50 protein-coding genes, 1 tRNA gene and 1 pseudogene (2 of these 52 only partly in view) are annotated in these 57,671 nt (G+C 51.9%); 23 read left to right on the top strand and 29 right to left on the bottom strand.

What is annotated here, in order from left to right:
- Window positions 1–581, top strand: partial view of a nucleoside recognition protein gene (locus PSE_RS03755; protein ID WP_014283632.1) — the 3' portion only. It extends 406 nt beyond the left edge of the window; only the last 581 of its 987 coding nucleotides appear in the window; its start codon lies beyond the left edge, outside the window; the stop codon is at window positions 579–581.
- Between the two features lie 116 nt (window positions 582–697).
- Window positions 698–1,852, top strand: coding sequence for a nitroreductase family protein (locus PSE_RS03750; RefSeq protein WP_158309178.1), 1,155 nt, complete (start codon window positions 698–700; stop codon window positions 1,850–1,852).
- On the opposite strand, the gene PSE_RS03745 is transcribed toward PSE_RS03750, so the two are convergent.
- From PSE_RS03745 to PSE_RS03675, 15 genes are all read right to left on the bottom strand, one after another.
- Window positions 1,849–3,048 carry a hypothetical protein gene (locus tag PSE_RS03745; protein WP_014283630.1) on the bottom strand — a complete coding sequence of 400 codons (1,200 nt, stop codon included), beginning with the start codon at window positions 3,046–3,048 and terminating at the stop codon, window positions 1,849–1,851. The two genes, PSE_RS03750 and PSE_RS03745, sit on opposite strands and share 4 nt — an antisense overlap.
- A 136-nt stretch (window positions 3,049–3,184) precedes the next feature.
- Complete coding sequence (locus PSE_RS03740) at window positions 3,185–3,913, bottom strand: MBL fold metallo-hydrolase (RefSeq protein WP_014283629.1); 729 nt, start codon at window positions 3,911–3,913, stop codon at window positions 3,185–3,187.
- Between the two features lie 154 nt (window positions 3,914–4,067).
- Window positions 4,068–5,399, bottom strand: a complete 1,332-nt coding sequence (locus PSE_RS03735) for an amidohydrolase family protein (RefSeq protein WP_014283628.1) — start codon at window positions 5,397–5,399, stop codon at window positions 4,068–4,070.
- A 26-nt stretch (window positions 5,400–5,425) separates the two neighbouring features.
- The gene (locus PSE_RS03730; RefSeq protein WP_014283627.1) at window positions 5,426–6,367 is read right to left on the bottom strand and encodes an ABC transporter permease; all 942 of its coding nucleotides are present in this window, start codon (window positions 6,365–6,367) and stop codon (window positions 5,426–5,428) included.
- 3 nt (window positions 6,368–6,370) lie between these two features.
- On the bottom strand, window positions 6,371–7,462 hold the full coding sequence (locus PSE_RS03725; RefSeq protein ID WP_014283626.1) for an ABC transporter permease: 1,092 nt from the start codon (window positions 7,460–7,462) through the stop codon (window positions 6,371–6,373).
- Complete coding sequence (locus PSE_RS03720) at window positions 7,459–9,006, bottom strand: ABC transporter ATP-binding protein (RefSeq protein ID WP_014283625.1); 1,548 nt, start codon at window positions 9,004–9,006, stop codon at window positions 7,459–7,461. The genes PSE_RS03725 and PSE_RS03720 overlap by 4 nt, the downstream gene beginning before the upstream one ends.
- 79 nt (window positions 9,007–9,085) lie before the next feature.
- Window positions 9,086–10,096, bottom strand: a complete 1,011-nt coding sequence (locus PSE_RS03715; protein ID WP_041767926.1) for a BMP family protein — start codon at window positions 10,094–10,096, stop codon at window positions 9,086–9,088.
- A 610-nt stretch (window positions 10,097–10,706) separates the two neighbouring features.
- The gene (locus PSE_RS03710) at window positions 10,707–11,699 is read right to left on the bottom strand and encodes a Gfo/Idh/MocA family protein (RefSeq protein ID WP_208998078.1); all 993 of its coding nucleotides are present in this window, start codon (window positions 11,697–11,699) and stop codon (window positions 10,707–10,709) included.
- 163 nt (window positions 11,700–11,862) lie between these two features.
- A complete protein-coding gene (locus PSE_RS03705; protein ID WP_014283621.1) occupies window positions 11,863–12,750 on the bottom strand; it encodes a peptidylprolyl isomerase in 888 nt (295 codons plus the stop codon).
- Between the two features lie 6 nt (window positions 12,751–12,756).
- Complete coding sequence (narI, locus tag PSE_RS03700; protein ID WP_008548281.1) at window positions 12,757–13,470, bottom strand: respiratory nitrate reductase subunit gamma; 714 nt, start codon at window positions 13,468–13,470, stop codon at window positions 12,757–12,759.
- Window positions 13,471–13,472: 2 nt separating this feature from the next.
- Window positions 13,473–14,195, bottom strand: coding sequence for a nitrate reductase molybdenum cofactor assembly chaperone (narJ, locus tag PSE_RS03695; protein WP_014283620.1), 723 nt, complete (start codon window positions 14,193–14,195; stop codon window positions 13,473–13,475).
- Window positions 14,192–15,733: a nitrate reductase subunit beta gene (narH, locus tag PSE_RS03690; RefSeq protein ID WP_008548812.1), complete on the bottom strand. Its 1,542-nt coding sequence runs from the start codon at window positions 15,731–15,733 to the stop codon at window positions 14,192–14,194. Before narH ends, narJ begins: the two co-directional genes overlap by 4 nt.
- Window positions 15,730–19,479, bottom strand: coding sequence for a nitrate reductase subunit alpha (locus PSE_RS03685; RefSeq protein WP_014283619.1), 3,750 nt, complete (start codon window positions 19,477–19,479; stop codon window positions 15,730–15,732). The genes narH and PSE_RS03685 overlap by 4 nt, the downstream gene beginning before the upstream one ends.
- A gap of 25 nt (window positions 19,480–19,504) precedes the next feature.
- Entirely contained in the window at window positions 19,505–20,890 is a 1,386-nt protein-coding gene (locus PSE_RS03680; RefSeq protein ID WP_014283618.1) for a NarK family nitrate/nitrite MFS transporter, read from the bottom strand.
- Between the two features lie 61 nt (window positions 20,891–20,951).
- Window positions 20,952–22,298, bottom strand: a complete 1,347-nt coding sequence (locus PSE_RS03675) for a nitrate/nitrite transporter (protein WP_014283617.1) — start codon at window positions 22,296–22,298, stop codon at window positions 20,952–20,954.
- 234 nt (window positions 22,299–22,532) lie between these two features.
- Between PSE_RS03675 and PSE_RS03670 the strand changes: the two genes are divergently transcribed.
- The 4 genes from PSE_RS03670 to PSE_RS03655 all read left to right on the top strand — a co-directional run bounded on the left by PSE_RS03670 (window position 22,533) and on the right by PSE_RS03655 (window position 26,660).
- Window positions 22,533–23,474: a LysR family transcriptional regulator gene (locus PSE_RS03670; protein WP_014283616.1), complete on the top strand. Its 942-nt coding sequence runs from the start codon at window positions 22,533–22,535 to the stop codon at window positions 23,472–23,474.
- 366 nt (window positions 23,475–23,840) lie between these two features.
- Complete coding sequence (locus PSE_RS03665; protein ID WP_041768861.1) at window positions 23,841–24,674, top strand: bifunctional allantoicase/(S)-ureidoglycine aminohydrolase; 834 nt, start codon at window positions 23,841–23,843, stop codon at window positions 24,672–24,674.
- Window positions 24,675–24,680: 6 nt separating this feature from the next.
- A complete protein-coding gene (locus tag PSE_RS03660) occupies window positions 24,681–25,184 on the top strand; it encodes an ureidoglycolate lyase (protein ID WP_014283614.1) in 504 nt (167 codons plus the stop codon).
- A gap of 30 nt (window positions 25,185–25,214) precedes the next feature.
- Entirely contained in the window at window positions 25,215–26,660 is a 1,446-nt protein-coding gene (locus tag PSE_RS03655; RefSeq protein ID WP_014283613.1) for a uracil-xanthine permease family protein, read from the top strand.
- Window positions 26,661–26,703: 43 nt separating this feature from the next.
- On the opposite strand, the gene PSE_RS03650 is transcribed toward PSE_RS03655, so the two are convergent.
- On the bottom strand, window positions 26,704–27,900 hold the full coding sequence (locus PSE_RS03650) for a Gfo/Idh/MocA family protein (protein ID WP_014283612.1): 1,197 nt from the start codon (window positions 27,898–27,900) through the stop codon (window positions 26,704–26,706).
- Window positions 27,901–28,091: 191 nt separating this feature from the next.
- Between PSE_RS03650 and PSE_RS03645 the strand changes: the two genes are divergently transcribed.
- The 4 genes from PSE_RS03645 to PSE_RS03635 all read left to right on the top strand — a co-directional run bounded on the left by PSE_RS03645 (window position 28,092) and on the right by PSE_RS03635 (window position 31,201).
- Window positions 28,092–28,697, top strand: a complete 606-nt coding sequence (locus tag PSE_RS03645; protein WP_041767924.1) for a bifunctional 2-polyprenyl-6-hydroxyphenol methylase/3-demethylubiquinol 3-O-methyltransferase UbiG — start codon at window positions 28,092–28,094, stop codon at window positions 28,695–28,697.
- Between the two features lie 200 nt (window positions 28,698–28,897).
- On the top strand, window positions 28,898–30,088 hold the full coding sequence (locus PSE_RS03640) for a site-specific integrase (RefSeq protein WP_014283610.1): 1,191 nt from the start codon (window positions 28,898–28,900) through the stop codon (window positions 30,086–30,088).
- A 203-nt stretch (window positions 30,089–30,291) separates the two neighbouring features.
- Entirely contained in the window at window positions 30,292–30,492 is a 201-nt protein-coding gene (locus tag PSE_RS27835) for an AlpA family transcriptional regulator (RefSeq protein ID WP_083841544.1), read from the top strand.
- Between the two features lie 82 nt (window positions 30,493–30,574).
- Entirely contained in the window at window positions 30,575–31,201 is a 627-nt protein-coding gene (locus tag PSE_RS03635; RefSeq protein WP_041767921.1) for a helix-turn-helix domain-containing protein, read from the top strand.
- Between the two features lie 11 nt (window positions 31,202–31,212).
- On the opposite strand, the gene PSE_RS03630 is transcribed toward PSE_RS03635, so the two are convergent.
- The gene (locus tag PSE_RS03630; protein ID WP_014283608.1) at window positions 31,213–31,767 is read right to left on the bottom strand and encodes a phage terminase small subunit; all 555 of its coding nucleotides are present in this window, start codon (window positions 31,765–31,767) and stop codon (window positions 31,213–31,215) included.
- 76 nt (window positions 31,768–31,843) lie between these two features.
- On the opposite strand from PSE_RS03630, the gene PSE_RS03625 reads away from it, so the two are divergent.
- Entirely contained in the window at window positions 31,844–32,596 is a 753-nt protein-coding gene (locus PSE_RS03625; protein WP_014283607.1) for a phage antirepressor KilAC domain-containing protein, read from the top strand.
- A gap of 608 nt (window positions 32,597–33,204) precedes the next feature.
- Here PSE_RS03625 and PSE_RS03620 read toward each other — a convergent pair.
- The 3 genes from PSE_RS03620 to PSE_RS03610 form a co-directional block, all read right to left on the bottom strand.
- Window positions 33,205–35,076, bottom strand: a complete 1,872-nt coding sequence (locus PSE_RS03620) for a metallophosphoesterase (protein ID WP_158309177.1) — start codon at window positions 35,074–35,076, stop codon at window positions 33,205–33,207.
- A gap of 61 nt (window positions 35,077–35,137) precedes the next feature.
- On the bottom strand, window positions 35,138–36,400 hold the full coding sequence (locus tag PSE_RS03615; protein ID WP_014283605.1) for a NupC/NupG family nucleoside CNT transporter: 1,263 nt from the start codon (window positions 36,398–36,400) through the stop codon (window positions 35,138–35,140).
- 50 nt (window positions 36,401–36,450) lie between these two features.
- Entirely contained in the window at window positions 36,451–37,683 is a 1,233-nt protein-coding gene (locus PSE_RS03610; RefSeq protein WP_051125871.1) for an adenosylhomocysteinase, read from the bottom strand.
- Window positions 37,684–37,823: 140 nt separating this feature from the next.
- On the opposite strand from PSE_RS03610, the gene PSE_RS03605 reads away from it, so the two are divergent.
- Entirely contained in the window at window positions 37,824–38,822 is a 999-nt protein-coding gene (locus PSE_RS03605; protein ID WP_014283603.1) for a LysR family transcriptional regulator, read from the top strand.
- A 113-nt stretch (window positions 38,823–38,935) separates the two neighbouring features.
- Here the strand turns inward: PSE_RS03605 and PSE_RS26885 are convergent.
- The 7 genes and pseudogenes from PSE_RS26885 to PSE_RS03565 form a co-directional block, all read right to left on the bottom strand.
- Window positions 38,936–39,223, bottom strand: a pseudogene (locus PSE_RS26885) (DDE-type integrase/transposase/recombinase); the annotation flags it as partial.
- A 194-nt stretch (window positions 39,224–39,417) separates the two neighbouring features.
- A complete protein-coding gene (locus PSE_RS03595) occupies window positions 39,418–40,158 on the bottom strand; it encodes a M48 family metallopeptidase (RefSeq protein WP_014283602.1) in 741 nt (246 codons plus the stop codon).
- On the bottom strand, window positions 40,145–43,441 hold the full coding sequence (locus PSE_RS03590) for a type I restriction endonuclease subunit R (RefSeq protein ID WP_014283601.1): 3,297 nt from the start codon (window positions 43,439–43,441) through the stop codon (window positions 40,145–40,147). The genes PSE_RS03595 and PSE_RS03590 overlap by 14 nt, the downstream gene beginning before the upstream one ends.
- Before the next feature lie 905 nt (window positions 43,442–44,346).
- A complete protein-coding gene (locus tag PSE_RS03580; protein ID WP_014283600.1) occupies window positions 44,347–45,585 on the bottom strand; it encodes a restriction endonuclease subunit S in 1,239 nt (412 codons plus the stop codon).
- Window positions 45,575–47,089, bottom strand: coding sequence for a type I restriction-modification system subunit M (locus PSE_RS03575; RefSeq protein ID WP_014283599.1), 1,515 nt, complete (start codon window positions 47,087–47,089; stop codon window positions 45,575–45,577). The genes PSE_RS03580 and PSE_RS03575 overlap by 11 nt, the downstream gene beginning before the upstream one ends.
- A gap of 294 nt (window positions 47,090–47,383) precedes the next feature.
- Window positions 47,384–47,473: transfer RNA gene (locus PSE_RS03570), tRNA-Ser, on the bottom strand.
- 165 nt (window positions 47,474–47,638) lie between these two features.
- On the bottom strand, window positions 47,639–49,633 hold the full coding sequence (locus PSE_RS03565) for a methyl-accepting chemotaxis protein (RefSeq protein WP_208998077.1): 1,995 nt from the start codon (window positions 49,631–49,633) through the stop codon (window positions 47,639–47,641).
- Between the two features lie 584 nt (window positions 49,634–50,217).
- Here PSE_RS03565 and rplU point away from each other — a divergent pair.
- From rplU to PSE_RS03510, 11 genes are all read left to right on the top strand, one after another.
- Window positions 50,218–50,793 carry a 50S ribosomal protein L21 gene (rplU, locus tag PSE_RS03560; RefSeq protein WP_041768857.1) on the top strand — a complete coding sequence of 192 codons (576 nt, stop codon included), beginning with the start codon at window positions 50,218–50,220 and terminating at the stop codon, window positions 50,791–50,793.
- A 45-nt stretch (window positions 50,794–50,838) separates the two neighbouring features.
- Window positions 50,839–51,108 (top strand): 50S ribosomal protein L27, encoded by a 270-nt coding sequence (rpmA, locus tag PSE_RS03555; protein WP_008548714.1) that lies wholly within the window; start codon window positions 50,839–50,841, stop codon window positions 51,106–51,108.
- Between the two features lie 162 nt (window positions 51,109–51,270).
- Entirely contained in the window at window positions 51,271–51,876 is a 606-nt protein-coding gene (locus PSE_RS03550) for a GNAT family N-acetyltransferase (protein WP_014283596.1), read from the top strand.
- A gap of 229 nt (window positions 51,877–52,105) precedes the next feature.
- On the top strand, window positions 52,106–52,696 hold the full coding sequence (locus PSE_RS03545) for a GNAT family N-acetyltransferase (protein WP_083841542.1): 591 nt from the start codon (window positions 52,106–52,108) through the stop codon (window positions 52,694–52,696).
- Window positions 52,693–53,259 carry a GNAT family N-acetyltransferase gene (locus PSE_RS03540; RefSeq protein ID WP_014283593.1) on the top strand — a complete coding sequence of 189 codons (567 nt, stop codon included), beginning with the start codon at window positions 52,693–52,695 and terminating at the stop codon, window positions 53,257–53,259. Before PSE_RS03545 ends, PSE_RS03540 begins: the two co-directional genes overlap by 4 nt.
- Window positions 53,256–53,822, top strand: coding sequence for a GNAT family N-acetyltransferase (locus PSE_RS03535; protein ID WP_014283592.1), 567 nt, complete (start codon window positions 53,256–53,258; stop codon window positions 53,820–53,822). Before PSE_RS03540 ends, PSE_RS03535 begins: the two co-directional genes overlap by 4 nt.
- Window positions 53,819–54,379, top strand: a complete 561-nt coding sequence (locus PSE_RS03530) for a GNAT family N-acetyltransferase (RefSeq protein ID WP_014283591.1) — start codon at window positions 53,819–53,821, stop codon at window positions 54,377–54,379. Before PSE_RS03535 ends, PSE_RS03530 begins: the two co-directional genes overlap by 4 nt.
- A 1-nt stretch (window position 54,380) precedes the next feature.
- Window positions 54,381–54,929: a GNAT family N-acetyltransferase gene (locus PSE_RS03525; protein ID WP_041767910.1), complete on the top strand. Its 549-nt coding sequence runs from the start codon at window positions 54,381–54,383 to the stop codon at window positions 54,927–54,929.
- Between the two features lie 5 nt (window positions 54,930–54,934).
- On the top strand, window positions 54,935–55,501 hold the full coding sequence (locus PSE_RS03520; RefSeq protein WP_041767908.1) for a GNAT family N-acetyltransferase: 567 nt from the start codon (window positions 54,935–54,937) through the stop codon (window positions 55,499–55,501).
- A gap of 9 nt (window positions 55,502–55,510) precedes the next feature.
- Window positions 55,511–56,056: a GNAT family N-acetyltransferase gene (locus PSE_RS03515; RefSeq protein ID WP_014283588.1), complete on the top strand. Its 546-nt coding sequence runs from the start codon at window positions 55,511–55,513 to the stop codon at window positions 56,054–56,056.
- A gap of 81 nt (window positions 56,057–56,137) precedes the next feature.
- Entirely contained in the window at window positions 56,138–56,686 is a 549-nt protein-coding gene (locus PSE_RS03510; protein WP_014283587.1) for a GNAT family N-acetyltransferase, read from the top strand.
- 82 nt (window positions 56,687–56,768) lie between these two features.
- Here the strand turns inward: PSE_RS03510 and PSE_RS03505 are convergent, their stop codons facing one another.
- Entirely contained in the window at window positions 56,769–57,359 is a 591-nt protein-coding gene (locus PSE_RS03505; protein ID WP_148266079.1) for a hypothetical protein, read from the bottom strand.
- 244 nt (window positions 57,360–57,603) lie between these two features.
- A protein-coding gene (locus tag PSE_RS03500) for an OsmC family protein (RefSeq protein ID WP_051125870.1) crosses the window boundary here: on the bottom strand, window positions 57,604–57,671 show its final stretch. Its footprint extends 520 nt past the window's final position; 68 of the gene's 588 nt are visible here — the last part of the coding sequence; its start codon lies beyond the right edge, outside the window — the gene reads right to left on this strand; it ends in the stop codon at window positions 57,604–57,606.

Here is a 57,671-nt window from a genome sequence, read left to right as displayed (position 1 = left end):
ACGGCATGGTGCTGAATCTGTTTTATTCCGCAGGTGGTTGGCTCCAGCAGCCGATTGAGCTTTCTTGGCTGCCTTATACGCCAACCATTGAAGAGACCTGGCTGGAGTGGAGCTACTCCAGTGCCTCCCTGCTCTTCAGCATGTTCTGGATCATTCTGGGGCTGATCCTCTTCCTGAAACTGCTGGAGCTGTTGAAGGTGACGGATCTGCTTGGGTGGCTGCTTTCACCTTTGCTGCGCATCATGGGCATCAGCAAGGCAGCGACGCCAATCACCATGGTGGGTGTTTTGCTTGGGCTTTCCTATGGTGGTGGCCTCATCATCAAAGAAGCGCAGGAAGGTAAGCTTTCATCGCGCGATGTGGTGCTGTCTCTCTCCTTCATGGGCATCTGTCACGGCTTGATTGAAGATCCGCTGGTGATGATGGCGTTTGGCGCACACTGGTCTGGTGCACTGGTTGGACGTTTTGTGTTCTGCGTTGCGGCGATGGCGTTGATTGGTCGTCTGATTCAGATGATGCCAGAAGATGCCTTCAACCGGTTCCTCTATCGCCCTGCTAAAACAGCCAAGGCGGTTGGCTGATCTCCTCCCTTCTTTCTGTTCCTGAGGTGTAGTTACGTTTCAGGAACATGGCTCGCTTAAGATGTTTCGCAGTGAGCTGGGCTGGCATGGTCTGGCCTGAATGCGGAAACACGTGCATGAGCGAAATGCCTCCTCAAGAAAAGCGCACACCCAATGAGGCCTGGTTTGAATCCCGGTGGTGGTGGCGGGTGAAGATGTGGCTGCAATGGACCAGCTGGCTGCAGTACCTGCCCAATCTGGTGGTCGTACTGCTGTTGCTGGTGCTCGCAGGACTTGGAGCACTGATTGGGTGCTGGCCGTTTGTGCTGGTGGATCTGCCGCTTGTTCTTGCAGCGCTGTTGTTTCTCAATCTGATCTTCGATGTGGCGACGGTTCGATATGGCTATCATCCAGAAGAGCCACTGCCGACCAGCCTTGCGCATCTGGATGCGTTTGAGGTGATGCGGGCGCGGGTTTCGTGCCGGTCTTTTCAGAAGCGGTTGATGAGCGAAGAGCATCGGCAGATGGTGCTTTCTCTGGCAGAGCAGAACAGCAGGCCGGAGAACTGTCTGAGCTCCTCCCCTATTCGTTTTGAGTATGTCGACAATCCGCTGGTGGTCTGGCCTGCGGTTGGGACGCGGGAGTTTCTGGTGGCCATTGCACCGCGTGAGTATCACGAGATGGCCGTGGTGGATGTGGGGCGCAGTTTACAGAAAGTGGTGATTGAAGCCACACGACAAGGGCTGGCAACGTGCTGGATTGGGCCGGGGGCTGACCATAAGAGCATCATCAAGCATCTGGGTGCGCGGTTTGATCCTGAGAAGGACCACATCATCTGCGTTTGTGCATTTGGGTATCGCTCCCGTTACATTCCTCTGGCCATCCGCCTCATCCTGAAAACACAGCGGCATCGGTTGGATGTGCAGGAGCTGTTTTATGCGGACACTGTTTTTGCCAAGCCGCTGAACACGAACGCACGGCCCTATCGGGCGTTTGGGCGATGCTATGAGGTGTGTCAGTGGTCGCCATCTTCCTACAACGCGCAGCCAACGCGTGCTGTTGTGTTGGCTGAGAATGCGAAGATACAGCGGGTGGATTTTTGTGCAGCAACGCATTCACGGTACTACGCCATGGTGGCGCTGGGGATCTGGTTGGCGAACTGGGAATGCGGGTGTGAGGCGCTTGGCAAGGTGGGGCGCTTTGAGCAGCTTGCGCCAGAGATGCGCGGCAAAGAGCCGTTTCCGGATCTGCCGCGCTATATCATCTCATGGGTGCCGAAGGAGGCCCCTTAAACCCAGCGTACCGTCTTTTTCAGAGCAGTCTCAGAGGATGGCCCTGATGACTTCAGGATCGGTTTGAGCGGAGCTTCTGGCTCGCTATGCACGAGCTCCAGAGCGGCGGCATCGCTGTCAACCTTGTCCAGACGGGCCTGCTCAAACAGGGCCTCCTTGATGATGTCGCCAAAGCTTTCCACGGTGACTGAGTTGAGGAACGCCTGATCCTCCCGGTTGTCAACCAGACGCTGGATGGCATGGTCACGGATCTGAGGGATGTTGGCGGTGAAGAACGGCGCGGTTGCATCGCTTGCCCAACTGACGCCCGTCACGCCATGTTGCTCAGCCAGCGCGGGGAAGTTCTGCCAGGTCAATTGCCGAGACAGGTCGTGGATGGCATCCTCTGCATTTTCTGGCAAGGAACGCAGGAAGTTTTGCTCGGCATAGTTCCAGACCTGCTTTTCGAACCGTTCAACCGCGATCTTCATCGGATGAGGCACCTCTGAAATTTTCAGAGCCTCTCCCTCCTCCACAGGGCGTTGATCGCGCAGCACATCGCGGTAGATGCCTTGCAGAAGTTCTTTGCTCCATGCTTTGGAGGTGGCTTCCTCTGCGATGAGAGGATCGTATTTCTTTGCGATCTCCGTGCTCAGGCGGGCCATCAGTTCCCGTTCCACATGGAAGGGGTTTCGCTCTGTGTACTTGCTATCGGCGCGAGCGGCGAAGAGTTCGGTGTTGCTCTCCGGAGTCTCAATGATCTCGCTTTGGACAGATGGAATGGTCTGATGCTGTTTGTTCTGCACCAATCCGTTGATCGGGTTACGCTTTACATCATCAGAGAGCGCTTTGTTGCGTGCTGCGGAGCTTTCATCGCTCAGCACCCGGCGCTCTGCAAAAGTGACGCCTTCCAGCACCTGTTTGGCCGTCAGGCTGTGGCTGTTGCCGTCATTTTGACCGCACGCTCTGCATGCTGCTTCATAGGCTTTATCGCCCAGCGTTTTGCCATAGTGGTTGGTGAGTGCCAGACGGAAGGCGCCCTGATCTTCCTGCTTCTGGGCTTCTCCTGCCGCTTGCTGTTTGACCCAGGTGACGAGCCTGCCTGCGATTGCAGTGCTGGAGTGGGCCTTCACCTGCCCTTCAGCAATCGTGAGCTTGCCATCCTGCGGAATGCTGTGTGCGGCAGAGACGAAACTGTTCAAACCAATCGCTGTCATTGTCCAACTCCCATGGTGTCAGCGGCCCGGGCAACCTGCCCTCCCGCCTTTCAGAGTAGGCAATGGTTTTGCGGATGACTGTTCTGACCGTCACAGGAAACGACTGGATTTCATAGGTGAAAATACGCAGTTAGCGTTATTTGTCGTGCTCCTTCAGGAAGGCATCTATGATCTCGTGCAGGCGTTTGCCGTCGAAGCTGGGGAAGTGCCCACCGTGGACAGTGCGGACCGGGAGGTCAGCCAAGCGCTTCATACTGGCGATGTAGTCTGCCATGTTGGAGTGGTAGCAGTCTGTCACCAGCGGCCCGTCGTAAACGATATCTCCTGCGATCAGGGTCTTGGTTGCCTTCTCCCACAAAGCGATGCCGCCCGGTGAGTGGCCGGGCGTATGGATGACCTCAAAATGGCGATCACCGGTGGAGAGCACTTCACCGTCTTCCAGCAGGTGACTGGCTGGTGCCGGTTCGACAGCGTATGCGGAAGACTTGTAGGGTTCTGGCGGGAGGGCGTCGAAGATATCATCCGCGACACATCCTTCGACCAGCGTGTTCTGGCGTGTTGGGTGGGCGAGCAGATCAGCCTCGGCCTTATGGACCAGACGGTTCGGGAACTCGTGTTGGCAGCCGATGTGGTCAAAATGAGTGTGGCTGGCGACGGCCATCACGGACTTCTCTGAGGTCAGTGCCACATGCTCGCGCAGGCTGACAACGCCCATACCGCTGTCCACCAGCAGGTCCTTATGGCGACCACGCACATGCCAGATGTTGCAGCGGTAGAACTGCTTAATGTAGGGCTCTTCAATCAGCGTAATGTCATCTGCCAGTTTCGTGGTGCGATACCACTTCTCCGCCGGAATGCGTTCCACTGCTCATCCCTCCTGCTTGATCAGAGAAGTTCATCATAACCAGCTGTGGCACGGAGGGGGATAACTTATTTTGGTGGGAGTTTTCCGCCCCGCAGAGTGCTGCGGGACGAAGGAACGCAGGAAAAACGTAAAGAACGCAAATGAACGCACATTATCACGCAAGGGTGGTTTGGCGGGTGTTGTCCCCGTTTTGGGTGGTGCGGTTTGGAGAGTAATCCGCGGCATTCACAGTTTTTGGGCGGCCTTCCAGAGAGAGGTTTGTGATGCGCGGGGCGGTTTCGGCGATGACCTTGCCGCGGCGGATCACAGCGAGGCGGGTGGCCTTCATGCGGATGGCTTCGATTGCGTCTTCTGCCTGCAGCAGCACGAAGTCGGCATTACCGCCGACTTTGACGCCGTAGCCTTCCAGCCCCATGATCTTTGCGGAGTTGGTGGTGACGGCCTCATAGCAGTAGCGAATGTCATCACGGCTGGAGAGCTGGCCTACATGGAGGCCCATGCCTGCGACTTCCAGCATGTCGGCGTTGCCCAGTGAGTACCATGGGTCCATCACGCAATCATGACCAAAGCCGACGGTGATGCCGTACTCCCGCATCTCGCGCACGCGGGTCTGGCCACGGCGTTTTGGATAGGTGTCGTGGCGGCCCTGAAGCATGATGTTGATCAGTGGGTTGGCGATGGCACAGACTTCCGCTTCTGCCATTAGAGGCAGCAGCTTAGAAACGTAGTAGTTATCCATGGAATGCATAGAAGTGAGGTGTGATCCAGTCACCCTACCCTGTAGCCCTAAGCGCTGGGTCTCGTAAGCCAGCGTCTCAATGTGACGGGAGAGTGGGTCGTCGGATTCATCGCAGTGCATGTCCACCTGCAGGCCGCGCTTGGCTGCGATCTCCATGAGAGCCTTCACTGAGCGGGCGCCGTCTTCCATGGTGCGTTCAAAGTGTGGGATGCCGCCGACCACATCCACGCCCATATCCAGAGCACGGAGCAGGTTGTTCTCAGCAGTTGGAGAGCGGTAGAAACCATCTTGCGGGAAGGCGACCAGCTGCAAATCGATATAGGGCGCAATGCGTTGCTTCACATCCAGCAGGGCTTCCACACCCAACAGACGATCATCACAGACATCCACGTGGGTTCTGATAGCCAGCAAGCCTTGAGAGACTGCCAGGTCGCAATAACGCAGAGCCCGCTCAACAACCGCATCAATGGTGAGCAGTGGCTTCAACTCTCCCCAAAGGCTGATGCCTTCCAGTAGCGTGCCGCTTTCGTTCATTCTTGGCAGACCAAGGGAAAGGGTGGCATCCATATGGAAGTGAGGATCAACGAATGGTGCTGAAACCAGCTGCCCCTGAGCATCGATCACGCGTTCTGCTTCTGCGGTGATGCCTTTTTCAATCGCGGTGATTTTGCCAGTTTTGACTGCAATATCGACGCCTGTTTCGCCAGTGGTCAGGACTGCGTTTTTTACGAGTAAATCCAGAGACATGAGTGTTGCCTTTCTTACTTATTAGCTTAACGCTGACCACGGAAGTACGGTTGCAGCAGTGCGCGTGGGTAATCTGCTTTGCGGGCCACAAGCACCAGCGCTACGATGGAAAGCAGGTACGGGATCATCAGGAAGACCTGAGACGGGATCACCGCGCCAACCTCATTTTGCAGGCGGATCTGGAAGGCATCGAAAGCTCCAAACAGCAGAGCCCCCAGTAGAGCTTTACCCGGCCTCCAGCTTGCAAACACCACCAGGGCAATGCAGATCCAGCCGCGTCCGTTGATCATGCCGAAGAAGAAGGCATCGAAGGCGGACATGGTGAGGAAAGCGCCGCCCAGTGCCATGAGCGCAGACCCTGCCATGATTGCGCCGATACGCAGTGCGAAGACCGACAAGCCCTGCGCTTCAACAGCGGATGGATTGTCGCCCACAGCCCGGATCGCAAGGCCAAGTGGGGTGCGATAGAGCACGTAGCTGACCAGCAGGACCATGGCGAGCGCCAGAAAAGTCATGGAGGTTTGCTGGAACAGAGCCGGACCGATGAATGGCAGGTCAGACAGCACCGGAATATCAAGCGGTTGGAACGCTTCAATCCGCGGGGGGCTGGAGACTTTTGGCAGCGCTGTGCGATAGGTGAAATAGCTGACCGAGGTGGCAAACATGGTTATGCCGAGGCCTGAGACGTGCTGCGACAGACCCAGAGGCACCGTAAGGATGCCGTGGAGCAGACCAAAGAACGCACCTGCCAGTGCTGCGATGAGAACACCGCCCCAAAGGCCAGCGCCGAGCCAAACGGCCATCCAGCCGCACATGGCCCCAACCACGAAGATGCCCTCAATACCGAGGTTCAGCACCCCTGCCCGCTCACAGACCAACGCGCCGAGCACACCGAAGATAAGCGGAGTGGCGATGCGGATGGCAGCAGCCCAGAAGTTGGCGGAGAGAAGAATATCAATATATTCCATGGCTTATGCCTCCCCTTTGGCTGCAAGTGGTGTCTTCTTCGGCTGCACAAAGCGGATTTTGAAGCGCACGAAGAGGCTGGAGATCAGCACACAGATCAGAGACATAGCGACCACGAGATCAGCAATGTAGCTGGAAACGCCCATGGCGCGGCTCATGCTGTCTGCCCCTACAAAAACGGCTGCGATGAACACGGCGGCAATGACCACGCCAACAGGTGACAAGCCTGCCAACATGGCGACCACGACACCTGTGTAACCGAAGCCCGGAGAGATATCGGAGGTCAGATAGCCCTTGAGGCCAGCAACCTCGCTTACACCGGCAAGGCCCGCGAGCGCACCGGAGATCAAACCCACCTTGATGAAGGTGGAGGTGACTGGAATGCCTGCGTGTTTTGCGGCAGAGACGTTTTCACCCGTTGCGCGGATTTCAAAACCCCAAACGCTGCGCTTCATCATGATGTAGATTACAAGCGCGGAAACCAGAGCGATGACAAGGCCCCAGTGGATGCGCATGCGAGGGAACATTTTGGGCAGTGTGGCGGCGCTGGTCATTGGTTCTGACTGCGGCCAGCCCATGCCCATTGGGTCTTTCATCGGGCCTTCCAGCATCATCTGCACAAACAGCAGAACCACGAAGTTGAGCAACAAGGTGGTGACGACTTCATCTGCTCCTAGCTTCGTTTTCAGCAGTGTTGGGACGAGCATCAGTGTGCCGCCCGCAATCATACCCGCCAGCATGATCAGCGGGATCATGATGTAGGCAGGGGCTGAGATGGCACCGGAACCAACTGCCACGGCGGCAAGCGCGCCCACATAGAGCTGACCTTCTGCACCAATGTTCCAGAGCTTGGCTCTGAAGGCCACACTGACGGCAAGGCCGGTGAATATGAGCGGGGTGGCACGGGCCAGAAGCTCAGATAATGCGAACTTGGAGCCGAATGCCCCCTTAAAGATATGCCCGTAGGCGGCGAAAACTTCTCCCCCTGCCGCCGCAATGGGGATCGCCGCGAGCGCGAGTGCGGTGATTCCAGCGACAATCGGCAGGGCCAATGCAAAAAGAGAAGAGACATTGCTGCGAGGTTCAAACCGGATCATGCTGCTTGTTCCCCTTTTGCGGAATGTCCTGCCATCATCAGGCCAACCTGTTTCTTATCCAGCTTTTCTGTCTCCACTGGCTCAGAGATATGCCCGCGATGGATCACGGCGATCCTGTCGGATAACTGGAAAAGTTCGTCCAGATCCTCAGAGATGAGAAGGACGCCAGCGCCTCTGTCCCGCGCCTCCTGAAGGCGGCGGTGCACGTCAGCTGTTGCGCCTACATCCAGCCCTCGTGACGGCTGTGCGGCAAGGACAATATCGGGTTGCTGATCCAGTGTTCTGGCGAGGACGATCTTTTGGATGTTCCCGCCGGAAAGCAGGCGGGAGACGGCAAGCGGGCCGGAGCAGCGGATGTCATAGGCCTTGATAGCCTCCTGAGCACGCTTGCGAATTTCGTTGAAGCGGAGAAGGCCGAAGCGCTGGTAGGCAGGCTTGCGGATTTCTTCCAGCACGAGGTTTTCCTCCACCGACATGGCACCTACGATACCGTCGTGGTGGCGGTCTTCCGGGATGCGGGCTACGCCGGATTTGATTGCAGCGGCTGCGCTGGCCTTGAGCGGTTTGCCATTGAGCTGGACATGGCCAGCGGTTGGCGTTTCCAACCCGGAGATGACCTTTGCAAGCGTGCTTTGGCCGTTGCCAGAGACACCTGCCAGGCCGATGATCTCCCCTTTTCGGAGGGCGAGATTGACGTTTTCGATCTGCTCGCGGCCCTCACCGGCGCTGACACCAGCAAAAATCAGCGTTTCGTCTTCCGGATAGCCGGGTTTGCGTTCTGCGGTTTGGACTGAATGCCCGACCATTACCTCAGCTAGTTGATGGCGATCACACTGCGATGTCGGCAGGTCTGCAACAATCTTACCCCCTCTCAACACCGCAACACGATCAGACGCGCCCAGCACCTCTGCCATCTTGTGGGAGATGAAGATAATTGCCATGCCTTTAGCGGCGAGCAGCTTCAGGGTTTTGAAAAGACTATCGGATTCCTGTGGCGTGAGAACCGCAGTGGGTTCGTCTAACACCAGAATGCGGGCATCGCGGTAGAGCGCTTTGAGGATTTCAACGCGCTGTCTTTCCCCAACTGCCAACTTTGAAACGCGCAGATCCAGATCGACTTCGAGGCCGGAACTCTGCATCAGCTCCTGCAGTTTTGCCCGCGCTTTGGAGCGGCTGAAGCGGCGTGCAAACAGGCTCTCCGTGCCCAGAACGATGTTCTCAAGACCCGTCAGGTTCTCAGCCAGCGTGAAGTGCTGGTGAACCATACCTATCCCCGCTTCAAGGGCTGCCTGAGGGGCGCCGGGCTCCAGATCTACCAGAATACCAGAGGAGTGGCGTACCATGACACGTCCTTCATCAGCCACATAATGACCGAACAGGATATTCATGAGCGTGGTTTTGCCCGCTCCGTTCTCACCCAGCAACGCAACTATTTCCCCTGCATGCAGGTCTAGATTGACGTTGCCGTTGGCAACCAGATCACCAAAGATCTTGGTTATGTTTTGAAGAGATAGAAGCGGATGCTCACTCTTAGTTTCTGGCATGGGATACCCTTAGACTGAAGAGGTTATGCGCGCGGCAGGCGGAAAAGACGAGCCGGGTTATCCCCCGGCCCGACCTGCGTTAATTGGAGGACTTTGGTTCTTCGTCGTTGATTTCAACGGTGAAAGACCCATCCAGAATGCTCGCTTCGACAGCTTTGACCTTGCCCAGCAGGTCCGCATCCACCAGCGCTTCATCAACCACCAGCGAACCACCGCCATGACCCATGAAGGAGTACTTGCCGTAGTCTTCAGCCTTGAAGTTATTCGCCTTTACAGCTGTGATCGCTGCATCAACGGTTGGCTCCATATGCCAGATGGCAGAGGCAAGGATGGTGTTTGGATAGTCAGCAGCGGTGTCAATGACATTGCCAATTGCAAAGATGCCTTTTTCCATCGCCGCATCAGATACGCCGAAGCGTTCTGCATACAAAACATCAGCACCAGCATCGATCATCGCGTAAGCAGTTTCTTTTGCTTTTGGCGGGTCGTACCAGGAGTTGATGAAGTTGACGGTGAAGGTCACGTCAGGATTGGTTGCCTTAGCACCATTCATGAATGCGTGCATGAGGCGGTTGACTTCCGGAATAGCGAAGCCACCGATCATGCCGATTTTGCCAGACTTGGACTTCGCGCCTGCGATCATACCGGAGAGGTAGGATGGCTCGTGGATGAAGTTGTCAAACACGGCGAAGTTTGGCTCAGCAGCCGGGAAGGAAGAGCCCATGAGGAAGGCTGTTTCAGGGTATTCAGCTGCTACATTGCGCGCTGCGCGTTCTACTGCGAATGCTTCGCCGACGATGAGCTGGTGGCCCGCTTCCGCGTATTCACGCATGACGCGTTCATAGTCTGTGTTGGCTGTGTTTTCGGAGTAAACATAGGTGATGTCACCGCGTTCTGCAGCTGCGTTGAGGGCCTTGTGAATACGGCCAACCCATTGCTGCTCAACAGGAACGGTGTAAATCGCTGCGACCTTGAGAGGTTCAGCAGCCAAAACTTTTGCCGGAGAATAAACCGTGATTACGGCCGCAAAAACAGCCACGGCTGTAAGAACATGGCGTCTCACAAAACCGTTCAAACGTGTCGCAAACATGCACACCCCCTGAAATCAATAATTTGTGCAGGGCTGCAGATCAGACTGCAGCCGCAATCTGCCCTATCTCGTAGTGAAAGTGAAAATGTCCTGACCAGGACGAAGGCATTAAAAATGGCTGTATACGAGACAAAGCGGCTAATGACTAGATGCCTCAGAAGTATTTTTCGCATGACGGCACGTAAATTAATGCAGAACACACAGTACTTTTCTTATGGTATTCAGTTATTTATCGACCGTATAAATATTATTAAACCACTATATAGCTGTGGATTGAGCCAAGTGACGATAAAACACTCGAATCGAAGCAACATCTTGAAATTTTACTTTTCGGTCAAATAATTTCAATCAATATTATTTTGCAATATTTTCCATAGATTGAAAAATAACGCAGTGCGCTCAGTGATTGCTCCAGGTGCTTAAAATGCACGCAGGTAGAGCTCTGATTTCATGCAGGATTTGGAGTGTGGTGCTCAACAAGCGAGCAAAGCACGCCTTGTAGATACATGAGAGAAATTTGGGAATAGTTGTGGGGGATGATGGCTTTGGGCTGCCTCGAAGGCGTAGAGAAGTGCCGTGGCACTTCCCGAGTTTTGTGAGCTTGCTCAGCTTATGAGGTCACCGTTGCGGCTTCCCAGTCGGTCAGGATCTGCATGATCTGACGGCTATCGTCCATGCTTGGCGCCGGGCTTTCAAGCGCGGTCTTGCCAGCTTCGATCGCTTCACGGATTGCTCTGACCTGATAGAGGAACGCATTGCCTTCCGCTGTTACGGTGCGGGTGTCGCCGGGCTTTTCGTAAGGGGTGACGGTGAAACTATTCCCCTCAGCTTCTGGCAGCCATGGGTTGGAATCAAGCACGAGGCTGGCTTTGGATCCCAATACCGTGAAACCGGCATGCAGACCGTAGTCTTCAGCGGTGTGGAGCTGACAGACAACACCGTTGTTCAATCTCAAGGTCGCTGCAGACTCGCAGATATTCCCATCCGTACCACGGCGACCCATTGCAGAGATCTTATAGTTCTCAAAGACATGGGTCGGGAATGCTGTCTGCAACAGCAAGTGCATCAACGAGGTTGGATAGCAACCAAGATTATACAATGCTCCCTTGCTGTGCGGGTTCACGAACTGAGCGATAGAAGCACAGTACTGAGCGGTGATGGACTGGACTTCCCCCAGTTCACCAGAGGCAACCACATCACGAATAGCAGCGGCGAACGGATGGTTCAGGTACATCAGCCCTTCAACAAAGAACACGCCGTTTTCAGCCACAGCTTTCAGTGCCTGATCCGTCTTTTCCATATCCACGGAAAGTGACTTTTCACAGAGGATCGCCTTGCCTGCATTGGCCGCTTTGATCACGTACTCATGATGAATGTGATTAGGGAGTGCGATGTAAATGATATCAACGGCTTCGTCTTCAATTAGCTCATTGAAATCATCAAAAGTATGCTCAACATCGTACTTCTCTGCGAACACTTTCAGAGGTACTTCTGAGCGGCCTGCAACGGAATGAATCCGCGTAGAACCTTCCGCTTGAACCGCATCCGCCATGGTAAGCGAGATGAAGCTTGTTCCCAGAAAGCCCCAGTTCAGTTTCGACATTGTTTTTCTCCAGAACACAGGATCCCGAGAACATCACGGGACGGACTCCGAAAATAACCCTAATCATATTTCAGCAGAGAGAAAACACCCGAGATCGACGGCTCATGGATTATCCAAGTTTATCGATAAAAGAGCAGGTAACTCTCAGAGTTTACTTACAATTTTACTGAACTAAGGGACTGTCCGTACCAAGTAAATCAATGCCTTTGATTTCTGCAGATCCTGCCAGAATTGTGATGTATTGAGAGACTGCTTTGGACCAACTTGCAGCTTCCAACCATGCTCTGATGGTTTCCTCAACATGTTCAAATGGCAGAGTGTTTCCGTCAATTTTCCGGTTCAGGAAAATGATGTGATAGCCGAACTTGGTTTCGATTGGATGCTCTGACAGTTGTCCAGCCTGCATCGACTGAAGGGCGACTTCAAACTCAGGAACCGTGCTCCCCTTTGTCAGCTGGCCCAGATTTCCGCCGGTTTCCTTTGATGGACAGGCGGAGTACTCCATTGCCAGATCGGCGAAGGACTCAGGTTTATCCTGAAGGAGCTTGATCACATCATGAGCACGCGCTTTGGCAATGCTGCGGGCTGTGAGTTGGTCCGACCCAGCTGCGAACAGGATATGGCTGGCCTCATAAATTGGCTCTGAGCTGAAGCGAGCCTTGTTGTTCTCATAATAACGCAGGCACTCATCCTGAGAAGCAGACGGAATATCGACTTCCTGCTCAATCAGTTCCCTGATGGCCGCATCGTCTTCGGTTTCGCTGCCGTCGTCATGCTGTTCTGGCGCAGCGATGATGTTCAATGCACGTGCCTGCTGCAACAGGAGCTCTCGGACCACAAGAGCGCGCGCAGCTGCTTGAACCGCCTGACCGGGGTTTTCAGCGGGGTGGTTCTGAGCTTCGGCCAGAATATCTTGCTCAGATATCTGAACACCATTGACCACCACATCCGTGATGATCGGTTTGCTCTTGGGTGGCACTTTGGTGCTCGGCAGGTCCATGCCTGCCTGAGCACCCTCACTCAGGTTCGGGTTTGTGTAGAGATTGGCCATTTCACCTCACTCTGCCGGATGACGTGAGTTGGTGGAGTTGCGCTCACGTACGATCTGATAACCGGGACGCCACAAGTATCTTGCCGGCACGCTGAGCATGTGCACCAAGCGTGTGAAGGGGAAGATGAGCAGGATCGTCAGGCCGAAGAAGAGATGCAGCTTGAAGATCCATGAGACATCTGAGACATAGGTTGCGGCATCACCATTGAAGGTGAAGATGCCCAATGCCCAGCTCATGAACTTAACCATTTCTTCCCCATCCAGATGCTGAAGCGAAATCGGGATAGTTGCCAGGCCGAGCAGAAGCTGGAACGCAAGTAGGCAGATAATGAAGGTGTCCATGGCACTGGAAGCTGCCCTCACCCGCTCATCATAGAGCCTGCGATGAATAAGCATTCCTGCGCCGACAATCGCCATGAGCCCAGCAATGCCGCCGACGACAACCGCCAGAACCTGCTTGGTTCCATGTCCGATCCCAAGTGCATCAAAGATCGCAATGGGGGTTAGCAGGCCGAAGAGGTGGCCCAGGAAGATGATGATCACACCCACATGGAAGAGCACAGAGCCCCAGACCAGTTGCTTGCGGCGGAGAAGCTGGCTGGAACCTGCCCGCCAGCTGTAGGGTTCTCTGTCGTATCGGATGATTGTTCCAACAATCAGAACCGAGAGGGCGATGTACGGGTAAATTCCGAAGAACAACGTGTTGAAGAAGCCAGACATATCTAGTGGTCCCCCTGGATGTTCTGTGGGGTTGCGTCAGGCGGGCGTCTGTCCGCGGCTCTCATTTGCATTCTCAACCGGTCAGGGCCACAGCTGCCTTCCCCTGCATTGCCGCCGAACTTGACGACTTCTTCTTGCCAAATGCGATCCATCGCTTCGAGGTCGTTTGGATCATCATCCGGCTCAGCAAGGATGTTGGAGAGGAGCTCTTTTGATGGCTGTGCCTTACTGATTTCAGCAATAGCTGCAAACGCGTTGGCGTAGATTGAACCCTTCTTTTTGAGGCGTAAACGGAGCGCCTCGAAAATATGAGCTGTCTGACCAAGCAGTTCTTGTGCCTCTGTTAAGGGCTGGTGTGCGAGGTACTCCAGGAAGAGCGGGATGTAGTCCGGGAGTTCTGTGGTTTCGACCGCAAATCCGTTCTTCAGGTACATCTCACGCAGGTCTACAAGAGCCTGCCCGCGATCTCTACTTTCACCATGCACGTGTTCAAACAGGTGTAGAGAGTGAGAACGTGTACGATCGAACTGGAACACATAGCGTTCCTGCACCTCGTACAGATCTTTGCCGGCCAAATCATCGCATAGATTGCAGATCATCTTCTGGCCTTTTGCCGAGAGCAGGCGGTCTGAGTTCACCGCCTCCTTCAGCGCTGGTAGATCATCCAGCAGCTCCTGCGTTGGGTAGTTGAGCAGGAGCGAGAGGATTTTTAAGGAGACAATCATCCGCGCATCTCCTTAAACACGTCAGTTGGAGTTTCGACTGCCTTCTTGCGGGAACCACCAAACAGATCAGTTCCATCGCTGCCACCAGAGCAACCATTGCCGAAGGAGAAGCCACAGGAGCCGCGAACATCGTAGGCATCCTCAGAGATTTCTCTGTGCGTGGTTGGGATGACGAAGCGATCTTCGTAGTTGGCGATCGCCATGATCTTGTACATGTCTTCAATGAGTTCAGGTGTAAGACCAACTTGTTTTGCGATCTCCTCATTAACCACGCCATCGATACTCTTAGACCGCATGTAAGAGCGCATGGCGAGCATGCGTTCCAGCGCAGAGACGATCGGCTGGTCCTTGCCTGCGGTGAGCAGGTTGGAGAGGTAGCGAACAGGGATGCGCATGCTCCGGACATCCGGTAGTTCACCATCCCATCCAATCTTGCCAGCTTCAGCGGCGTTCTGGATTGGGGAGAGAGGTGGGATGTACCAAACCATTGGAAGCGTGCGGTACTCTGGATGGAGTGGAAACGCCACTTTCCAGTCGATGGCCATCTTGTAGATTGGTGAAGCTTGGGCGGCTTTGAGCCAGTCTTCAGGAACACCATCTTTGCGGGCCTGCTCGATCACCTTTGGATCATGTGGATCAAGGAAGACCTTGAGTTGCTCTTCGTAAAGATCCTTCTCATCCTTGGTGGAGGCTGCTTCTTCAATCTTATCCGCATCGTAGAGGATCACACCCAGATAGCGGATGCGGCCCACACAGGTTTCTGAACAGACAGTTGGCTGACCAGACTCGATGCGTGGATAGCAGAAGATGCATTTTTCTGATTTGCCAGAGGACCAGTTGAAGTAGATCTTCTTGTAGGGGCAACCAGAGACGCACATGCGCCAGCCGCGGCATTTTTCCTGATCAATCAAGACGATGCCATCATCCTCACGCTTGTAGATCGCACCGGATGGGCACGCTGCAACGCATGTTGGATTGAGGCAGTGCTCACACAGGCGTGGCAGGTACATCATGAAGGTGTTTTCAAACTCGCCGTAGATTTCCTTCTCGACACCTTCGAAGTTGTAATCCTTGGAGCGTTTGGAGAACTCGCCACCGAGAATTTCCTCCCAGTTTGGTCCCCATTCGATCTTTTCGATCCGCTCACCGGTGATCGCGGACTTAGGCCGTGCCGTTGGGAATTGAGCACTTTCAGGTGCGCCCTGAAGGTGTTCGTAGTCGTAATCAAACGGCTCGTAATAGTCGTCGATTTCCGGCAGGTCCGGGTTGGCAAAAATCTTCGCCAGAATGCGCCATTTGGCACCCATCTTGGGCTGGATTTTGCCGTTGCGTTTGCGAACCCAGCCACCGTTCCAGCGCTTCTGGTTCTCCCAATCCTTGGGGTAACCAATGCCGGGTTTGGTTTCAACGTTGTTGAACCAGGCGTACTCGACACCTTCACGGTTGGTCCAAACGTTTTTACAGGTCACTGAACAGGTGTGGCAGCCAATGCATTTATCCAGATTCAGCACCATTCCGACTTGTGCGCGGACTTTCATTCTGCTGCCTCCTGACCACTGTCATCCAGTGGTTCTTCCATCCAGTTCACTTCTTCCAGTTTGTGAACCACAACGAACTCATCGCGGTTGGAGCCAACCGTTCCATAGTAGTTGAAGCCGTAGGATTGCTGGGCGTATCCGCCAATCATATGCGTTGGTTTGGTCACGGCTCTGGTGACCGAGTTATGGATACCACCGCGCTGTCCGGTGAGCTCTGATCCCGGTGTATTCACGATCTTTTCCTGAGCGTGATACATGTAGATCGTGCCCTCTTTCATGCGCTGGGAGACCACCGCACGGGCAACAAGCGCACCGTTGATATTGAAGACTTCAACCCAGTCGTTGTCCTCAATATCGGCTTTCTGCGCATCAACTTCAGAGATCCAGACCACAGGTCCACCGCGGTTGAGCGTGAGCATCAACAAGTTGTCGGTGTAGGTGGAGTGGATGCCCCACTTCTGGTGCGGAGTGATGAAGTTGAGCACCAATTGCTTTCTGCCCAGCGACTTATCGTCGATGACAGGCTTGATGCCTTTGGTGTCTATCGGTGGCCTGTACACACAGAAGCCTTCACCAAAGGCACGCATCCAGAGGTGATCCTGATAGAGCTGCTGACGACCGGAGATGGTGCGCCATGGGATCAGCTCATGCACATTGGTGTAGCCCGCGTTGTAGCAGACATGTTCGGATTCCAGACCAGACCATGTTGGTGAGGAGATGATCTTGCGTGGTTGAGCCACAATATCGCGGAAGCGGATCTTCTCCTCTTCCTTCGGCAAAGCCAGATGGGTGTGGTCTCTACCAGTGAACTCGGAGAGCGCAGCCCAAGCTTTCACGGCAACTTCACCGTTGGTTTCCGGAGCCAGAGACAGGACAACCTCTGTTGCATCGATATCTGTCTCAATCTTCGCAAAGCCTTTGGTTGGGCCGTCTTCCAGAACCTCACCATTGAGACCTTTGAGGAGTTTAACTTCATGCTCGGTGTTCCAACTGATGCCTTTGCCACCGTTACCAAGCTTGTCCATCAACGGGCCAAGAGCTGTGAAGCGCTTGTAGACATTTGGATAATCACGCTCAATCACCACAACGTTTGGCATTGTCTTGCCCGGTTGCGGCTCGATATCGCCTGTCTTCCAGTCCTCTACATCAAATGGCTGGGCAATCTCACCTGCGGTATCATGCAGGATTGGGACAAGGACGACGTCCTTTTCCTTGCCGAGGACTTCCTGAGAGACCTCAGAGAATGACTTGGCAATGCCCTTGAAAATTTCCCAGTCACTGCGGGCTTCCCAAGCAGGGTCAGCTGCGCTGGAAAGTGGGTGAATGAAGGGGTGCATGTCCGAAGTGTTGAGGTCGTTTTTCTCATACCATGTTGCTGTTGGCAGCACGATATCGGAGTAGACCGCTGTGGTGGACATACGGAAGTCCAGCGTGACCAGCAGGTCGAGCTTTCCTTCTGGTGCATTGTCGTGCCAGACAGCTTCCTTGGCGCGCTGGCGGCCTTCTTCTCCCAGATCCTTACCCAGCACACCATGTTCGGTGCCAAGCAGGTGACGGAGGAAGTATTCGTGGCCTTTACCGGAGGAACCCAGCAGATTGGAGCGCCAGACGAACAGGTTACGCGGCCAGTTGGCTTCGTTATCCGGATCTTCACAGGACAGTTTCAGGCTGCCTGATTTGAGTTCCTGGGCAACGTAGTCTTTTGCGTCTTTGCCGCTTGCTTCTGCGTCTTTGGCGACCTGAAGTGAGTTGGTTTGGAGCTGAGGTGCTGATGGTAGCCAGCCCATCCGTTCTGCTCGGATGTTGTAGTCAATCAGCGATGCATTCCAATCTCCCTCAGGCGCGGTTGGAGAGATGATCTCATCCACCTTCAGTGTTTCATAGCGCCATTGATCTGTGTGCGCGTAGAAGAAGGAGGTGGAGTTCATATGCCGTGGTGGGCGGGCCCAGTCCAAGGCAAATGCGAGGGCTGTCCAGCCAGTTTGTGGGCGGAGTTTTTCCTGTCCCACATAGTGGCTCCAGCCACCACCAGACTGACCGACACAGCCGCACATCACCAGCAGATTGATGATGCCGCGGTAATTCATATCCATGTGGTACCAGTGGTTCAGACCGGCACCGAGGATGACCATGGAGCGTCCGTTGGTCTTCTCCGCATTACTCGCAAACTCGCGGGCGGTCGTGATGATGTGATCTTTAGGAACACCTGTGATCTTCTCTGCCCATGCAGGAGTGTAGGGCAACTCTTCATCGTAAGATTTGGCAGAGTTTGGATCATCCAGCCCCCGGTCTAGGCCATAGTTTGCCACGAACAGATCAAACACAGAGGCGACGAGTGTTTCGCCTTCTGTCAGTTTGAGCTTTTTGACGGGAACCTTGCGGACCATAACGCTGTCATGGTTGGTGCCTTCAAAGTGATCGTGCTCGAGATTGCCAAAGTATGGGAAAGCAACTTCAGCAATCTCATCGTGATCGGCTTTGTCGATGAAGGACATGGCAAGATCTGTGTCTTTGCCTGCACCATCCTTCTCTTCCAGATTCCATTTGCCTTTTTCGCCCCAGCGGAAGCCGATAGAGCCATGAGGGACCACAACCTTCTTCGATTTGCGATCGATGGCAACGGTCTTCCATTCCGGATTGTTTTCTTCGCCCAGCTTGTCAGCAAACTCTGAGGCTCTGATGAGTCGTTCCGGGATGTATTTGCCGTCTTTCTTGACGAGGCGAACCAACAGCGGCATATCGGAATATTTGCGGCAGTATTCTTCGAAGTAATCCGCCTGCCTGTCTAAATGATATTCCCGCAAAATGACGTGGCCCATGGCCATCGCCAGTGCCGCATCTGTGCCTTGCTTTGGATGGAGCCAGAGGTCAGAGAACTTCGCAGCCTCTGAATAATCTGGAGAGACCACAACTGACTTGGTGCCTTTATAGCGAACCTCAGTATAGAAGTGCGCATCTGGTGTGCGGGTCTGCGGAACGTTTGAGCCCCACAGCATCAGGAAGCCAGCATTGTACCAGTCTGCGGATTCTGGTACATCCGTTTGCTCACCCCAAGTTTGCGGTGAGGCTGGTGGCAGATCGCAGTACCAGTCGTAGAACGACATGCAAGTGCCGCCGAGCAGTGACAGGTAACGGGTGCCTGCTGCATAGGAGATCATGGACATGGCCGGAATTGGCGAGAAGCCAACAACGCGGTCTGGGCCCCATTTCTTCGCGGTGTAAGCATTTGCTGCCGCGATGATTTCGTTGACCTCTTCCCATGTGGCCCGCACAAAACCGCCGTGTCCGCGTACCTTCATGTAGTCTGAACGCTTGGCTGGGTCTTCCTGAATGGCAGTCCACGCAGCTACAGGTGATTTCACCGTACGCTCCTTGCGCCAAAGCTTGATAAGGCGGGAGCGGATGAGCGGGTGTTTTACGCGGTTTGCGGAGTAGATGTACCAACTGTAGCTGGCACCACGGGAGCAACCGCGCGGCTCATGGTTTGGCAGATCTGGGCGTGTGCGCGGGTAATCCGTTTGCTGGGTTTCCCAAGTGATGATCCCGCCTTTGACGTAGATCTTCCAGGAGCAGGACCCTGTACAGTTCACGCCATGGGTTGAACGTACGATCTTGTCGTACTGCCATCGCTTTCGATAGCTGTCTTCCCAGTTTCTGTTCTCGTTCGTCGTAACACCGTGCCCGTTTGCAAAGGTACCAGTGTCCTGTTTTGCGAAAAAGTTCAGTTTATCGAGGAGTAGAGACATCAGAAATGCCCTTCACTTTATTTGCTTAGCACGGAACGGATGCACCCTTACGGGTGTAGAAGAACCAAGTGATCACCAGACAGATCACGTAGAAGATGCCGAAGGCCCAAAGCGCAGCATCAGGACCACCGGTGTAGGCGATGGATGTGCCGTAGGCTTTGGGGATGAAGAAGGCACCATAGGCTGCGATGGCGGAGGTGAACGCGATGATTGCTGCGCTTTCACGCTCTGACTGGCGCAGGTGAGCTGTTGCATCCAGCTCTGGCATCAAGAGGCCGACCTGTTGACGCATGATGGTTGGGATCATCTGGAAGGTGGAAGCGTTGCCAACACCTGTCAGGAAGAACAGCGCCATGAAGCAGGCAAAGAAGCCCCAGAAAGCACCCGGCTCTGTTTTGATCGACAGGAAGAAAAGCACACCGCCAACGGCCACAGCCATGAACAGGAAGGTCCAGAAGGTTACGCGGCCACCGCCATACTTATCTGAAACCCAACCCGTGCCTGCACGGGATAACGCGCCAACAAGAGGGCCGAGGAACGCGTAGGAAAGTGCATTCACTTCCGGGAACTGGGTTTTCATCAGCAGCGGGAAGCCAGCGGAGTAACCGATGAAGCTACCGAATGTACCGGTGTAGAGGATGCACATGATCCAGTTATGCGCTCTGGAGAAGATGATGGATTGCTCTTTGAAGCTCGCCTTTGCATCGGCGATATCGTTCATGCCGAACCATGCTGCCAATGTCGCCAGAACGAGGAAAGGAACCCAAATAAAACCAGCATTCTGAATCCAGAGTTGCGATCCATCTTCAAGGACTTGGGGAGCTCCGCCAATCGCACCGAAAACACCTGCCGTGATGACAAGCGGAACAACAAACTGCATAACGGACACGCCAAGGTTTCCTAGGCCAGCATTGAGAGCGAGTGCATTGCCCTTCTCTTTCTTTGGATAGAAGAAAGCGATGTTGGCCATGGAAGACGCGAAGTTGCCGCCACCGAAACCACATAGCAGAGCCAAAAGCAGGAAGATGGCATAGGGGGTTTCAGGGTCCTGAACCGCGTAGCCGATGCCTAAAGCTGGCAAGAGGAGCGAGGCCGTGGTCAGTGTTGTCCAGAGGCGGCCACCGAAGATCGGCACCATGAAAGAATAGAAGATCCTAAGCGTTGCGCCGGACAGGCCTGGCAGCGCTGCCAGAAGGAAAAGTTCGTCTGTTGTATAATCAAACCCAATCGCAGGAAGTCGTGCAACAACAACACTCCATACCAGCCACACAGAGAACGCCAGCAGCAAAGCTGGAATTGAGATCCAAAGGTTTCGTGAGGCAATCGCTTTACCTTTGGTCTCCCAAAAATCCGGTTCGTCCGGCCTCCAATCAATGAGTGTGTGCCCTGCTTGGGTTTTATCATCAGACATACATTTATTCCTTTTGGCTACATGCCCTCCCTAGACCGGTGTCCAGAAAGGGCTTCGCTGGTTATGGGTATTTGTCTGCACCTGCTGGTCCGTCAGGGCCTTCGACAGGCTCTTCCGGAAGATCAGAAAGGTCGGTTTCCTCTTGTAATTCTGGGTAACGCTTGCGCTCCATTCTGCGGATGGCGACATGCATCCACACGGTTGAGACGGCGACGATGATGAAGAGAAGCATGAAGGGAGCGGTCCAAACGCCAGTCCAATCCAGCAGAATGCCGAAGGCGATTGGGAGGAAGAAACCACCAAGGCCACCGATCATGCCAACAAGTCCACCCACTGCACCGACGTGATACGGGTAGTAAACCGGGATATGTTTGTAGACTGCCGCTTTGCCAAGGCTCATGACGAAGCCGAGCACAACGGTTACGGAAACAAATGCCCCGACACCGAGGCCGAAAGTGAACTCAATCGGTCCTTCGATACCGCTGACGAAATAAGAGGTTTCTGGATAGCTGAGCAGGAACAGGCAGATGAGCGAGACAATGAAGGTGAGGTACATGACAAAGCGAGCGCCCCACTTGTCAGACATCCAACCGCCCAGCGCTCGGAAAACAGACCCTGGCAATGAATAAAGGCCGGCGAACACACCAGCCGTTGTCAGCTCCAGTCCATAAGCGCCGGTGTAATATCTCGGCAAGAATGATGCGAGTGCCACGAAGGCACCGAAGACGAAAAAGTAATAAGTCGCAAAGCGCCAGACTTGCAGGTTCTTGAGAGGTGCGAGCTGTTCCGCTGTCGAGACGGCTTGCTTGCCTTCTTTCTTTCGCTCTTGCTGTGCAGGGTCATCCTTACTGATCAGATAGAAAAGGACTGCCGTGATCGCCAAAACAATGGCGTAGACGCGGGCGGTGCCTTCCCACCCAACAGCGACAACGAGAAAGGGAGCTACAAAGTTGGTGACGGCAGCGCCGACATTACCTGCACCGAAGATGCCAAGAGCGGTACCTTGCTTCTCTTTTTCAAACCACTGCGAGACGTAGGCGACGCCGATAATAAAAGAGCCGCCGGCCAATCCGAGGCCCAGGGCGGCTAGAAGAAAGACTTCATAGGTTTGTACTGAGGTGAGTAGCCAGACACAGACAGCTGTGATGAGCATCTGCAGCGGGAACATAATTCGACCGCCAAACTGTTCTGTCCAGACACCTAGGAAAATGCGGCTGACAGAACCGGTAAGTACCGGGGTCGCGACCAGCAGGCCGAATTGCGTATCTGACAGGCCTAATTCGCCTTTAATCCGTACGCCGATGATGGAGAAAATAGTCCAAACTGCAAAGCAGATAGTAAAAGCAAAGGTACTGAGCCCCAATGCTCTGTATTGATCTGAGCGAGTAACACCCTCAAGTGAATGCATAGTATTTGTTCCTGAATTCTAGCAGGTAAGACAATCCACATAGAATCTCAGGAGCATTAGCACTCAAAAGTAGAGTAACACCTAGAAAGAACAAGACTAAACGAGTAAAATTGAAATACAACTTGGAGTAAAACTATGTTTTATTTCCACCCTGCCTACGACGAAAAACGCCTATCCAGAACACTGTGATGCTGATATGTTTCTGTTTGAGGCGGGGATTTCGAAGATAAAGCAATGTCTTACATCAACAATGTCAGGATGTTTGTGCGTGTATTTGAGCTTGGCAGCATGTCTGCAGCGGCGCGGGATATGCATGTGTCTCCGGCAGTGGCTTCTTCACGCATTGGAGAGCTTGAGAAGCACCTTGGCATTCGCTTATTCAATCGTACCACTCGAACGATCCAACCCACTGAGCAAGGTAGCATTTTTTACCCTGGCGCCCGCAAGATGCTGGAGGCGATGGAAGAGGCAGAAGCTGCTGTCCATGAGGTGACAAACACCCCTCGTGGCTCGATCTTCATTTCCGCGCCACTGGGCATAGGGCGACGTTTGATCGCACCGCTTATTCCTGAATTTCATGAGGCCTACCCAGAGATCCACGTGCGTCTCAGGTTGTCTGATCGCCCACTCAACATCACGGGAGAAGGGCTGGATCTGGCATTCATTCTGGGACAGTTGCCAAACTCTGAAATGCGGCTGAAAAACCTGCTGGATTGCCCACGTGTACTGTGTGCTTCACCTGCTTATCTGGACCGTCGTGGAGAGCCGAAACAAGGAGCAGACTTACAGCACGGTAAGCACGACTGCTTGCTGCTGCAGTTCCCCGGCTCCTCTGAAAACCGCTGGGTCTTGCAAACTGTAGAAGGCAAACAGAGCTTTGCAGTGGGAGGTCCATTCACCTCTGATGATGGCGATGTGCTTGTAAACTGGGCGCTGGAGCATCATGGCATTATCAACGCACCACTGTTTGATGTGGTGGACCATTTGCTCAGCGGTGATCTTGTTTCCATCTGTACAGCCACACCACCTTCCAATGTGCACCTAGCATGCCTGTTCCCACATCGGCGCTATCAAGATCCTAAGATCCGGCTGTTTCTGAAATTTGTGAGTGCACGGTTGAAGGCGTACCTAAAAGACAAGAGTTCTCAATACGCTGCTCATATGCAAAACGGATAAAATCACACCTTCAGAGCAGCTTTAGGTCTTTGTTTTTTCTAGGTAATCGCGAAACACTTTCAAAATTTATTTGATAATGCGATTCATTTATTAGGCTAAACTTATAGTTGGGAGGAGTTTGGTGGGCCTGCCAGCTGATGAGCTTTCAGGACACGGTTTATGCCAGCACGTATGCCCAGTGTCTCAAACATTGCTACGTCGGTCCCTAATCCGACGAGAGCACCTCCCCCTGGCAAGGAATTCAAATCAATTCGGGTTGCTTCGCTCTCTCGCCTCTTAGGTGCAGGAGCGTCGTAGAAGGAACAAACATAAATTATGAGTACCCAAACACTGCCCCCTCGCGTCTTTGATGCGCCTTCTGAAGGTATGTCGCCTTCGTCATTCTATGCTCCCTCAGGTGGCTTGCCGCCACAAACGCAAGTCATGACAGACCGGGCAGTGTTCACCAATGCGTATGCTGTCATTCCCAAAGGCGTCATGCGCGATATCGTGACATCAAATCTGCCTTTCTGGGAAAAGACGCGTGCCTGGGTCATAGCCCGCCCACTCTCCGGCTTTGCAGAGACCTTTTCTCAGTACATCATGGAAGTTCAACCGGATGGGGGTTCCCTCAAGCCTGAGCCAGATTCAGAGGCGCAAGGGGTTATGTTTGTTGTTCAGGGCGAGATCACAATCACTCTGGGAAATGAGCCGTTTACGCTGTCAGAGGGCGGTTATGCCTATCTGCCCGCTGGTGCAGACTATGAAGTTTGCAATAACGGCTCTATGCTAGCCGTGTTTCATTGGATTCGCAAACGTTATGAGGCGGTTGAGGGCATTCCAAAACCTGATGCGCTGTTTACGCACGAGAAGAACGCTGTGGTCGCCCCGATGCCGGATACCAACGGTGCCTGGACCACCACACGCTTTGTAGACCCCAATGACATGCGTCACGATATGCACGTGAACATCGTCAACTTCGAGCCCGGCGGCTGTATCCCGTTTGCAGAGACCCACGTGATGGAGCACGGCCTATACGTTTTGGAAGGTAAGGCTGTTTATCGGCTCAACAATGACTGGGTTGAAGTGGAAGCAGGTGACTTTATGTGGCTGCGCGCCTTCTGTCCGCAAGCTTGTTATGCTGGCGGTCCGGGGCGTTTCCGTTATCTGCTTTACAAAGACGTGAACCGCCATGCTCCTCTTGGCTCGTTTCAAAGGTGATCAGCCATGAGTGATCAGGTCACCACAGAGCGCACTATCAGGATTGAGAAGCTCACCGCTGAGGCCTTTGCTCCGTTTGGCGAGCTGATTGAGGCCGGCATGACATCGCCCATTATGATCAATGAGGGCAGATGTGAGCGCTTTACTGATCTGGCAGGCGTTGAGTTTATTGGCGGACGCGCGGGTGTGAGCCTGTTTCAGGCTGAGCTTCGCAGCTTGCCTCACACACTGACCATGCTGGAGCGGCATCCCTTGGGATCTCAATGCTTCATTCCAATGGCGCAATCGGAATATCTCGTCATCATTGCAGAGGATGAAGGTGGACGGCCTTCAACCCCGCGTGCGTTTTTGGCGAGTGCGACCCAATCCATCAACATCAAACGCAATACATGGCACGGCGTCCTGACCCCCATCAAAGGTTCTGGACTGTTCGCCGTTGTCGACCGGATTGGGGACGGTAACAACCTAGAAGAACACTGGCTGAAGGAGGCCTACCTGATAACGGAATAACACTGTGCGTCATTAGTAGGAGGGGACTAAATGACCAGCAATTCCATCGGGACACCAGAACAACTGCGTGATCCCAACTATACGCCTGCCTTACACAGGGCGGTTCCGCTTGGCATTCAGCACGTGCTTGCCATGTTTGTTTCAAACGTCACGCCAGCTATCATCATTGCAGGTGCTGCCGGTTTTGGATTTGGCTCTGATGCGGGGGCGCAGGGCTTTCCGGACATGACCTACATGATCCAGATGTCCATGCTCTTCGCAGGGATCGCCACACTCTTTCAAACCATCGGAATGGGCGCTGTCGGTGCACGGCTGCCAATCGTGCAAGGCACCAGCTTTGCATTCATCCCAATCATGATACCGCTTGTGGCAGGCAAAGGTGTTGAGGCACTGCCTGCGTTGTTTGGTGGTGTTCTGATTGGTGGGTTGTTTCATGCATTTCTCGGCATGTTCATTGGCCGCATTCGTTTTGCATTGCCACCGCTTGTGACTGGCCTTGTGGTGACCATGATTGGTCTGGCGCTGGTGAAAGTGGGTATTCAGTATGCCGCTGGCGGAGTGCCTGCAATCAGCAAGCCTGAATATGGCAGCATGCTCAACTGGTCAGCTGCGCTAATCGTTATTCTTGTGACGCTCGGCCTCAAGTTCTATGCCCGCGGGATACTTGCAGTATCCGCCGTCGTGATCGGCATTCTAGCCGGTTATCTTTATGCGATGATGGTGGGCATGGTGACCATAGATGGTGTTGCTGCAAGTGTGAGCCGGTCTGCTTCTTTTGCTCTGCCAATGCCATTTGTTTACGGCTTCGACTTCAGCCTTGCTGCAGTCATTGGCTTCTGCTTGATGGCATTTGTGAGTGCCGTTGAAACTGTTGGCGACGTTTCCGGCATCACCAAGGGCGGTGCAGGCCGTGAAGCGACTGACAAAGAAATCCAGGGCGCGACTTATGCAGATGGCTTTGGCACTGCGATTGCGGGTGTTTTTGGTGGTTTGCCCAACACGTCCTTCAGTCAGAACGTTGGCCTGATCGCGATGACTGGCGTTATGAGCCGTCATGTGGTGACGATTGGAGCTCTGTTCCTGATCTTGTGTGGGCTGGTGCCAAAAGTTGGCGCGATCATCCGCACCATTCCGATTGAAGTGCTCGGCGGCGGTGTGATCGTCATGTTTGGCATGGTGGTTGCGACAGGTGTCTCCATGCTGTCAGACGTGAACTGGAACCGGCGGAACATGGTGATCTTTGCGATCTCGCTTTCCATCGGTCTTGGATTGCAGCTGGATCCCAAAGCTGTCCAGTATCTTCCAGACACATTGCGCATCTTGATGACCAGCGGTTTGCTTCCTGCAGCACTCATTGCGATTGTGCTGAATCTTGTTCTGCCAGAAGAGCTTTCAGCTGAAGCAACAGAAGAAGTCTCAGGCGGCATGGCATCGCAAGATGATGCCCCAATGAAACCGGCAGGCTCCCAAGCCTAAAGAAACGCCCCTCGCCGCTTTCAGGTGGCGATGGGCGTTGTTTCTAAAGCTTTTGCCAGGAACCGCCGTTTTGAGAGCTTTTCACGGCGGTTTCGATGAACTTCAATCCATCAAGGCCATCTGCAACAGTTGGTAGTTGCTTGCTACAGTCTGGTTCAGGTTGGCCCAAAATCCGCGCACTCAATACATCTGCAAACTCACTGTAAAGTGTTGCGAAAGCTTCCAGATATCCTTCCGGGTGACCACCTGGAATACGCGAGACAGAGTTGGCTGCATCGATTGCATCTGGTCCACCGCGAGTGATGCGATAGCTTGATTTTCCATAGGGCGAGTAGACCAGATGGTTTGGATCCGCCTGCACCCATTCGAGACCACCTTTTTCGCCATAAACGCGCAGCCTCAGACCGTTTTCATTACCCGGAGCAACTTGAGAGGCCCAAAGCATTCCTTTCGCCCCACTCTCGTAGCGTAGCAGCATCTGGACATCATCATCTAACACTCTGCCCTCAACGAAACTGGTGAGTTCGGCTAGAACTTCCGTGGCTTTCATCCCGGAAACGAATGACGCGAGGTTGTAAGCATGCGTGCCGATATCTCCGATACACCCGCCAGCACCGGAACGCTTTGGATCGGTGCGCCAGCTCGCTTGCTTTTGACCGGACTGCTCGATCGGCTCAGTCAGCCAATCCTGCGGATACTCCACCTGCACCAGACGAATTTTGCCAAGCTCACCTGCTTCCACCATGGCTTTCGCCTGCCGCACCATTGGGTACCCGGTATAGTTATGCGTAAGCAGGAAGAGCTTGCCGGTTTCTTCAACCAGCTGAACAAGCTTCTTACTCTCCGCGCTTGTGGTGGTCATCGGCTTATCACAGATCACATGAATGCCAGCTTCCAGCATTGCGCAAGCAGCCGGGTAATGCATGTGATTTGGCGTAACTATTGCCACCACATCCACTGGATCATCCCGAAGAGGCTCTTTTGCTGCCATTTCTTCGAAGGATGTATAAGCACGATCAGGTGCGATGAAGAGTTCTTCTGCCGAAGCTTTTGCTCGCTCAGGATCTGAAGACAATGCACCGGCAACCAGCTCATAGCGATCATCCAACCGTGCAGCTATGCGGTGAACAGCACCGATAAATGCGCCCTGACCGCCACCAATCATACCCAGACGCAGCCGACGTCCCAGTTTCTTCGGAGCATCTAAAACTTTTTGTGATTCAGCTGCTTCAACGGTCATTATGCATTCTCCACATTTCCTAAGCTCTCAAACATCCAATAGCGCCTCAACACTACCAGAGCCTGTAGGATCATTAGGTGTGTGATCTTCAATTGCAAATGGTCTTTCGCAAAAGTGATGGTGTTTTCAGGGAAACTATCTCAAAATCTGCATGTGATTTGCTGCAAACTGAGGCGAGGACACGAATTCTCATGTCAAACACACAAGAGACTACTCAAGCTTACTACGAGGAGAATGCCGAGAGCTTCATCGCCCGCACCTTGCATCTGGATATGACTGAGCATTATCAGCGTTTTCTAAGTAGAGTTCCTGCAGGTGGCCGCGTTCTCGATGCAGGTTGTGGCTCGGGCCGCGATGCTCACGCTTTCAAGCAGATGGGTTTTGAAGTGGATGCTTTTGACGCCTCAAGCGAAATGGCCAAGTCTGCGAGCAAACTCGTAGGGATTGAGGTTCAACAAAATACATTCCAGACGTTCAACAGTCCCCCAATCTACGATGCAATCTGGGCATATGCTTCTCTGCTTCACGTTCCCTATGCCGAACTTCCTCTGGCACTCACCAACCTCAGCAATGCACTCAAAGACGACGGCACCCTCTTCGCATCCTTCAAGCTGGGAGACGGAGAAATCTCACGAGATGATGGTCGCCGCTTCTCCATGATGACCGAAGACCGCTTCAAAGCCATTCTCACGGATGTTCCCAGCTTAGAGCTGCAAGATGCTCGTATCACACAGAGCAATAAGCCTTACAGTAAGGATGAGAAGTGGCTGACGATGATCATTGGGAAGAAAGGCTGATGAGGCAAAGAAATGATGGCGGAGAGTGAGTCCGCATTTCCACAGTCCGCGGCGTTCCTAGGATGTCCGCCAATGTTCTTTTAAATTATTGATATTGATAGATTTTTTATTTTCTCATACCGTATTGGTCCGTCGTCGTCCTCTGCGTTCCTTGCTTGAAGTGGGGGATCAAATGGGGGATCAGAGGCGAGGAAATCCGTATGAGAAGCATTCGTAAACCGCATAAACAGTTGACAGCATTAGCCGCAAAAAATGCAATTGTGCCGGGCAAGTATTTCGACGGCAACGGATTGTACCTTCTTGTAAAGGCCAGCGGAGCAAAGCAATGGATACAACGCATAACAATTCGCAGTAAACGCTGTGAAATCGGTTTAGGTTCTTATCCTTTAACGACATTAGCAGAGGCGAGAGACCGTGCGTATGAGAATAAACGCAAAGCACTAAGAGGGGATGACCCTCTGACAGCCCGCAGGAGGCAAAAAGCCATTTTGACTTTTGAAGCAGCTGCGCGAGAAGTCCATAAAGTGAACCTTCCCACATGGCGCAACGAAAAACATGGCAAGCAATTTATCAGTACGCTGGAAACCTATGTTTTTCCAAAGATCGGAAAAATAAAGGTCTCTGACGTCAGTTCTGCTGATATTCTGGCAGTCCTTTCACCTATTTGGTTGAAGAAGGCGGAAACGGCACGACGTATCAAGCAACGTATTGGCCTCGTCTTGAAATGGGCAATTGCAAAAGGCTGGCGACAAGACAATCCTATAGATGCAATCGCGCAAGCGCTTCCCAAACAAGAAAAGACCAAAGCTCACCACAAGGCGTTGCCCTATTCTAACATCCGCAATTTTCTCTCCGTACTTGACCAATCAGCGGCAAGCCGTTCGGTCAAGCTTGCCCTTGAACTGACCATTCTCACTGCATGTCGAAGTGGGGAGGTGCGTTTAGCTGTTTGGGAGGAAGTTGACCTAACGCTTAAAGTTTGGACCATCCCAGCATCACGCATGAAGGCAAAACAAGAACATAAAATTCCTTTAACTCCGCGTATGGTTTCAATTCTTCAGCAGGCGAAGGAATTATTCGGCGATACCGGATTAATTTTTCCGGGAGCAAAGGAAGGCAAGCCTTTCTCCGATATGACGATGTCTAAACTAGTCAAGGAACTGGGGTTTGATGTGCATGTACATGGCTTCAGAACTACATTTCGAACATGGGCACAGGAGCGGACAAATATTGCCCGTGAGGTCGTAGAGAAAGCTCTAGCCCATACAATTAAGGACAAAGCTGAAGCTGCCTATGCACGCTCAGATCTGCTTGAGAAGCGGCGTGATCTGATGGAGAGGTGGGAGGCTTATATATGCCAAAGAGGCGCAAAGATTATCGCGTTGAGTTAGAGCGGTACTTTTGGTTTCCACACACCACCAACGTGGTCTCTCATTCGAAATTCAAGGCTCTGTTGGATTTTAAATTATGTTCGTACTGTTCTTAGGTCTTCCTTGACTGTATAAATTACGTAACGTAAACTAATAACGCTGATTGGATCAGATTTTCTTTCTTTCCGTAAAACTCAACCCCAATTACTTGGAAAGGAAGACTCATGTCTGAGTTCCATGATCGCTATATTGCGCGGCGAGAAGTCGAGTCCATCCTTGGGCTATCGCGATCAACAATTTATAAACTCCTTGCAAATGGGGACTTTCCTCCCCCTATAAAACTAATCGGACGTACAGTTCGATGGCGTAAAAGCGAAATACTCGCTTGGGCGGATACTCGCGCGGCAGCAAACGCTCCGCGTTAATCTTTGATGACAAATGGGCCGATAATCAACGCATACGAAGCGCCGTATGCGAATGATATCTTATGTTCGTGAACGGTTTACCATGCCAAAAAAGACGTACCCTTACAGCTACTCGGTGATCCGCAAATGGAAGGAACAAGTGATTGATATGGCTGGATTGACGCCCAGCGAGTTCATGGTTGCGAGCGTGTTGGCGGACTTCTTTAACGCAGAAACCGGTTGTGCATTCCCCACTCAGCCAACACTCGCATCCAAAAGTAAAAGGAGTCTTCCTGTAGTTAAGAGATGCATTCGGAAATTAAAAGCAGGCGGTTTCATTAAACCAATCGAAGTTATCAATCAGGTGGGAACCAAAAGATACTTATGTTGTTTCCCGAAACCCCAGACTGGGGTCTATACAGACACTAACCTAGGTCCAAGCAGACCCTACCCTAGGGTCTGTGGAGATCTCCTTAAAACCTACAAAAGCAAAGCAAAAGACAATGCACAAACAAGACCTGCTGAGTTCACTGCAAATCTTCAGCGTCTCGCCAAGATTGATAATCTCTATTTTATTGAGGAAAATGATCCGTTCTGGTCACAACGCATTCATACCCTACCAGTAGAGCTTCAGCCAGAATTACGACAGGGCCGAGATTGTAAGTCCGTATGGGTCGCAACAGAAAATGACCTCGCTGTAGTCTACAATCATCAAAGACAAGCCACCTGATCAGGCTGCACCTAAGATGACTGCTGCATGATCCCTTTATGAAGTAAAAATGCCACTCGGCGAGCAAACTCTAGGTCCGAATGTTCAGCCTTCTCCCTCGGTAATGAGCTTACTAGCTCGGACTCGCGAGTTTCCTTACGGTCAGCCCAGTTCTCTGGGTCCCTCGTTTTCAGAAAGAACATTTGCGCAGTAACATTACCGTCCAAGGCCTTGCGGAACAATGCATTGCTGACTTGAGCGACACCTTCTGCTTTCCCCCGCTCAATGGCATTCAAGAATGAGCTGTGCTGCTTTTTCTTTCGGATGAGGGTAGATTGGTGAACGCCCAATACAGACGCAACCTGACGCTCTGAAAGGCCCTGAGCAGCTAGTTCCCTCACCCGCTGACATAACTCCTCAGTGATTATGAAACATGGACGGCCCCGCTTTTTTTGATCCATCTCCTCCTCCCCTTTTGCAATATTAGCAAAATGTGGAGCGATGCAAAGGCCCTGATTAAAAGAGGACATTGGAGTTTGATTGAGATCTGCCCCACAAGCAAGCAAAGACGCCCCACCAACTTCCATAGGCGATTGATCATACTGCCATACACCTAGCTGACCGAAAACAGGAAACTAATCCGGTTAACGTAAGGGTAATGACATGGAACACGGTTTCAACCTCCCCCTCACCCTTGGAACCAGTCACCAAGACGAAATCACAATGACAAGCTTGGAGATTGCCCGTCTGTGCAATAAGAAGCACCACCACATACGCAGGGACATTGAAAGCATGATTGATGACCTGCCCGACGTAGATCTATCCAGTTTTGGATACATCTATCACGACGCTTACGGACGCGCTCAGCAGTGCTACAAACTGCCCCGTGATTTGGTCATGACTTTAATCAGCGGCTACTCAGTGCCCCTCAGACACGCCATAGTGACGCGACTTGCCGAACTGGAAGCTAAAGCCCCTGCCCCGCTGGATTTCAATGACCCGGACGCTATGGCCCGCTACGCCGTAGAACAGGGGCAAGCCTTCCTTGCGCAGAAGAAAGAGCTTCAGGAAACCAAACAGCAAGTTGAAATGCTGGAAGAAGTCGTAGAGGAATCCGCCCAAAGCGTGAAGTTTGTAGACACGTACGTTTCATCAAGTGGCCTGATCAACATCCGGGACACTGCAAAGCTACTGGAAGCAAACGAACGGTATTTTATAAACTGGCTGGTTTCGACCGGGATTATGTTCAGAGGGGCTAACCGCGTGCTAATGCCGAAGAAAATACACATCACCGCTGGACGGTTCAAAGTTAAAGCCGTGCCCCGCGCAAGTCGGTCCTATAACCAAAGCCTATTCACCAACAAAGGCTTTGAATGGATCTCGAAACTTTGGCGTGATAGGGCTAAGCATCGTTAGCTATCTGTAGCTAACGCTATCAATTGCTATCATTTTTTAATTGACACAAAGCAATATTTGCACAGGGCCGCCGTCCAGCGAACAGCGACTTGGGTCGCTGATCCGATTCATACGCCCCTACAAAGGGCATTGCTGCGTGGGGCGAACCAGGCCCTGGCAACGTCATTAGCAACCCAAATCGTCACATAGCCGCGACGGCGCAGGCTTTCATTATGCTCCGGCCAGTTGTTGACCCGACACGCCGCCTTCGGAAATTTGTCCCGCCGAGAAACATTGTGTTTGAATGGCATAGTAGCAGCTTAGTTCACAAAATTTTGCCTCTACATAAATGCCAAAGACACCTTTATGCAACAACGCCTATGTAAGTTGAAGTAACCTGACAAAGCCCAGTAGGGGAGGGCAGTTTTTAATGCGACCTAGAAAGCTCTTTCAGTTAGAGAAAACTAACAATGGTGCCTATCTGCCTCGGAGGTGGGTGAGTTCCCGACAGATAGGCACACTTGCAGTCAACTGAAGCAACAGAGTTTCAATTGACTAAACTGCCTGCCACGCGAGGGGCGGATGTACTGACAGGCAGGCGTGTTCGAATATTACTCACCCTTAGCAGGTCATTTTATCCGGTACACATTTTTGGAACCAGACTGGCTTTCAAGTGCGATATCAAAACCTGAGAAGGATTTGAATGCAGGCAGGGCTTCAGCATTGTTTTTGACTGTGTAGGTATAGGATTTGTTTTCATCCAGCACCAAAGACCAACTGTTTTTCACCTTTGTCTCAGGAGCGCCAAAAGTGCCCGCCATGTAATCCTTCAGTACGTCCCTGGCATTTGGATTGCCAATGTCAATGAAAGCTTCTCCGGCTTTCATCTTCTTTGCAAAGAACGGATTATAGCTGCTGGCGATAATGACAAAGCGATCATCATCCTGAATAAGCTTGCCCTGATACCGGATATCTTGAACGCGGCCCTCTCCGTCATCTACCTTAAAACCAAAGGAATTATGGGTGGATGGTTTCGTCAGATCGATTTTGTATTCAAGATTCGGGATGGTGTAATACAGGAAAGTCAGATGGTCTGGCTTAATAATAGCCTCATAATCTGCGTCAGGCTCAGCGTACATAGACGCGGAAATTTCCAGCCATTCCTTAATTTCAGCGCCAGAAATTTCTTTAGCTGCCAAAGTGGATGAATAAACCATAGCGCCCACATCGCGCATGTTCACATCGCCCTTAGCAATAGACACAAAATGCATTGGGTCATTGCGATGGACTGCGACCGGCGCAGAAGTGAGGATAGGTAGATCTGTCTCAATATGGTTTTTCGCATATGCCAACTGAGAGTCGCCCACGATCTGATAAACAGTATCATTGGCCAACAAATTGAAATCGTTGCTTAGATCAGTGTCAGTTTTACCTACCGTTTTATCAAACTCAGCAACAATTTTAGCGTGATCGGCCTCAATGCACTGATTGATTTTTGCAAGCTGTTGAGGGGTTTCTGCAATCTCAGAGCTTGGTACTGCGTAACCAGTGCCGCCCTTAACAGTCCAGCCATTATCGTAAGTTAGATCCAGGTCGATGACGCTGAGATGGTCGCCCCACTTACCAGCCTGTGAAGCTGGAACGCCGTGAACGGTTCCTTTCTCAAGATCGACATTTTTTGTCTTTGCGTATTTCTTGCTTGGGAACACTTTGTGAGTGTGGCCGAAAAGGATTGCATCAACGCCAGCCTCGTGCGCCAAATGCCATGTCATGTCTTCCATGCCCTCGATGTATTCGTCATCTTTCAGGCCAGAGTGAGACAGCGCAATAACAATATCCGCGCCTTTGTCCCGTGCTTCCATAGTCCACCAGATAGCCTCCGGCAGCGGATCAACAATATCAATTTTCCCTTCAAGCCATTTTTTGTTTAGGTCCATCGTCTGCACTGGAGTAATGCCAATGTAACCAATATTCAGCGTGTAGGATTCGCCGGTTTCAGAAACGACTGTTTTAGGAATAATCACATACGGTTTGAAATACGGATTCTTGGTTCCGGCGTGATAAACGTTAGACAAGATCGTTGGGAAATTGCCTTTGTCATAGTTGAAATTCAGGTATTCCAGGCCGTTATCAAATTCATGATTGCCTGGTACTGCAACATCATAATTCAGTGAGTTTACCGCGCACATAATCGGCGCACGTGTATCATTTTCAACTGAAGTTGTTTTGGCCAGGTAATCACCGTGAGGATTGCCAGACAGCAAATCACCGGCATCTGCAAGCACTGCGTTTTTAGCTTCAGAGCGATACTTTTCAATTTCAGCAACCAGGCCTACCAGACCATATTTTTTTGATTTCTGGTTAGCGTAATAATCAAAGTCGCTGATATAGCCGTGTACGTCTGCAGTTCCAATCAACCGCAATTTAACATCGTCAGCCGCGATTGCATTTGTTGCTGTCAGTCCCAAAATAACAGGCAACATTAGTTTCATATTTTTCATGTTCACTCCCATTGGCTGCCCCTCCAAAGTTTGCTTGGCGTTTGGAGGGGCGTTGCTGGCTCTAAAAGGCTAAGAAGAAACCAGCAATAGTTGCACTCATAAGATTTGAAAGCGTGCCCGCCAGGACGGCATAAAGGCAGAGCTGAGAAATTTCTGAACGGCGGCTTTTGGCCATCGCACCAAGACCACCAAGCAGCATTGCCGCTGCAGAGAAATTGGCAAAACCACACAATGCAAAGGTGATAATCCCAATAGATCTTTCAGAAAGCGCGTTTGAATCCAGGTATTGTGTGAAGTTGACGTAAGCTACGAACTCGTTAAGCACGAGCTTTTGTCCGATAAAGGTTGCAGCGGTCATCGCTTCTTCAAACGGAATACCGATAATCAGGGCAATCGGAGAGAAGACATAGCCCAAGATCATTTCAAGAGACAGCGTTGGTAGACCAACAAAACCGCCAAACAAACCCAGGATACCGTTAACCAGAGCAATCAAAGCAATGAAGGCAATAAGCATACCGCCAACGTTGATTGCCAGCTTCACGCCATTTGATGCACCGTCTGCAGCCGCATCAATAATGTTGCTTGGCTTTTCAATGCTAACAGCAGATCCACCTTCGCTGTAACGCTCTTTTTCCAGCGCTTCCATATCCTGAGTTTCCGGAAGCAGGATCTTTGCAAACAACAGACCACCTGGAGCGGCCATAAAGGACGCGGCGATCAGGTATTCCATGTTCACGCCCATAGCAGCAAAGCCACCAAGAACGGTCCCGGCGATGGATGCAAGACCACCACACATCACCGCAAACAATTCAGAGCGTGTAAGGCTTTTAATGAAAGGTGCAATCACCAGCGGCGCTTCTGTCTGGCCCACAAAAATATTTGCGGTCGCTGACATTGATTCATATTTACTGGTGCCAAGAAGTTTCTGCAGGCCACCGCCAAGCGCGCGGATAAAGATCTGCATAACGCCAATGTAGTAGAGCACAGAAACTAACGCCGAGAAGAAGACAATCACCGGCAGAACTCTAAATGCGAAGACGAAACCGCCGCCTCCGAAAAGTTCAAACATCTTGTCATCAACCAGCCCGCCAAACAGGAAGGCAATACCATCCTTGGAAAAACCAAGAACCGCATTCACACCGTTTGAAACGAACTGCAGAACGTCTTTCCCAATCGGAACAAACAAAACAAAAGCCCCGATGAAAAACTGGATAAGAAATGCCCCAAGAACCACTCTAAGTTTGATATCTTTACGGTTCATGGAAAAGGCGTAGCCGATACCTAGCAAGGCCATCATGCCAAGCAGACTGAAAATAGGCTGCATGTCCAAATTCCTTATAACTTCATGTCATTGATTTTTGAAAACGTATCAAGCTAGTGATTGATCCAGTTTTCACAGGCCAGCTCAGCAACCTTCATTTCGATATCGTAAGGCACCGGCTGCGGTTCTTTGCTCAGCAGGGAACTAGCCATAGCAATGCGTTCCAGGCTAAGTGTTTGCAGAGCCAAACCGAGGTCCATAATCTCTATTGGATTACCATCGCCAGCCGAAAGATTTACAAGGTTGGCATCAGATAGAAGGAATAGCTCTTTACCGTATTCGGAAATTTGATAAGCGGTGACGTGTGGCCGGATCTGCTCTTGAGATGAACTGAATTCCACCAGAGCCGGAACATCAATCTCACGCTGGAAATGGCCAGCATTGGCAATAATGGTTTTGTCACGCATTAGCTGGAAGTGCTCTTTGCGCAGAACATTATCACGGCCAGTAACGGTAACGACCATATCTGCATCTAACAGCGCGTCTTCCAGGCTGGACGTGTAAAAGCCTTCCATATGAGCTTCCAGACGTACCAGAGAGTTGCTTTCAACAACGGTGACATGTGCCCCCATACCGCGCAAGCGCTGCGCAGTGCCAGCCCCACAATACCCGTAGCCGATAACAACAACCTTTTTACCATGCAGCATTACGTTTGTAGCTCGCATGATGCCATCAACCACGGATGACCCAACGCCGAAACGGTTTTCAATAATACGCTTTGACTGCGTATCGTTGATGATGAGCGTGCTCCATTTGTCAGAGTTGAAATTCTCACGCAAACGGTTTGCGCCGGTCGTGGTTTCTTCCGTTGCGCCTAGCAGCTTTAATTGCAGGCCTGCAAATTCTTTGTCTGTGAAAATCAGCTCATGCAGATCAGCGCCATTGTCTGCAATGATGTCAGGGTCAAAACGCAAAGTCTGTTTGCAGTATTCTGTATGATCTTCAAATGTTTCCTCTCTGCGTGAGAAGACATGAACGCCATAGTCCTTTACCAAAGCTGCAGCGGTTTCATCCTGAGTTGAACCTGGGGAACCAGTAAGCGCAATCTTTGCGCCGCCCTTGGTCAAAGCCTCCATCCAGACACCGGTTTTTGCTTCAACGTGCAGACAGATACTAATAGTCAAGCCTTCAAATGGCTTCTGTTCTTCCATCCGTTCAATAATGCTGCTCATTATAGGCATATGAGATTTAGCCCATTTAATTCGTTTAGTTCCTTCTGGGGCCAAGCTTAAATCAGCAATATCGTAAGGGCGGTCTGCAAGTGTCGCGGTATTGTTTTTTGGCAATGTTGCCTCCCATTATTCCAACGACAGCGCCGCATTAACTTATAACGCTGCGTCGGTTTGTTATTCAGGAAGGCTAACTCGTTTTCAGCACTGAGAATAATACGAGTATTTTATTGCCCATAGAAACTTTCTATGAGTTAATGGATCAATTAAAATCAATAAGGCTAAGTAGAATCATGAACCATGACGCCAAAAACATAAGCAAAATTGACAGCAGATTAATTGGTATAATCCGCCGTCTTAATTTTCGGCAATTGCTGTATTACTGCGAACTTTGCCGTTTCATGAATTTTCGAATGGCCGCTGAAAGTTTGGGAATAAGTCAGCCAACACTAAGCCAGCAAATTGCACAGTTAGAACAAAACCTTGAGTTATCTTTACTTTCCAGATCAACGACGGGATTTAAAATAACGACAGAAGGGCAACAATGCCTGCACCTGATTCAATCCCTGATCAAAAGCACATGTGAAGGCCTGGAAAACATACAAACAAAAGCGCATCAACAAGAGTTGCGAGTTGGAATTCCAAGTTATCAAAATTACAAGCAAATTGATGAACTGCTAAAGGGTTTCAAAAAAGCGTATCCAAGCATTTTTACGCATCTGATTGAACTAACAGCCGTTGAGATGTGTGAGGAACTTGCTAACAGAAAGCTTGATATCGCTTTTATGTCGCAGCCAACCCCATTGGAACTACCCAAAAATTTGGAAACTCTTGTGTTCTGGTCTGCCCCATATGAACTATGCCTTTCAAAATCTCACGAAATGGCATCGAAAACCGTACTCACTGCACAAGACGTTTCCCAGTTGCCTCTCATCCTTTTGCCGAAAAAACCACATTCGGCTCAATACAATTTTCAAATTGAGGCACTGAAAGAAGTTGGTGCCACTCCTCAGATTTACCCGTCTGCTGTGACCAATGTGATATCCCAAATCAGTTTGGCCGCATCCGGAGCAGGGGCTTGTATGGTGGTGCCAAATACAACGGAACTCGGATCTGACGTTTGTTCAATCCCGACAGATCCACCGTTGCCAGAAATGAAAATGTGCATTTTCTGGAATAAGAAAAACCTAAACCCTCTTGCTGAGCGATTTATTTTATTTGCAAAAGGCAATGCTCTGGCCAACGGCAATCTTTAACCCGACTGTCCATAGTCAAATGAAGTTAGGCGGCATTGCCAAATTAACTGAGTTAGGTTTCCAGATCGCTTTTATGGGCGATTTTATGCAGTCATTTCAGCTACATAGTGAGATCAAAGCCCAATGGCATCGGATCTTGTATGACGATAAGAATGAGAGGCAAGTTTGTAACGGCGGGGACGGTAGATGATGTTGATCTGGTCGTGGCTAGAGAGGAACCGCTACGCTTGCCAGAGTGACTTGAACTGTCCCATTATTTTCTCCCGCTTTCTTGTCGCTCGGTGGGAATTTTCGATACTTTTATTTAATCCCTTTTGAGCACGATGATCTGCATCAGGGGCCAGAGTTTTGAGCGGCTTGATGTAGCTGCGCAACTTGTCTGTTACGACAACCCTTGGTTCGCGAATTTCTTGACAAGTCTATTGAAAACCGCCTGGCAACCTTGGTGTGGGGAGTAATAAAATTTGATACTGAAGAGCCCATTTGCTGACCTTCAATGGTAGACTGGCATTTGCGGGTGCAGCAAGTCGCCTTGACCCAAACCAGTCATTCAGAGCGGAGCAAAACTGTCCGCTAGTTCTCAGGAGCAAAAGGTTCACTCATTCAGCAGCAGTTCCGCCATATCGTCTAACTTAAGCTTGGTCGCCTTCCAACTCGGATCATATCGATCCAGCAACGCATAGAATGCAGGACTGTGATTGTGCTCTTTGTGGTGACATAGCTCATGAAGAAGCACATAGTCGATGCAATCCCGAGGGGCTTTCACGAGGAAAGGGTTAAGCTGAACGGTACCATCCACTGAACATCCCCCCCATCGCTTCTCAGTATCCATGAAATAAAACTGCGGACGCTGGGCAATCCAAGGCAGGCGTTCACCAATAACTTCCAGCCTTTTACCAAGATACGTCTGAGCACGAACCTTATACCACCCCCGGAGGCGACCTCTGATCACCTGAGGGTTCGTATTTTCTGACCTTACTTCAATGCAACCACCGCGCAGTTTCACGCTGCGGTCCGCTTTCGGAACTTCGAGCACCTTAAGTTTGTATCTGCGCCCCAGATAGAACGCAGCCTCACCGCTTACATAGTTGCGCTCCAGAACGTGCTCTTGGCGTCGCAGAGACTCTTTCACATGTTCGTAGACCCATCGCCCCCGCCGCTTAACAGCAGCTTCTATTGAGGCCTGAGAAGCTTCTGGTGGAGCTTCAACAATCACCTTGCCATCTGGTTCAACATGGATCGCTACTTTCCGCTTCTTCCCCTTCGATGCCTGCACCGAATAGGGAATGCGCTCAGCCCCATATACAAAAACATTCTGGGCATCATCGGAAGTCATCGCGGCTAACGCCTTTCCGGGTTTTGTCGATGATCTTATCTATGAGGGTATTCGCCATTTCCAGTCCGCCATACTGCTTGAAGAAGTGGGGCAGCAGCTTTTGCTTTATTTGCTGATAGATCGCTTCCTGTGACAAGGTGTTTGCAGCAACAGCTTCGTTCACGATGGTGTCTATGTGCATTGCATCTTTGATGAAGTGATCTTCACCATGATCCTCCAGCCCATGGTCTGCGACAGCAATCCTAAAGATACCGTAGTAGGCACGTTGATGCTTGTTGCTTCTGATAGCTTCAGGAGTGTCCGGAGCAGCACCTTGGTTGACTGTGTCTTCCAGATCTTTGAAGAGATCATATTGTAGATGCGGGTGTTCAAAGCTCGCCTTCGCTTCTTCGATGGCTTTACGCAGCAGTTCGGAGAAGACAGCCTGAGCATATGGATCATCGTCAAGGTCTTCTTCAATGGTTTTGCGGAGCCTGCTGGAGATCGTATCGGCCTCGTTTTGTGCTCTCTCGTCACTCCAGTCTTTGGGGTCGTCGCCATCCTCTGGAACTTCACCCATCTTATTGACGTCGAGAATACCTTCAGGGTCATGAACTTTGACACCTGTAACTTCCCGATCCACCAGATCCCGAATTTGTTTTTCGTAGGCTGAATAGTCCACGGTCTCCTGAGCATCCAATCGGGCTTGCGCACGGATCTCGGTGAAGAACTTCAAATCCTTCTTGTAGCTGTCGACCTTAGCATCTGGAAATGTAGGGTCTTTGAAGAACCAAGAAGTTGAAAGGGCCATCTTTAAGCACATCCCAAAACTGGTGAGTGCCTCATAAAAGTCGTCGCGGATTTTCTGGGACTGGTCATAGGAAACACCAGCCTCATCTGCCACCATGCGAGGGATAAGCACTTGACGGAAGGCCTCACGGTCGTGCTTATTTTTAACATCAGAGAAGATTGCCCAGAGCTTTCTATGCAAATCTGGCAGACGCTTATACTCCACATCAACGCGGCTGTATGTTCCCTCTAAATCCTCAGGGTCATACCCTTGAACGGTCTTGGCTTCCAGCTCCTGATAGTCTTGTAAGGAGGTATCCAGCTCTTTCAGAATGCCACGATAGTCCACCAGATAGCCGAACTGTTTGTCCTCATGGAGACGGTTCACACGGGCAATAGCCTGAAGCAGGTTGTGCTCCTTGATGTTCTTGTCGATGTAAAGCACCGCGTTTTTAGGCTCATCAAAGCCTGTTAGCAGCTTGTCGACAACGATGAGCACATGCGGAGCGCCTTCTGTCCCGAAGTCCTCAATTACCCCGTTTTCGTAGGTCTCGGCATCAGCTCCCACGTTTTCCCTCCACCACCGCTGTACTTCCGGCGCGTTGGCGGCATTAGTATCTTCATGGCCTTCTCGCGTGTCTGGAGGCGAGATAACAATGGCTGAGGTGACTTTACCGATCCGGTCCAGTTCTCGCTTGTAACGGATCGCAGAGAGCTTACTATCCGTGGCAAGCTGTGCCTTAAGCCCCAGATCCTTGAAGTTATCGGAGAAGTGTTTGGAAAGGTCGCGTGCAATGAGAGCGATGCGGCGCTCAGAGCCATAAACCAAGCCTTTGCTGGAGTTCTTGCGCTTGAAGTCAGCCTTCTGGGCATCTGTCATGCCATCGGTGATGTCGTCGAACTGGTTATCGACAGCGGCATCATTGATGTCCACCTCAGGGCGCCGTTCTTCATAGAGCAAAGGCGTGACCGTACCATCTTCAACAGCCCGCTGCATGGTATAAGCGTGAAGGATTTTGCCGAACTTGTTGCGGGTCTTGTCTTCTTTGAGCAGCGGAGTGCCTGTGAAAGCGATATAAGCTGCATTGGGTAGCGCCAGACGCATGCGTTCATGGTTTTCACCGCCCTGGCTTCGATGCCCTTCATCCACTAGCACGATCAGGTCTTCGCTCTCGTTCTTGCATTCCGGCAGTTTGGCGGCGGAGTTGAACTTTTGCAGCAGGGTGAACATGATGCGTTCATCACCCTTGCCGATCTTCAGGGCTAAATCCTTACCAGACCCAGCTCGCGCGCGAGCCCCATCCTTTTTGGCTGCAACGGCAGACCCAAACGCACCGCCAGACAAGAACGTTGCAGAAAGCTGTTTCTCCAGATCCGTCCTGTCCGTTATGACGATAACGCGGCAGTTGGCTGTTTCCGGGTTGAGGAGTAAAGCGCGACACAACAGCACCATGGTGTAAGACTTGCCGGAGCCTGTGGTGTGCCAGATGACGCCGCCCTCTCGCCCTCCTTCAGGCTTCCTATCTCCAACGGTTTCCAGCATCGCTTTGACGCCGAAAACCTGCTGGTATCTGGCAGCGATCTTTCCGGCTTTTTTGTCAAACAGAATGAAGTAGCGCAGGAAGTCCAGCAGTCGCTCTGGCTGAAGCAGCCCCATTAGGAGCCTGTCTTGCTCTGTAACACTCACGTCCTGCGACCAGAGCTTTGTGAAGTGGTCTTTTGCTTTTGCATCTGCATCCTTCAGGAGCGATCTACAAGCATCTTCGGACAGTTTCAGGTTCTTAACGTGATGGATTTGCTCATCACTGATTTTGTCCTCTCGCCACGCACTCCAGAATTTCAGTGGTGTGTTTGTGGTGCCGTAGCGCCCAGCGGTGTCGGCAATGGACAGCAGGAGCTGGGCGTAAGCATAGAGGGACAGAATACCGTCTTGTTGTTGATTGCGCAGGTGCTGGCTGATGCCCTCCTCAACCATCTTATCGTCTTTGGAGCCAACGGGGCGCTTGGCTTCAATCACAGCAACGGGAATGCCATTGAGGAAACCGACGATATCAGGGCGATAGGTCTGGCTACTCCCTTCTCGCTCTACACTCATCTCTGTGGTGACTTCAAACGTGTTTGCTGCCACATTCTCCCAGTTTACCAGCGGAACCGTGAGGCTGAGCTTTTTACCCTCACGCACCTCGCTAACCGTGACGCCGTAAAGCAGATGCTTGTAGAGCCTTTCATTTGCAGCAAGCAGGCCCTCGTTGATGCCGAGGTTCTTCAGCACCTTGAGAACCTGGACCTTGGCGCTGACACTCAGAGCATAGCCCTCTGCCGTTCGATAAGCCTCCAAATGCTTCGCAATGGTATCTTCCAGCAGAACAGCACGAAGCGAACCACGGCGGCGCGTACACACCTCGGGGCTGATATAGGTCCAGCCCATATTCATCATCAGCGCAAGCGCCGGGATCTTGGAGGACGCATCTTCACGGGTGTCCGGGCGGGAAGAAAGCGGCGGCATCTGGTTCATGTTGGTCCCAAATCAGGCAAATCAATTGCTTGAGTTGTAACATGAAATAAGCACACGCACAGCTTTGATGACCTGCGCGTTTGTATGCAGACACAAAAACTTATCCCCGCCGCGTACAAGCTGCCGCATACTAAGTACATGTTCACGCATTCGGGCAGCTGGCGGACCGACCGTCAGTGCGGCGTGGGCAGGGCGGGGCTACCGGATGAAGTAACGCATCATCTGGCAGGTCCGTGGAGGTTCCCCTTTCGCCAACAGTGTTGAGGGATAGCGGATGTCCGGCCAGACCAGAGGGCGCCAGCACTGAGACCTGAGGCTTTCCAACGGCCTTAAGTCTTCCAAGTGTCTTTTGGACCCTGGCTTTAGCCTCCTGCAAAAACGCCCGGGCAAGGCACCAGCCAATGCCGAAGAAACATTTTTTAACAAGTAGCGCAGGTATTGCCTGTGTGCCTTGCCCATCCCGTTCTTCGGGAGATCCTAATCACAACACTGCATGGGAGGCCACGCGGTGTTCTTACTGCTTGCGCTGCCATTGCACCACTACCGTCGTACCGCGTTCAGAACGAGAACCAGAGACGCAGGAGCAAGGTGCTCTGGGTCCCTGATCAAGTCAGGGATGACGGTGGAGAGGGAGGCACGGTCATCGCTAAACGCACGGCAGAAAGGGGGACGGTCATTGCTAAATGTAGCGCTAAGATGCTGGGGCGATGGGGCAAGGTGTTCACCTGCCACACCGCTGTCACGGCGGGGCAGATTTACCGTCTCCACCGCCGCCATCCCGGAAAAGCCTAGCGCTTATCCGGGAACCAGAGCGAAACACGCAGTCCTCACGGACAAAACGACTGCCCCGCACCTATGAAAAGGACCAGAGACTGCCAACATGCCCCACTCACACAGTCAAAAGCTCAAGCAGCCTCTTCCACCTTCACCCGCTTCTTGCCCGTCAGCAACTGCTGCATGAGGGCGCGTTTTTCGGTGCGGAGGTGGTTGAGTTTCCCTGTAAGTATTAGTATCTGCAAGCGCGCATTTTTAAAGGCATCCCCAATCTGCAACTGCTCATCAGCACTCGGATTTAAAACATGGTAGTTTTGAATGTCCTTGTTGCTAATGTGCGGGATCGCTGTGACTGTCTTTGTCGCTTCTACGTGCTTTTGGAACTGAGGGCTTTCAATCAACGCATACAAGAAGCTCGGACAGGCGTTAGGCTTTGCACGGAGCCTAGCGACACGCTGTACTAGCAACATCGGGTTATCCTGCACACAGTCAACAAATGCGTGACTACTTCCCACTAAAGCACCGTCCATGGCAATTAGGATGTCATCCTTTTCAATTAGATAACGTTCGAACCCTTTAGTGTCAGACCAACACCTCGTTATATTCTGTGACCAATCAAGGCGGCCACGTTTTACGTTTGATCCACGAACGAGCTTTACGCCGCTTTCTGAAAATCCACTGCTATTGAACGGATGACCTACTAATATGTCGCACACATCCCCCAGCTTCACAGTCTTCCACTCGCTGCCCTCGAAGCCCTTGAGGCGGTGGGTGCCGGTGAGTAGGTGTTGCATGAGGGCGCGTTTTTGGGCTTCAGCGTTCTTCAGTTGCTTCTCGGCAACCTCAATGGCCCGATCCCACGTCCCCAGTATCTCCGCGATCTTCTTTTGCTCTGGGAGGGGTGGGAGCAACAACTTTGTTTTCTCGATTGCGGCCTTGTTTAGCTTTACCATGGACTTGCTGGTCCCTGCGGCAGCAGACCTTAGTTGAGACTTAACTGGCTGAGACCATAATTTTTGTTCAAGGTACTCAGGATACGCTATCGTTTCATCTGGTCGAAAGCGCATCATCAAATCAGGATACGAACAGTTCTCCACCTCATCTCGAAACATTGCAGAGTAACCTACCCGTTCCGGTGTATTTGCTCGGCTGATAAGGAAGTCTCCCTTTTGCAACATGGCTCGTTGCACCTCTCCGTTGTCAGGAGCTGCCTTGACTGCGGCCCCATCAAAGCCACTACCCGTGAGTGCATTAAGCGCAAGTACCCAGATACCTGTAGGTTGCTCCGGTGCAATTGGTGAGTATCCATTTTTCAAAGGGCTAGATAGCAAAGAACCCAGTGTTGACAATCTCCAACCCTCAGGCACCATAACCCAGCTCCTTCAGGTAGGCGTCCATTTTGGCTTCCAGCTCGCTCATCTCTGCCTTCAGCTGTTCGCGCTCGGCGCGCACGGCCATGAGGTCGATCTCTTCTTCTTCCTCAAAGGTGTCCACATAGCGCGGGATGTTGAGGTTGAAATCGTTGTCCTTCACCTCGTCCAGCCCTGCCACATAGGCGTATTTCTCCGCAGTCTGCCGTGCCGTGTAGGTCTTGACGATCCTGGCGATGTGGGACTCGTTGAGCTGGTTCTGGTTGGTGCCCTCCACGTATTCGCGGGAAGCATCAATGAACAGCACGGAGTTATCCCCCTTGCCCTTTTTGAAGACTAAAATAGCTGCTGGAATGCCGGTGCCGAAGAACAGTTTTTCCGGCAGACCAATCACAGCGTCCAGCAGGTTTTCTTCAATCAGAGCCTTGCGGATTTTGCCTTCGCTGGAGCCCCGGAACAACACGCCATGGGGCACAACCACCGCCATGCGGCCTGTGTTATCCTTCAGGGTCTCCACCATGTGGGAGATAAAGGCATAATCGCCCTTGGTTTTTGGGGGCAGTCCACGGCTGAAACGTCCGAAGGCGTCTTTTTCTGCCTGTTCTATGCCCCATTTATCGAGGCTGAACGGTGGATTGGCGACCACCACGTCAAACTTGCGCAGGGCATCCTCACGGGTGCGCAGTTTGGGGTTGCGGATGGTATCGCCCCATTCAATCTGGTGGTTGGTCTCGCCGTGCAGGAACATGTTCATCTTGGCAAGCGCCCAGGTGGAGCCAATGGCCTCCTGACCAAACAGGGCGTAGGTCTTCTTGCCGGTCCTGCTGCTGATCTGGCGTCCGCACTTCATCAGCAGGGAGCCAGAGCCACAGGTAGGATCACAAATCTCGTCGCCCTCCTGCGGGGTGACCAGCTCCGCCATCAACTCGGAGACCTCCGCCGGGGTATAAAACTCACCGGCCTTTTTGCCAGCGGTCGCCGCAAAACGGGAGATCAGGTATTCATAGGCCCCGCCAATAACGTCCAGATTGCCCACACGGCTCGGGCGCAGGTTCATCTCGTCCTTGGCAAAGTCCTCCAGCACATGGCGCAGAATGTCATTCTTCTGCTGCTCATCTCCCAGCTTGTTGGAATTGAACGAAATATCCTGAAACACATCGCGCAGCTTGGCACCGTTGGCCTCTTCAATGGCTGTGAGCGCCACATCAATGCGCTCGCCGTTGCCGGGCTGGTGCCGCTTTTCATAAAGGGCATAAAAGCCAGCATCTTCGGGCAGGACAAAAGCCTCGCTCTTCATCATCTCCGCAATCAGCTCAGGCTCATCCCCATATTGCTGCTGGAACCCATCATAATGATCCTGCCACACATCCGAGATGTACTTGAGGAACAGCATGGTCAGGACGTAGTCCTTGTAGATGGAGGGATCGACCACCCCCCGGAAGGTATCACAAGCCCCCCAGGCGGCCTTGTTGATCTGATCTTGCGAAACACGCGCAGCTGACATGGAGATTTCCTGAATGCACTATAGATTGAGCGGGACTGTAAGGGCGCGGCGGCTTTGCAGAAAGAGCGAATTGCCGTAGAGCACAGAGTTTTCAATAGATGCCAACAAGCACACCTAGGATCAATGAAGAGCCTAAGTTTTCATTCTAGCGGTGAAGTTCCGGAGGAAGTAGTACGTCCTTTGGGAATGCGTCACTTAACTCATACACAGCTTTTGCAGTGGGGGATCAATTGGGGGATCAGCAATCACACCAATCAAAATAATACATAAAAATCAGATAATTAATAAACACAATGGCGGAGAGTGAGGGATTCGAACCCTCGGAACACTTGCGTGCTCAACGGTTTTCGAGACCGCCCCGTTCGACCACTCCGGCAACTCTCCAGCTTGATCCTCTCTTTGAGGATTGCAGGACCTTATAAAGAAGCTTTCCCTTGGGCAAGCCCTGCGGCTTCTATGCCGCAGATAACTCACAGCTGACCTTACTCAGGCACAAAAAACGCAGTGAGCGAGCCCACTGCGTTGAAATAATTGCAAATTTTAAGAGGCTTAGGCTGCCTGAACATCCTCAAGGAATGCTTTGATCGAGCGATTAAACTGATCAGCCTCTTCCGAGATGTTGTCGGCCTGATTGTTGATGTCCTCAGCCGTTTTGGTGGAGTTTTCGATGGTGTTGGCAACTTCAACCATTTCAGACTCGCCAATGCGGGATTGATCAGATGCGTCTGTCACAGAGCGGGCAATTTCACCCACGGTTACAGACTGCTGTTCTACGGCTGCAGCTACGGCAGAAGAGCTGGTGGACAACTTTTCCATCATGCTGGTTACCTTTTCAATGGAACCAACCGCATCTGTAGACACCTGCTGGATTGCATGGATCTGCTGAGAGATCTCCTCAGTCGCAGTAGTGGTCTGGTTTGCCAAATGCTTCACCTCAGATGCCACAACTGCAAAGCCTTTGCCCATCTCACCTGCACGAGCCGCTTCAATAGTCGCGTTGAGTGCAAGAAGGTTGGTCTGGTCGGCAATATCCTTAATGAGGTTGACGACCTGGCCAATGCGAGACGCAGACTCTGCAAGCTCCTGAATTGTCTTGGAGGTGTTGATGACAAGACTACCAACTTCATCCGCAACATCTTTGGAGTTTACAGCTTCAGAAGCCACTTCTTTGATGGAGAGAGACATTTCCTCACTGGCGGACGCCACCGTTGCAACAGAAGAAGAGGCATGACTGACGGCTTCTCCAGCCTTGCCTGCTTTGTCAGAGACACTTTCAACGGTGACGTTCAATGCAAAGGAAGCTTCATGCAGTGACTGGATTGCTGAGTTGAAACCGTCGCCCGCAGCTGTTGCTGCTCTTTCAAACTCACGCACCAGCATGGCCACTTTTTGCTCACGCTCCTGACGACGGTTGTTGTCTTCATCCCGCTCATCGTTGAGCTGATTGCGCTCAATGGCATTGGCACGGAACACTTCGAGGATCTTTGCCATCTTGGCGAACTCGTCGCGGCCATTGGTGCCTTCAATATCGATTGAGACATCCCCCTTTGCCAGTACGCTCATGGCCTGATGCAGATTAGCCAGCGGACGAGAAATACGCCATGCAATGTAACCAGCGATCATCAGACCGATGACGCCCATTGCGCCGGCCTGCAACAAAAAGCGCTGCATGCTGGCAGCGGAAGCTTCATGGTGCAGTGCTGTTGCTTCTTGTTCTCCTGCAACACCGAAATCGTTGAGCTGCTGCGCTGCCGGGATCATCTCATCCAGCTGTTCCAGCGCGAACACCATTTCTTCCTGAATGTCCGCATTCAGGGTTTCGATTTCTTCTAGTGTTTCAGTGTAAGTGGCCCAGAGTTCATTGACCTTGGCAGATGTTTCTTCTGGCATCTTCGCGGTTTGGATAACCATGCCAAACTGCTCGATACGGCTCTTGAAGGTGCTCTTTTCAATTTCGTAGCCATCAACGCCAATGGTCCACTCCATCGCCTGAAGGTCTTTCAGCAAGCCCGCAACACGGTGTGTATCTTTGCTGACGTTCAGCTGGCGGCGTGCCTTGTTGATTTCCAGCTGCATTGTGGAGCTTGCACCTTGGAGGACTGAAATGAGGCCTCCGTCAGAGTTAGTACCACGCTCCAGCGTCGCTTCTACAACGGCACCGAATGTCTCAGAGAACCCGTAGGCATAGCCTTCCAGATTGTCGTAGAGCTCATCTTCGATGCCCGGAACGTTCAGCTCGCGTGTTTCTTCAACCAATACAACAACGCGCTCGCGGGCCTCTGCAGCAATATCAGCGGCCTCTGCTTTTGGGTGAAGCAAAAACTCTCCCCCAATTGCGCGCATACGGTCAACCGCAGCACTAATCGCCTGAGCGTTTTGCATCAGTTGATTGTAGGTCTGCGTGTTTTTTTGGAACTCATCATTTTGACTATTCATTTGGGAGAGGGAAATCAGTGCCCCACCCAGCACAAGTATCGGCAGTAATCCAAGGGCCGTAACTCTCGTTACGACGGAATATATCCAGGCGAACTTTGGAATGCGCATTTTATGCCCCCCGCACGTATGCGGTTTAATTCATTGGATGATAATGATCGCGAGATTGTCACAGTCATTCCATATTGAGCGCCCAATCCTCCCCTAGCACTTGTATGGAACATGCACAAATCGCGTTGCCCTATTGTTGGCTGGCGAAGGTTTATCGATCCTTAAACCAATCGTAGAATGGGCGTTTAAACGCAGCGGAATAGGTATTTGGACGTAACAATTAGATCGTAGGTATAAATCTGTTTGCGCAACCATAGCGCGAATCACTCCGGCACTGGAGCGTTCTTTGAAAGTTGATCTTATGTGACATAGATCTCACCACTCGTATTTCTAATATTTTTGGCGAGATTCTGCGTTGACATTCCAGAATGCCTGCGTATATTCCAGCAGCTCAATAAATTGCGGGTAATCCCGCTTTTCCGCGCTGTCCGAGGCAAGACATCGAAATCGCCTTCTGGTTTTTCCAGAGTTTGCGGTCGATCTCCCCACAGAGGGACGTTCCCAGAGCAATTAGGGAAACGGTCGAACAAGTTCGCAGAAACCTGCGACGCCGAAGGGTGCGCTTAGATAAGAAGGACATGCGCATGTTCGCAGTCATCAAAACAGGCGGTAAACAGTACACTGTTGCTGCTGACGATCTCCTGAAGATCGAAAAAGTTTCTGCTGAAGCTGGTGAAACAGTAACTTTCGACGAAGTTCTCATGGTTGGTTCAGATGCTGAAACCATCATCGGCGCACCAACCGTTGAAGGCGCATCTGTTGTAGCTGAAGTTGTTGAGCAGGGTCGTGATCGTAAGATCATCGTCTTCAAAAAGCGTCGTCGTCAGAACTCGCGTCGTCGCAACGGTCACCGTCAGGCATTCACTACTGTGAAAATCACTGACATCCTGACCGGTGGCGCGAAGCCAGCTAAAAAAGCTGCGGCTCCTAAGAAAGCTGCTGCTGCACCAGCTGCTGAAGGTTCCGACGATCTGAAGAAGTTGCAGGGTCTTGGCCCAGCAATCGAGAAAAAGCTGAATGCAGCAGGTGTTTCCACCTTCGCACAGATCGCAGCTTTCTCCGCTGAAGATATCGCCCGCGTTGAAGAAGAAGCTGGTCTGAAAGGCCGTTTTGAACGCGATAACTGGGTTGAACAGGCTAAGGAACTCGCAGCGAAGTAATTCGCGCAGTTGCTATCCTAGAGATTAAACGAGGAGTACTTCGTTATGGCTCATAAAAAAGCTGGCGGTTCATCCCGCAACGGTCGCGATTCAGCTGGTCGCCGCCTTGGCATCAAAAAATACGGTGGCGAAGCTGTCGTACCTGGCAACATCATTGCACGTCAGCGTGGCACTAAGTGGCACCCAGGCGCAGGTGTAGGCATGGGTAAAGACCATACTATCTTTGCGACCGTAGAAGGCAAAGTTGCGTTTGAAGAAAAACGCAACGGCCGAACATTTATTAATGTGATGCCAGTGGCGCTCGCCGCTGAGTAACGCTGACGTGGAAATCCAAATCGTCGGCGTCTCATCAAGACCCCGGCGGATTTAGGAAAATCCGGTCAAGATCAAAAAGATCAAGATTAAGGGGTAGATGGGACACCGTCTTCCCCTTTTTCTTTGCCCTGTGGGACGGGCAGCAAGACCGGAGTAGAAACCATGGTAGTTGAATACGAAGAGATCCCAGAAGAAAGCAGTTGCTTTGCGGCCGGGTCGCCGCAGGACACCGCGCGTCTCGTCATCGACCGAGCGCGCAAGGATGATTTGGCTGACATCCTGTTTTTGGCCAACAACCGTCGGATCGCTGAGAAACTGACGAACATGCCGCATCCCTTCACGTACGAAGACGCTAAAGCGCTCGTAAAGCGGTGTGACGTTCAGTTACCGTCTCAAGCGACATTCGCGATCCGCATGAAGAACACTGGCCGCTTTATTGGCGCTATCGGTTTCAATCCGCTTGCCGAAGACTTTGGTGCTGTTCACCTGGGTTATTGGGTAGGCGAGCCATTCTGGAACCAGGGATATGCGACAGAAGCTGTTCAGTCTGTTATCGAATTTGCTTTTGCCAACGGCGTTAAGGAGCTCTCCGCTTCCTGCCGCGTGAGCAACCCTGCCTCGCACCGCGTGCTGACCAAGTGCGGCTTTAAGCAGGATGGAACAACAAAGCTGCATTCTCTCGGCGCTATGGCCGTGGTGGATGCCACACGCTTTACACTGACCCGCACCCAATGGATCGCGAATACGCGATGGGGATCTGCTGGTTAAGTGATGCCAGATCAGCAGGTTGCAGCAAAAGCAACCTGCTTCCGGCAGCGTGATTGTTGTTTGCCTGTAACGGCATACCTTCAACCACACAAACCAGCGATCCTTCTGATCCTGATGCATTCGTCATGTCTGCATTCCGGGTCATCGGGGGCTGCTGCGTTTTACCTTCACTTATCCATTTCAAATAACGACCAGAGAAATATGCGTTTGATTTACAAGGCCTTTTACGATGCTCACCACAACTTTAGATACTCAAAGGCTGCAGCTGCGCCCATTCCAATCTGACGATCTCGCCCGATTTTGGGAGATCGGCCACTCTGATTATGAAATTGCACGCTGGCTTACCGGGTTAACGTGGCCTCCAATTATGATGGAGGCTGAAGCCTTTATCGAAAAGGCCAGTGCAGCAAATCCAAAAACGGACTCGTTTCCGTTTGCCATCGAGTTTGACGGCCAACTCGTTGGCGGTGTTGAAATTGAAAAGCCCGGTGATCTCAAGGAGTTCCCGGAGCTGCCAACCATTGGCTACTGGCTTTCTCAGAAAGCTCAAGGGCAAGGCTTTATGGTTGAAGCATGTGTTGCCGCGCTCCACTGGGGCTTTTCGCGCGAGGCATGTGATGTGTTTGCCGCTCGTGCGTTTGCTACGAACTACTCCTCTCAGAAGACCTTGAAAAAGCTAGGCTTTGAGCCAGCTGGTGTTTGCCTTCGCTACTCTAAACCTCTGCAACAAGACGTTGAGAATATCATCATGCATCTGCCGCGGGATCGGTTTGAGGCATTGCATGGTGATGCGCATGTGATGATGGGAGCTGCGCTATGACCACTTTTCCTCGTTTGAGAACGACCAGCCTGACACTGCGGGAGTGGAGAGAAACAGATGCACCACGTGCACTGAAACTCTTTCAAAATCATAGCATTACGCGCATGCTAACTTCGAAACCACATCCCTTTACCAAGGCGGATGCGGAGGCTTTTCTGCAGACGGCAATCCCTGGTGATCTGAACGAGGCTGTGAACTGGGCCGTTGAACTTCAGGGAGAAGTGATCGGCGGCGTTGGTGCCCGGCCTTTGCATGACACACCTGGCATCGGATGGTGGCTGGCCGAGGAGCACTGGAGAAAAGGCATTATGTTTGAGGCTGTTAGCGAAGCCTTGCGCTACCTTCTTCTTGAACGTGAACTCCCCAAAATCGTTGCGGATGCATTCAGCGATAACATGGGATCGCAAGCGCTGATGCGTAAGCTTGGCTTTGTTCATACCGGGCAAGGAATGGGGAGCAGCGTGGCGCGTCTGGCCGGAGATTATCCTACAGAAGAGTTCGCCATATCCCCGCTGGATTTCATTGCAGCACAACAGCTCAGAGTGCAGGAGGCAGCACAATGACCACTTTCCCTCGTTTGAGAACAGCAAGCCTGACACTTCGGGAATGGAGAGAGACGGATGCGCCGCGCCTTGTGGAACTGCTGCAAAATCAGAACATTACGCGCATGCTGGCATCGCAGCCCCACCCTTTCACAAAGGCAGACGCTGAGGTGTTTCTGCAGAGGTTTATGCCCGGTGATTTAGGTCATGCCGTAAACTGGGCCGTCGAGCTTCAAGGGGTCGTGATTGGGGGAGTGGGTGTCGGTTATCTGCAGCACACACCAGATCTCGCTTTCTGGCTTGCCGAAGAAAAGTGGAAGAAAGGCGTTATGTATGAGGCAGTTAGTGCAGCGCTCAACTACCTTTTGCTGGAACGCGAAGTCCCTTCCATTTGCGCAGATGCCTTCAGCGACAATGCTGGCTCACAGGCCCTGCTGAGGAAGCTTGGTTTTGTCCATACGGGGCGGAATGAGGGGCGTAGCCGCGCCCGTCTTGCCGGAAATTATCCTACAGAAGAGTTCCGCATATCCCCTAGAGATTTCATTGCAGTACAACAGCTCAGAGTGCAGGAGGCAGCACAATGATCTTCCCGGAACTACAGACCAACCGGTTGATTTTAAGAGCACTTCAGCCAGACGATTTTCCTCGGCTGCGGTTTCTGTTCTCTGACTATGACGTAGCACGGATGACGGCCAGTTTTCCGCACCCGATCACAGATGAGTGGGCGCATGAGTTTATCAGTCGTAGCCATTCTTTTGATCTGAAGACGGATGTGGTTTGGGCAATTGATAATGGTACCGGCTTCATTGGGTCCATTGGTGCGCACCGGATTGGAGAATCCGCGTCTCTGGGCTATGCGCTTGGAAAATACTACTGGCGGCGGGGCTATATGAGTGAAGCGGTGCAAGCCGTTGTAAACTATCTGCAAAATGAGCGTAACGTTGAAAACGTTGATGCTTGCGTTTTTTTGGAGAATCCTGCGTCATTTCGCGTTCTTTTGAAAAATGGCTTCGTTCCGACTTCCGTTTGCACGCACTCCTGCGTCTCCAGAGGAACTGATGAGGTGGAGACACAGAACTTCGAACTCAATCTGGGTCAGGCGGTGGAGCAACCACAACTTGCTGTGGCGGGGATAAGATAAAGTGGTTTTTCCAGAGTTGAAAACAGACCGTCTCCGATTGCGCATGATCGATGACGGTGATCTCGATCGCCTTGTTCAACTGGCAAACTCCTACGCGATTGCGAGCATGCTTTCAGGCATGCCGCACCCGTTTACGGAGGAAACTGGCAGGTTTTACATCAGTCGTGGCCGGACCAATGATCCTGCCAGTGTGGTGTTGTGGGCGATTGATGATGGAACCGGTCTGATTGGCTGTATCTGGGCAAAGTTTGAGGATGGCACAGGCTGGACCGGTTACTGGATGGGTGAGCCCTATTGGGGCCGTGGCTACATGAGTGAAGCTCTGCGTACGGTTTTACGTTTTGGGTTTGAACACCGCGCTGTGACACGCTTTGAGGCTGGTGTCTTTGCAGACAATCCTGCCTCTTCTCACTTGTTGGATAAAATGGGCTTCAGCAAAGTTGGAGAAGAATCTATCCCCTCCAAAGGACGTGGTGATACGATGGTTCCTCATATCCGGCTTGCCTTGCCCTTCGCCGATTTCGTGAATCTTGCAGAAGCAGGAAGCTGATCGTCATGAAGACCCAAAATACTTTTCCTGTTCTCCGCAGCGACCGACTTGTGTTGCGGGAGATGCGGGCAGGAGATCTTGAGAGGCTCTGTGCGTATTTAGGGGACTTTGAGGTCTCTAAATCACTGAGCAGTCAGCCGCATCCGTTTTCTGAAGAGGATGGGCGGGATTACATTGGGCAAGCGCTTGCGAACAATACTGCTGAGAATGTGACCTGGGCGATTGAGCTTGATGGGCAGTTCTGTGGTGGTTTTAAAGCCAAAGAACTGCAAGGGGCTGCGAGTGTTGGATACTGGCTTGGGCGGGAGCATTGGGGCAAAGGCTTGATGAGCGAAGCCTTGCAGGTTGTTCTTGCTTATCTTTTTGAAGGGCGGGCGCTTCATGTGGTGCGCACCGGAGTGTTTAAAGAAAACCCGGCCTCAATGCGCGTGCTGACCAAACATGGCTTCAAAATCACCGGAGAGGCCAAACATGTTTGCCGTGCACGAGACAATGCAGAGCTGGATGAGATCCAACTTCAGATAACCCGCAATGACTTTCTTCGCCTGACCAGCACAGACGCGAACACATGAGTATTTAAGATGTTTCCTGAACTTAAAACAGACAGGCTAACATTGCGCCAGTTCAAGCACACGGATCTGGAGCCGCTTTGTACGCACATCAATAATTTTGCGGTCGTGAAAACGCTGGCCATGGTGCCCTACCCGTACACCAAAGCAGATGGGAAATGGTGGATCAACTTTTGCCGCACCACTCCCCTCTCTGAAAAGATTGCCTGGGTTGTTGAGGGACCTGCAGGGTTTTCTGGTGCGATCACGCTGATGAAGCTGCAAAGCGGAAAACCTATTCTGGGGTACTGGCTTGCAGAGCATCTGTGGGGCAAAGGCTATATGAGAGAGGCGGCTGAAGCTGTCACGGCATATGGCTTTGAAACGCTCAAGTTGCCGACGATCTATACCTCCGCGCTTGAAGAAAACCCTACCAGCTTACGTGTTCTGAACAAGCTGGGTTTTCGTGAAGTCGGCAGAGGCTTTTCGACACCACGATCTCGCGAAGGTGAAACACTGCCGAATGTTTCTCTCAGCTTGACAAAAGAGCAGTGGGCTGAACGGCTTACGATTGCTTGAAAGCGTCAGTAACCAACGAAATTCCAGAGTGTTTGAGATCGAATGACCAAGCGCTCCTAAATACAAGAAATTGGACAAAAAATGTTTCCTGAACTCAACACCAGTCGCCTCACCCTTCGCCAGTTTCGGCAGGATGATCTGGAGCCGATTTGTGAGAACATAAATAACTTTGAAGTCAGTAAAATGCTGACTGTGGTTCCTTACCCTTACACCAAGGCAGATGGCGAATGGTGGCTCAACCACATCAACGAGACGCCTCTGACTAAAGAGACCAACTGGGCTATTGAATCTGAGCTCGGATTTGCGGGTGTTATTACCATCCGCATTGGCGAAAGCGGTTTCCCACTCATCGGCTACTGGTTGGGCCAACCGTTCTGGGGCAAGGGCTACATGAGCGAAGCGACCGAGGCCGTGGTAGACTACTGCTTTGAGACGCTTGGTGTCACCAAAGTTACATCCGGTGCTTTTGAGGAAAATGATGGCTCGCTGAACGTGCTGGCCAAAAACGGCTTCCAGACCGTCGGCACTCAACCAGAAAAAAGCCGCGCCCGTGGTGAGGAAGACATCACCCTGATCAACGTAGAACTCACCCGCGACCTGTGGGAAGCCATGCGGGCTGTGGCTGTTTGATGTCTCTTGGCCTGTCGCGTATCAAAGCATGCACGCGACAGGTCGCTTCACTTGCTCAATGGAATAACTGATAGTGAAACAATCAGTTAAACAGCAGCGGTATCATTATGTGCATTGAGGCATGCATAAAAATAACAAAACCCGGCCCAAGCAAGAAAAACAGGCTCCCCATAATCAGTCCGGGCACAAGCATGCGGGTGGCAATTAAGTTCCACATCAATGTGTGATCTGTTTCACCTAGCTCGTGAAAGATAACAAAGGCAATCGCAGCGATAAGAACCGCAGTTAATGCCGACCAAAACACACGATAGATGTGCTTTACACCTGCCAGCAGCCTGAACATGCCAAAGAAGACAGGTGCACTGATCAGCATGCGGAACAATAGTTCCTCACCGTATCCGGCAACCATACCAAAGAGGAAACCGGGGCGTGAGCTTTCCTCGGCTGGAACAAAGTCCGGCAGTTTGCTTCCGAAGATGCTCCAAATTATGCAAGTCACGATGACCGCTGTGCCTGCTCCGGCAATAATCTGCGTGACAGGTGTGTGCCTTTTCAAACCTGCCCAGCCTAGCTTTTTGAAGCAATACCAGCCCAAAATCAGAGACATGAAAATGACAAGCCAGGTTGAGGCGTAGATTGGTATGATCTTGATAAATGGATCAGCCCAGAACATATGGCTTTCATTCTGCGTGCTGAAAGCCAGAAGCGCGATGCAATAGAGAACGAAGAGCTGGGCCCAGACAATTGTCGCCATCAGCTGGTTACGGAACATAGTGGGATAGTAGGTGGGATTTTTCGAGGACATCATTGTGTTTCCCTCGCCCTTCTCTGCTTCAATGTTAAGAAGGTGAGTTGGAGTAGAGGGCTGCCTCTTAAGCTATTTCAGTTTACAGGCAGCCCTGCACATCAGGTCTGGCTCAGAGTTTCTGGCCATTGTTGATGATTGTGGTCGATGACGGAATTGCGTTTACGACAGTTTGAAGTG

This window comes from Pseudovibrio sp. FO-BEG1 (assembly GCF_000236645.1).
Lineage (GTDB): Bacteria > Pseudomonadota > Alphaproteobacteria > Rhizobiales > Stappiaceae > Pseudovibrio.
This window is presented reverse-complemented; position numbering and strand designations above follow the sequence as displayed.

What these genes read in the sequence shown, in the direction of transcription:
- PSE_RS03750 (WP_158309178.1), top strand. Translation starts at nt 698, where the DNA reads ATGAGCGAAATGCCTCCTCAAGAAAAGCGCACACCCAATGAGGCCTGG.
- PSE_RS03745 (WP_014283630.1), bottom strand. Translation starts at nt 3,048, where the DNA reads ATGACAGCGATTGGTTTGAACAGTTTCGTCTCTGCCGCACACAGCATT.
- PSE_RS03735 (WP_014283628.1), bottom strand. Translation starts at nt 5,399, where the DNA reads ATGTCTCTGGATTTACTCGTAAAAAACGCAGTCCTGACCACTGGCGAA.
- PSE_RS03730 (WP_014283627.1), bottom strand. Translation starts at nt 6,367, where the DNA reads ATGGAATATATTGATATTCTTCTCTCCGCCAACTTCTGGGCTGCTGCC.
- PSE_RS03725 (WP_014283626.1), bottom strand. Translation starts at nt 7,462, where the DNA reads ATGATCCGGTTTGAACCTCGCAGCAATGTCTCTTCTCTTTTTGCATTG.
- PSE_RS03720 (WP_014283625.1), bottom strand. Translation starts at nt 9,006, where the DNA reads ATGCCAGAAACTAAGAGTGAGCATCCGCTTCTATCTCTTCAAAACATA.
- PSE_RS03715 (WP_041767926.1), bottom strand. Translation starts at nt 10,096, where the DNA reads ATGTTTGCGACACGTTTGAACGGTTTTGTGAGACGCCATGTTCTTACA.
- PSE_RS03710 (WP_208998078.1), bottom strand. Translation starts at nt 11,699, where the DNA reads ATGTCGAAACTGAACTGGGGCTTTCTGGGAACAAGCTTCATCTCGCTT.
- PSE_RS03705 (WP_014283621.1), bottom strand. Translation starts at nt 12,750, where the DNA reads ATGGCCAATCTCTACACAAACCCGAACCTGAGTGAGGGTGCTCAGGCA.
- narI (WP_008548281.1), bottom strand. Translation starts at nt 13,470, where the DNA reads ATGTCTGGCTTCTTCAACACGTTGTTCTTCGGAATTTACCCGTACATC.
- narJ (WP_014283620.1), bottom strand. Translation starts at nt 14,195, where the DNA reads ATGATTGTCTCCTTAAAAATCCTCTCGCTCCTGCTCAACTACCCAACG.
- narH (WP_008548812.1), bottom strand. Translation starts at nt 15,733, where the DNA reads ATGAAAGTCCGCGCACAAGTCGGAATGGTGCTGAATCTGGATAAATGC.
- PSE_RS03685 (WP_014283619.1), bottom strand. Translation starts at nt 19,479, where the DNA reads ATGTCTCTACTCCTCGATAAACTGAACTTTTTCGCAAAACAGGACACT.
- PSE_RS03680 (WP_014283618.1), bottom strand. Translation starts at nt 20,890, where the DNA reads ATGTCTGATGATAAAACCCAAGCAGGGCACACACTCATTGATTGGAGG.
- PSE_RS03675 (WP_014283617.1), bottom strand. Translation starts at nt 22,298, where the DNA reads ATGCATTCACTTGAGGGTGTTACTCGCTCAGATCAATACAGAGCATTG.
- PSE_RS03670 (WP_014283616.1), top strand. Translation starts at nt 22,533, where the DNA reads ATGTCTTACATCAACAATGTCAGGATGTTTGTGCGTGTATTTGAGCTT.
- PSE_RS03665 (WP_041768861.1), top strand. Translation starts at nt 23,841, where the DNA reads ATGTCGCCTTCGTCATTCTATGCTCCCTCAGGTGGCTTGCCGCCACAA.
- PSE_RS03660 (WP_014283614.1), top strand. Translation starts at nt 24,681, where the DNA reads ATGAGTGATCAGGTCACCACAGAGCGCACTATCAGGATTGAGAAGCTC.
- PSE_RS03655 (WP_014283613.1), top strand. Translation starts at nt 25,215, where the DNA reads ATGACCAGCAATTCCATCGGGACACCAGAACAACTGCGTGATCCCAAC.
- PSE_RS03650 (WP_014283612.1), bottom strand. Translation starts at nt 27,900, where the DNA reads ATGACCGTTGAAGCAGCTGAATCACAAAAAGTTTTAGATGCTCCGAAG.
- PSE_RS03645 (WP_041767924.1), top strand. Translation starts at nt 28,092, where the DNA reads ATGTCAAACACACAAGAGACTACTCAAGCTTACTACGAGGAGAATGCC.
- PSE_RS03640 (WP_014283610.1), top strand. Translation starts at nt 28,898, where the DNA reads ATGAGAAGCATTCGTAAACCGCATAAACAGTTGACAGCATTAGCCGCA.
- PSE_RS27835 (WP_083841544.1), top strand. Translation starts at nt 30,292, where the DNA reads ATGTCTGAGTTCCATGATCGCTATATTGCGCGGCGAGAAGTCGAGTCC.
- PSE_RS03635 (WP_041767921.1), top strand. Translation starts at nt 30,575, where the DNA reads ATGCCAAAAAAGACGTACCCTTACAGCTACTCGGTGATCCGCAAATGG.
- PSE_RS03630 (WP_014283608.1), bottom strand. Translation starts at nt 31,767, where the DNA reads ATGGAAGTTGGTGGGGCGTCTTTGCTTGCTTGTGGGGCAGATCTCAAT.
- PSE_RS03625 (WP_014283607.1), top strand. Translation starts at nt 31,844, where the DNA reads ATGGAACACGGTTTCAACCTCCCCCTCACCCTTGGAACCAGTCACCAA.
- PSE_RS03620 (WP_158309177.1), bottom strand. Translation starts at nt 35,076, where the DNA reads ATGAAAAATATGAAACTAATGTTGCCTGTTATTTTGGGACTGACAGCA.
- PSE_RS03615 (WP_014283605.1), bottom strand. Translation starts at nt 36,400, where the DNA reads ATGCAGCCTATTTTCAGTCTGCTTGGCATGATGGCCTTGCTAGGTATC.
- PSE_RS03605 (WP_014283603.1), top strand. Translation starts at nt 37,824, where the DNA reads ATGGATCAATTAAAATCAATAAGGCTAAGTAGAATCATGAACCATGAC.
- PSE_RS03595 (WP_014283602.1), bottom strand. Translation starts at nt 40,158, where the DNA reads ATGACTTCCGATGATGCCCAGAATGTTTTTGTATATGGGGCTGAGCGC.
- PSE_RS03590 (WP_014283601.1), bottom strand. Translation starts at nt 43,441, where the DNA reads ATGAACCAGATGCCGCCGCTTTCTTCCCGCCCGGACACCCGTGAAGAT.
- PSE_RS03580 (WP_014283600.1), bottom strand. Translation starts at nt 45,585, where the DNA reads ATGGTGCCTGAGGGTTGGAGATTGTCAACACTGGGTTCTTTGCTATCT.
- PSE_RS03575 (WP_014283599.1), bottom strand. Translation starts at nt 47,089, where the DNA reads ATGTCAGCTGCGCGTGTTTCGCAAGATCAGATCAACAAGGCCGCCTGG.
- PSE_RS03565 (WP_208998077.1), bottom strand. Translation starts at nt 49,633, where the DNA reads ATGCGCATTCCAAAGTTCGCCTGGATATATTCCGTCGTAACGAGAGTT.
- rplU (WP_041768857.1), top strand. Translation starts at nt 50,218, where the DNA reads ATGTTCGCAGTCATCAAAACAGGCGGTAAACAGTACACTGTTGCTGCT.
- rpmA (WP_008548714.1), top strand. Translation starts at nt 50,839, where the DNA reads ATGGCTCATAAAAAAGCTGGCGGTTCATCCCGCAACGGTCGCGATTCA.
- PSE_RS03550 (WP_014283596.1), top strand. Translation starts at nt 51,271, where the DNA reads ATGGTAGTTGAATACGAAGAGATCCCAGAAGAAAGCAGTTGCTTTGCG.
- PSE_RS03545 (WP_083841542.1), top strand. Translation starts at nt 52,106, where the DNA reads ATGCTCACCACAACTTTAGATACTCAAAGGCTGCAGCTGCGCCCATTC.
- PSE_RS03540 (WP_014283593.1), top strand. Translation starts at nt 52,693, where the DNA reads ATGACCACTTTTCCTCGTTTGAGAACGACCAGCCTGACACTGCGGGAG.
- PSE_RS03535 (WP_014283592.1), top strand. Translation starts at nt 53,256, where the DNA reads ATGACCACTTTCCCTCGTTTGAGAACAGCAAGCCTGACACTTCGGGAA.
- PSE_RS03530 (WP_014283591.1), top strand. Translation starts at nt 53,819, where the DNA reads ATGATCTTCCCGGAACTACAGACCAACCGGTTGATTTTAAGAGCACTT.
- PSE_RS03520 (WP_041767908.1), top strand. Translation starts at nt 54,935, where the DNA reads ATGAAGACCCAAAATACTTTTCCTGTTCTCCGCAGCGACCGACTTGTG.
- PSE_RS03515 (WP_014283588.1), top strand. Translation starts at nt 55,511, where the DNA reads ATGTTTCCTGAACTTAAAACAGACAGGCTAACATTGCGCCAGTTCAAG.
- PSE_RS03510 (WP_014283587.1), top strand. Translation starts at nt 56,138, where the DNA reads ATGTTTCCTGAACTCAACACCAGTCGCCTCACCCTTCGCCAGTTTCGG.
- PSE_RS03505 (WP_148266079.1), bottom strand. Translation starts at nt 57,359, where the DNA reads ATGTTCTGGGCTGATCCATTTATCAAGATCATACCAATCTACGCCTCA.